At 37.9% G+C, this 45,596-nt stretch carries 48 protein-coding genes and 1 tRNA gene (1 of these 49 only partly in view); 30 read left to right on the forward strand and 19 right to left on the reverse strand.

Annotation, left to right across the window (positions count from 1 at the left end):
* On the reverse strand, positions 1 to 199 hold the 5' end (the start) of the coding sequence (locus HMPREF9073_RS01140; protein WP_009412138.1) for a hypothetical protein. The gene continues 350 nt to the left of window position 1, outside the view; only the first 199 of its 549 coding nucleotides appear in the window; its start codon is at positions 197 to 199; its stop codon lies off the left edge, out of view.
* Between the two features lie 34 nt (positions 200 to 233).
* On the opposite strand from HMPREF9073_RS01140, the gene HMPREF9073_RS01145 reads away from it, so the two are divergent.
* The 4 genes from HMPREF9073_RS01145 to HMPREF9073_RS01160 all read left to right on the forward strand — a co-directional run bounded on the left by HMPREF9073_RS01145 (position 234) and on the right by HMPREF9073_RS01160 (position 2,927).
* Entirely contained in the window at positions 234 to 1,019 is a 786-nt protein-coding gene (locus tag HMPREF9073_RS01145; protein ID WP_009412139.1) for a 5'-nucleotidase C-terminal domain-containing protein, read from the forward strand.
* Positions 1,020 to 1,026: 7 nt separating this feature from the next.
* Positions 1,027 to 1,941 (forward strand): bifunctional UDP-sugar hydrolase/5'-nucleotidase, encoded by a 915-nt coding sequence (locus HMPREF9073_RS01150; RefSeq protein WP_034555053.1) that lies wholly within the window; start codon positions 1,027 to 1,029, stop codon positions 1,939 to 1,941.
* An 88-nt stretch (positions 1,942 to 2,029) separates the two neighbouring features.
* Positions 2,030 to 2,109, forward strand: a tRNA-Leu gene (locus HMPREF9073_RS01155).
* A 59-nt stretch (positions 2,110 to 2,168) separates the two neighbouring features.
* Positions 2,169 to 2,927, forward strand: coding sequence for a hypothetical protein (locus HMPREF9073_RS01160; protein ID WP_034555055.1), 759 nt, complete (start codon positions 2,169 to 2,171; stop codon positions 2,925 to 2,927).
* 2 nt (positions 2,928 to 2,929) lie between these two features.
* Here HMPREF9073_RS01160 and HMPREF9073_RS01165 read toward each other — a convergent pair whose 3' ends face one another.
* On the reverse strand, positions 2,930 to 3,655 hold the full coding sequence (locus tag HMPREF9073_RS01165) for a 16S rRNA (uracil(1498)-N(3))-methyltransferase (protein ID WP_009412142.1): 726 nt from the start codon (positions 3,653 to 3,655) through the stop codon (positions 2,930 to 2,932).
* A gap of 129 nt (positions 3,656 to 3,784) precedes the next feature.
* On the opposite strand from HMPREF9073_RS01165, the gene HMPREF9073_RS01170 reads away from it, so the two are divergent.
* Together HMPREF9073_RS01170 and bshC are read left to right on the forward strand one after the other, a co-directional pair.
* Positions 3,785 to 4,087 carry a hypothetical protein gene (locus HMPREF9073_RS01170; RefSeq protein ID WP_002681550.1) on the forward strand — a complete coding sequence of 101 codons (303 nt, stop codon included), beginning with the start codon at positions 3,785 to 3,787 and terminating at the stop codon, positions 4,085 to 4,087.
* 15 nt (positions 4,088 to 4,102) lie between these two features.
* A complete protein-coding gene (bshC, locus tag HMPREF9073_RS01175; protein WP_009412143.1) occupies positions 4,103 to 5,704 on the forward strand; it encodes a bacillithiol biosynthesis cysteine-adding enzyme BshC in 1,602 nt (533 codons plus the stop codon).
* A 415-nt stretch (positions 5,705 to 6,119) separates the two neighbouring features.
* On the opposite strand, the gene HMPREF9073_RS01180 is transcribed toward bshC, so the two are convergent.
* The 5 genes from HMPREF9073_RS01180 to HMPREF9073_RS01200 form a co-directional block, all read right to left on the reverse strand.
* Complete coding sequence (locus HMPREF9073_RS01180) at positions 6,120 to 6,743, reverse strand: WbqC family protein (protein WP_009412144.1); 624 nt, start codon at positions 6,741 to 6,743, stop codon at positions 6,120 to 6,122.
* Positions 6,744 to 8,297: a signal peptidase I gene (lepB, locus tag HMPREF9073_RS01185; RefSeq protein WP_009412145.1), complete on the reverse strand. Its 1,554-nt coding sequence runs from the start codon at positions 8,295 to 8,297 to the stop codon at positions 6,744 to 6,746.
* A 16-nt stretch (positions 8,298 to 8,313) separates the two neighbouring features.
* Complete coding sequence (locus HMPREF9073_RS01190; RefSeq protein WP_009412146.1) at positions 8,314 to 9,126, reverse strand: Cof-type HAD-IIB family hydrolase; 813 nt, start codon at positions 9,124 to 9,126, stop codon at positions 8,314 to 8,316.
* A gap of 152 nt (positions 9,127 to 9,278) precedes the next feature.
* Positions 9,279 to 9,983 carry a 4-hydroxy-tetrahydrodipicolinate reductase gene (gene dapB, locus HMPREF9073_RS01195; RefSeq protein WP_009412147.1) on the reverse strand — a complete coding sequence of 235 codons (705 nt, stop codon included), beginning with the start codon at positions 9,981 to 9,983 and terminating at the stop codon, positions 9,279 to 9,281.
* 35 nt (positions 9,984 to 10,018) lie between these two features.
* On the reverse strand, positions 10,019 to 10,795 hold the full coding sequence (locus tag HMPREF9073_RS01200; RefSeq protein ID WP_009412148.1) for a C40 family peptidase: 777 nt from the start codon (positions 10,793 to 10,795) through the stop codon (positions 10,019 to 10,021).
* Positions 10,796 to 11,023: 228 nt separating this feature from the next.
* Here HMPREF9073_RS01200 and HMPREF9073_RS01210 point away from each other — a divergent pair, with 228 nt between their 5' ends.
* The 5 genes from HMPREF9073_RS01210 to HMPREF9073_RS01225 all read left to right on the forward strand — a co-directional run bounded on the left by HMPREF9073_RS01210 (position 11,024) and on the right by HMPREF9073_RS01225 (position 14,879).
* A complete protein-coding gene (locus tag HMPREF9073_RS01210) occupies positions 11,024 to 11,653 on the forward strand; it encodes a TetR/AcrR family transcriptional regulator (protein ID WP_009412150.1) in 630 nt (209 codons plus the stop codon).
* A gap of 74 nt (positions 11,654 to 11,727) precedes the next feature.
* Positions 11,728 to 13,041: a TolC family protein gene (locus HMPREF9073_RS01215; protein WP_009412151.1), complete on the forward strand. Its 1,314-nt coding sequence runs from the start codon at positions 11,728 to 11,730 to the stop codon at positions 13,039 to 13,041.
* A gap of 129 nt (positions 13,042 to 13,170) precedes the next feature.
* Positions 13,171 to 14,100 (forward strand): HlyD family secretion protein, encoded by a 930-nt coding sequence (locus HMPREF9073_RS01220; protein WP_009412152.1) that lies wholly within the window; start codon positions 13,171 to 13,173, stop codon positions 14,098 to 14,100.
* Between the two features lie 11 nt (positions 14,101 to 14,111).
* Complete coding sequence (locus tag HMPREF9073_RS15380; protein ID WP_157453471.1) at positions 14,112 to 14,432, forward strand: hypothetical protein; 321 nt, start codon at positions 14,112 to 14,114, stop codon at positions 14,430 to 14,432.
* 45 nt (positions 14,433 to 14,477) lie between these two features.
* Positions 14,478 to 14,879 carry a hypothetical protein gene (locus tag HMPREF9073_RS01225; protein WP_009412154.1) on the forward strand — a complete coding sequence of 134 codons (402 nt, stop codon included), beginning with the start codon at positions 14,478 to 14,480 and terminating at the stop codon, positions 14,877 to 14,879.
* A gap of 8 nt (positions 14,880 to 14,887) precedes the next feature.
* On the opposite strand, the gene HMPREF9073_RS01230 is transcribed toward HMPREF9073_RS01225, so the two are convergent.
* Complete coding sequence (locus HMPREF9073_RS01230; RefSeq protein ID WP_009410711.1) at positions 14,888 to 15,217, reverse strand: multidrug efflux SMR transporter; 330 nt, start codon at positions 15,215 to 15,217, stop codon at positions 14,888 to 14,890.
* Positions 15,218 to 15,311: 94 nt separating this feature from the next.
* Between HMPREF9073_RS01230 and HMPREF9073_RS01235 the strand changes: the two genes are divergently transcribed.
* The 4 genes from HMPREF9073_RS01235 to HMPREF9073_RS01250 all read left to right on the forward strand — a co-directional run bounded on the left by HMPREF9073_RS01235 (position 15,312) and on the right by HMPREF9073_RS01250 (position 19,339).
* Positions 15,312 to 16,217 (forward strand): ABC transporter ATP-binding protein, encoded by a 906-nt coding sequence (locus tag HMPREF9073_RS01235; RefSeq protein ID WP_009412155.1) that lies wholly within the window; start codon positions 15,312 to 15,314, stop codon positions 16,215 to 16,217.
* Between the two features lie 70 nt (positions 16,218 to 16,287).
* Positions 16,288 to 17,103, forward strand: a complete 816-nt coding sequence (locus tag HMPREF9073_RS01240; RefSeq protein WP_009412156.1) for an ABC transporter ATP-binding protein — start codon at positions 16,288 to 16,290, stop codon at positions 17,101 to 17,103.
* Positions 17,104 to 17,106: 3 nt separating this feature from the next.
* Positions 17,107 to 18,213, forward strand: coding sequence for an ABC transporter permease (locus tag HMPREF9073_RS01245; RefSeq protein ID WP_009412157.1), 1,107 nt, complete (start codon positions 17,107 to 17,109; stop codon positions 18,211 to 18,213).
* A gap of 7 nt (positions 18,214 to 18,220) precedes the next feature.
* Positions 18,221 to 19,339, forward strand: a complete 1,119-nt coding sequence (locus HMPREF9073_RS01250; protein ID WP_009412158.1) for an ABC transporter permease — start codon at positions 18,221 to 18,223, stop codon at positions 19,337 to 19,339.
* 35 nt (positions 19,340 to 19,374) lie between these two features.
* Here the strand turns inward: HMPREF9073_RS01250 and HMPREF9073_RS01255 are convergent, their stop codons facing one another.
* On the reverse strand, positions 19,375 to 19,848 hold the full coding sequence (locus HMPREF9073_RS01255) for a hypothetical protein (RefSeq protein ID WP_009412159.1): 474 nt from the start codon (positions 19,846 to 19,848) through the stop codon (positions 19,375 to 19,377).
* 292 nt (positions 19,849 to 20,140) lie between these two features.
* Between HMPREF9073_RS01255 and HMPREF9073_RS16130 the strand changes: the two genes are divergently transcribed.
* Together HMPREF9073_RS16130 and HMPREF9073_RS16135 are read left to right on the forward strand one after the other, a co-directional pair.
* Positions 20,141 to 20,515 carry a transposase gene (locus tag HMPREF9073_RS16130; protein WP_009412160.1) on the forward strand — a complete coding sequence of 125 codons (375 nt, stop codon included), beginning with the start codon at positions 20,141 to 20,143 and terminating at the stop codon, positions 20,513 to 20,515.
* A gap of 32 nt (positions 20,516 to 20,547) precedes the next feature.
* On the forward strand, positions 20,548 to 20,811 hold the full coding sequence (locus tag HMPREF9073_RS16135) for a transposase (RefSeq protein WP_009412161.1): 264 nt from the start codon (positions 20,548 to 20,550) through the stop codon (positions 20,809 to 20,811).
* A gap of 171 nt (positions 20,812 to 20,982) precedes the next feature.
* Here HMPREF9073_RS16135 and HMPREF9073_RS01265 read toward each other — a convergent pair whose 3' ends face one another.
* From HMPREF9073_RS01265 to purH, 5 genes are all read right to left on the reverse strand, one after another.
* Positions 20,983 to 21,666: a hypothetical protein gene (locus HMPREF9073_RS01265; RefSeq protein WP_157453472.1), complete on the reverse strand. Its 684-nt coding sequence runs from the start codon at positions 21,664 to 21,666 to the stop codon at positions 20,983 to 20,985.
* Between the two features lie 120 nt (positions 21,667 to 21,786).
* A complete protein-coding gene (locus HMPREF9073_RS15625) occupies positions 21,787 to 21,954 on the reverse strand; it encodes a hypothetical protein (RefSeq protein ID WP_157453473.1) in 168 nt (55 codons plus the stop codon).
* Positions 21,955 to 22,339: 385 nt separating this feature from the next.
* Entirely contained in the window at positions 22,340 to 23,560 is a 1,221-nt protein-coding gene (locus tag HMPREF9073_RS01275; protein ID WP_009412166.1) for an MFS transporter, read from the reverse strand.
* 1 nt (position 23,561) lies between these two features.
* Positions 23,562 to 24,299: an ABC transporter permease gene (locus HMPREF9073_RS01280; protein ID WP_009412167.1), complete on the reverse strand. Its 738-nt coding sequence runs from the start codon at positions 24,297 to 24,299 to the stop codon at positions 23,562 to 23,564.
* 22 nt (positions 24,300 to 24,321) lie between these two features.
* Positions 24,322 to 25,854: a bifunctional phosphoribosylaminoimidazolecarboxamide formyltransferase/IMP cyclohydrolase gene (purH, locus tag HMPREF9073_RS01285; RefSeq protein ID WP_009412168.1), complete on the reverse strand. Its 1,533-nt coding sequence runs from the start codon at positions 25,852 to 25,854 to the stop codon at positions 24,322 to 24,324.
* A 146-nt stretch (positions 25,855 to 26,000) separates the two neighbouring features.
* Between purH and HMPREF9073_RS01290 the strand changes: the two genes are divergently transcribed.
* The 8 genes from HMPREF9073_RS01290 to HMPREF9073_RS01325 all read left to right on the forward strand — a co-directional run bounded on the left by HMPREF9073_RS01290 (position 26,001) and on the right by HMPREF9073_RS01325 (position 36,031).
* A complete protein-coding gene (locus HMPREF9073_RS01290; RefSeq protein ID WP_009412169.1) occupies positions 26,001 to 27,146 on the forward strand; it encodes a porin in 1,146 nt (381 codons plus the stop codon).
* Between the two features lie 15 nt (positions 27,147 to 27,161).
* The gene (locus tag HMPREF9073_RS01295; protein ID WP_002681509.1) at positions 27,162 to 28,409 is read left to right on the forward strand and encodes an ABC transporter permease; all 1,248 of its coding nucleotides are present in this window, start codon (positions 27,162 to 27,164) and stop codon (positions 28,407 to 28,409) included.
* A gap of 60 nt (positions 28,410 to 28,469) precedes the next feature.
* Positions 28,470 to 29,153 (forward strand): hypothetical protein, encoded by a 684-nt coding sequence (locus tag HMPREF9073_RS01300; RefSeq protein WP_009412170.1) that lies wholly within the window; start codon positions 28,470 to 28,472, stop codon positions 29,151 to 29,153.
* A 4-nt stretch (positions 29,154 to 29,157) separates the two neighbouring features.
* Positions 29,158 to 29,775: a hypothetical protein gene (locus HMPREF9073_RS01305; protein ID WP_034555067.1), complete on the forward strand. Its 618-nt coding sequence runs from the start codon at positions 29,158 to 29,160 to the stop codon at positions 29,773 to 29,775.
* Complete coding sequence (locus HMPREF9073_RS01310) at positions 29,772 to 30,551, forward strand: hypothetical protein (protein ID WP_009412172.1); 780 nt, start codon at positions 29,772 to 29,774, stop codon at positions 30,549 to 30,551. Before HMPREF9073_RS01305 ends, HMPREF9073_RS01310 begins: the two co-directional genes overlap by 4 nt.
* Positions 30,552 to 30,714: 163 nt before the next feature.
* Entirely contained in the window at positions 30,715 to 32,796 is a 2,082-nt protein-coding gene (locus HMPREF9073_RS01315) for a pentapeptide repeat-containing protein (RefSeq protein ID WP_009412173.1), read from the forward strand.
* A 58-nt stretch (positions 32,797 to 32,854) separates the two neighbouring features.
* Positions 32,855 to 34,429 carry a flotillin family protein gene (locus HMPREF9073_RS01320; RefSeq protein ID WP_009412174.1) on the forward strand — a complete coding sequence of 525 codons (1,575 nt, stop codon included), beginning with the start codon at positions 32,855 to 32,857 and terminating at the stop codon, positions 34,427 to 34,429.
* Positions 34,430 to 36,031: a DUF4139 domain-containing protein gene (locus HMPREF9073_RS01325; protein WP_009412175.1), complete on the forward strand. Its 1,602-nt coding sequence runs from the start codon at positions 34,430 to 34,432 to the stop codon at positions 36,029 to 36,031.
* Between the two features lie 119 nt (positions 36,032 to 36,150).
* Here HMPREF9073_RS01325 and cysK read toward each other — a convergent pair whose 3' ends face one another.
* The 5 genes from cysK to HMPREF9073_RS01350 form a co-directional block, all read right to left on the reverse strand.
* Positions 36,151 to 37,059: a cysteine synthase A gene (cysK, locus tag HMPREF9073_RS01330; RefSeq protein ID WP_009412176.1), complete on the reverse strand. Its 909-nt coding sequence runs from the start codon at positions 37,057 to 37,059 to the stop codon at positions 36,151 to 36,153.
* 41 nt (positions 37,060 to 37,100) lie between these two features.
* Complete coding sequence (locus tag HMPREF9073_RS01335; RefSeq protein ID WP_009412177.1) at positions 37,101 to 37,943, reverse strand: serine O-acetyltransferase; 843 nt, start codon at positions 37,941 to 37,943, stop codon at positions 37,101 to 37,103.
* Between the two features lie 245 nt (positions 37,944 to 38,188).
* Positions 38,189 to 39,691 carry a glutamate--tRNA ligase gene (gltX, locus tag HMPREF9073_RS01340; protein WP_009412178.1) on the reverse strand — a complete coding sequence of 501 codons (1,503 nt, stop codon included), beginning with the start codon at positions 39,689 to 39,691 and terminating at the stop codon, positions 38,189 to 38,191.
* 6 nt (positions 39,692 to 39,697) lie between these two features.
* Positions 39,698 to 40,360 carry a hypothetical protein gene (locus HMPREF9073_RS01345; protein WP_009412179.1) on the reverse strand — a complete coding sequence of 221 codons (663 nt, stop codon included), beginning with the start codon at positions 40,358 to 40,360 and terminating at the stop codon, positions 39,698 to 39,700.
* 88 nt (positions 40,361 to 40,448) lie between these two features.
* A complete protein-coding gene (locus HMPREF9073_RS01350; RefSeq protein ID WP_002681532.1) occupies positions 40,449 to 40,808 on the reverse strand; it encodes a YraN family protein in 360 nt (119 codons plus the stop codon).
* A gap of 156 nt (positions 40,809 to 40,964) precedes the next feature.
* Here HMPREF9073_RS01350 and HMPREF9073_RS01355 point away from each other — a divergent pair, with 156 nt between their 5' ends.
* From HMPREF9073_RS01355 to HMPREF9073_RS01375, 5 genes are all read left to right on the forward strand, one after another.
* Complete coding sequence (locus tag HMPREF9073_RS01355; protein ID WP_009412180.1) at positions 40,965 to 41,789, forward strand: NADAR family protein; 825 nt, start codon at positions 40,965 to 40,967, stop codon at positions 41,787 to 41,789.
* Positions 41,790 to 41,794: 5 nt separating this feature from the next.
* Positions 41,795 to 43,378, forward strand: a complete 1,584-nt coding sequence (locus HMPREF9073_RS01360) for a DUF6138 family protein (RefSeq protein WP_009412181.1) — start codon at positions 41,795 to 41,797, stop codon at positions 43,376 to 43,378.
* A complete protein-coding gene (locus tag HMPREF9073_RS15205; RefSeq protein WP_009412182.1) occupies positions 43,375 to 44,223 on the forward strand; it encodes an NADAR family protein in 849 nt (282 codons plus the stop codon). Before HMPREF9073_RS01360 ends, HMPREF9073_RS15205 begins: the two co-directional genes overlap by 4 nt.
* A gap of 5 nt (positions 44,224 to 44,228) precedes the next feature.
* Positions 44,229 to 44,636: a hypothetical protein gene (locus HMPREF9073_RS01370; protein ID WP_009412183.1), complete on the forward strand. Its 408-nt coding sequence runs from the start codon at positions 44,229 to 44,231 to the stop codon at positions 44,634 to 44,636.
* 175 nt (positions 44,637 to 44,811) lie between these two features.
* Positions 44,812 to 45,129, forward strand: a complete 318-nt coding sequence (locus tag HMPREF9073_RS01375) for a DUF4298 domain-containing protein (RefSeq protein WP_009412184.1) — start codon at positions 44,812 to 44,814, stop codon at positions 45,127 to 45,129.
* Positions 45,130 to 45,596 lie beyond the last annotated feature (467 nt).

Below are 45,596 nucleotides of genomic sequence, written 5' to 3' on the forward strand. Positions count from 1 at the left end.
AATAGTATTTCATTAACTCTAACAGAGGGTTAACTTCCTTCACTACATCCATATCCACAATACAGCCTACTTTCACTAAGTCGCTGTCTAACCTTTTGTTATACTTTTCTAAGGCTTTAAAATTCTTGCGAATTTTATTTTTTAGGTAAAAATTCTTTATGATGTCCAAAATATATTGTAATTTTGCGTGTGATTGCAAAGGTAAAAATAATTTTTAAAATAAAAACATATTTATGAGAAAGTTTGATATAATGAAGCATTATTTTTTTGTATTATTTGTAACATTTGCCTTTTTAGCCTCTTGCACCCCTGCTAAATACACTGTTACAAAAGAGCGTAGCAAAAACATTCCCGTTACCGAATCTATATCACAAAAAACTGATATAGAAAATTTTATAAGTCCGTATAGAGAGCGTATCAAAGCAGAAATGTCTACCGTTTTAGCTGAAAATGCTCGTGATTTAGTAAAGGATAGGAAAACCACCTTGCTTAACACAGGAATCAGCAATTTTATGGCTGATGCTACCTTTGAAATTGTATCCGAGGCATACAAAAAGCGCACAGGCAAGGAGGTTGATTTTGTGATGCTCAACTGGGGAGGTATCCGCTCCGATTTGCCTAAAGGCACCATCACAATGGAATCAGCTTTTAATTTGATGCCTTTTGAAAATGAGGTAATTGTACTCACTATGCCAGGAACTAAAGTAAAAGAACTCGCTGATTACCTCATACAGCACCGTCTCCCCCACCCTCTTTCTAAACAAGTGTCGTTACAAATCACTAAGGATGGTAAAATCACGCACTTCACCATTAACGGAAAGCCTTTTGACCCTAACAAAACTTATGTAGTTGTCACTTCTGATTACCTATACAATGGAGGCGATGAAATGTACTTTTTTAAAGGCGCTTTAGACGCTGATAAAATAGGCTATAAACTCCGCAACGTACTTATCGATTACTTCAAAAAAATAGATATTTTAAACGCTACTGAAGACCATCGTTTTGAATATAAACCTTAAATATATTATGGAAAGAAGAACTTTTTTAAAACATATAGGCGCTTCCTCTCTATTGGTAGGGATGGGAGGATTGGGTTCCTTATCAATGAAACCCGCTAATACCAAGCAAATTACTATCTTGCACACTAACGATGTGCACAGCCATATCGACCCACTACCTGCTACCGACCCCTTTAATCCTAACAAAGGAGGAGTAGCACGCAGGGCTGCCCTCATAGACCAAATACGTCAAGAAAACCCTTATACTCTCCTCTTTGATGCGGGAGATATTTTTCAAGGTACTCCTTATTTCAACTTCTACGGAGGTGAATTAGAGTTCAAACTGATGTCTATGCTCAAATACGACGCGGCAACTCTTGGCAATCACGATTTTGACAATGCACTCGAAGGCCTCTATGCTCAATTACCTCACGCTAAATTCGATTTTATCATCTCTAATTATGATTTTAGCAATACCATTTTAAACGGACATACACTCCCTTATAAAATTTACTATCTTAATGGTATCAAAATAGGTGTTTTTGGTATAGGAGTAGAGTTAGAAGGCTTAGTTAACAAACAGATGTACGGTGAAACTGTATATCTCAACCCTATAGAAATTGCCCAAGATATGGAACGCAAACTGCATAACGAAGAACATTGCGACCTCATTATCTGTCTTTCACACATAGGCTATGAGTACAAAGATAATCCTAATAAGGTGTGCGACCTAAAAGTGGCAGCACAAACATCGTATATCGATTTGATTATTGGCGGACATACACACACTTTCTTGCCAAAGCCTACTTTGGTAACCAATCGCCGTGAAAAAATAACTTTAGTAAACCAAGTGGGATGCTATGGTATCAATCTAGGGCGTATTGACTTCTTTTTTGAAGATGAAAAGCTGGTGAAAAATAAATCTGTTAGCATTGAAGTTTAATAAGTTAAAAAATATTTAGCAAAAAAGTTAGGCTTTTTTTTGCATATTCAAAAAACTTATGTACCTTTGCACCCGATTTAAAAAGCAAGCCTGAGTGGCGGAATTGGTAGACGCGCACGACTCAAACTCGTGTTCTTCGGAGTGAGGGTTCGATTCCCTCCTCAGGTACAACAAAAAAAGCTATCCTAATAGGATAGCTTTTTTTATAACAATTAACTTTCAATACAATGAATATCCATTTTATAGTAGCCCCCAGCACTCACTTGCGCCCCTTGATGATGGCTCTAAATGAACAGCACCACATCACTACCTTACCAGAAGAATTATCTTCTGAAACTCATTATGTAATTGCTGATCCTCACCTATCACCTACTCACCCCGATTTGTTATTGGCTCAAAACTTAGGGCTTTCACCTATATCACCTAATGCTTTTCTATATGAATATTTCAAAAATAAAACCCGTGTAGTACTCAGTGGTGATAAGGGTAAGAAAGAGTGTTTGGCACGTGTGCTCCACACTATGGATTTTTATAACCAACCTTTGAGTTATTGTTTAGAAACTCCTATTAATGGCAAACAAGTACATTTTGTAGATACCGAATTTGTTCTTTTTGAAGGAGGGGACAACAGTGCCGCACTACATCCTACCATTGCCCTCATCAGTGATATTAACAATGAAAAAGTAGAAGAATATCAAAACTTTATAGAATCGATTACTAAAGGAGGCATCCTTATTTACAATGAAGATGATGAAGCTCTCAAAACACTTGTAGAAAACAACGAGAGGGCGATACGTAAAATGGAGTACCGCACCCCTCTATTTGAAACGCACAATGGCGAAACTTTTCTTATTACTCCCGAAGGAGAATTGCCCTTAGGCGATGCGTCGGCTACCCAAATAAGCTACATTGAGGCTGCCAAATGGGTATGCCAAAATATGGGTATAGATGAAGCCGATTTCTATGAAGCTATGGTGAGTTTCTAATCCTATTGGAGTTCATTAAGCACGGCTACTGTATGGCAGGCTACTACGGCTGCTGTTTCGGTACGCAAACGCGTATCACCCAATGATATAGGTATAAACGATTGTTGCAAAGCGGTGTTGAGTTCAGTTGTTGAAAAATCACCTTCAGGTCCTATTAGTACTGTGATGCGCTCAGGGAACGGAGTGAGTGTTCGTGAGAACAACCGCTTTTCATTTTCGTAACAATGGGCTATATATTTAGCTGAAGTATCTGTCTTCATCACTTTAAAAAACTGAGTTGATGCAATAGGAGCATTGAGTTTAGGCAAATAGCATTGCAGCGATTGTTTCATCGCCGAAAGAAGTATCTTCTCAAAACGCTCTACTTTAATAGTCGTACGCTCAGAATGCTCACAAATAATAGGTGTAATTTCATCTACCCCTATTTCAGTAGCTTTCTCTAAAAACCATTCGTAACGTTCATTCATTTTGGTAGGGGCTACTACCAAGTGTAAATAATAAGAACGCGGTGATTGGGTAGTGCATTTCAGTATTCTTACTTCACATTGTTTAGGAGACGCAAAATCTAATTGTGCTTCAAAAAGTTGTCCCTTCCCGTTAGTAATATGTAACACATCACCCGCTTTTTTGCGTAATACCTTTACTATATGCTGGCTTTCTTCCTTATCAAAAAAGCAATTTGTACTATCTAATTGCAGTGCTGGGTGATAAAATAATTGTATACTCATAGTTTTATTTTCTTAGAAATCATAAGCATTTTTCGGGGGCAAAGATACTACAAATTAAAAAAAAATACGTTTTTTATTTTGTAATTATAAAATTTAACTTACTTTCGCCCCGTGAAAAGTAATATTAATATGAAACGCGTAATAGTAGACTACAACAAACTAACCAATGAGATTCTCTCTATGTTAGTAGAAAAATACCCTGATGGGTATACTGATGCAGATGTAATTCGTTTTAAAAACGCCAAAAATGAGACCGTTGATGCCTTAGAAGTACGCACCGAGGACACTATCTATTTAGTGAAAGTAAGTACTCGTTTAGCCGATACAATGGAAAACTTCGACGAGGACGACGACTTTATGAACAATAATGACGATGAAATAGGAGTAGGCGGTTTAGACATTCCCGACGATTCTTCATTAGACGACGAATAAAAACACTTCAAGCGTATGATTTCCGCTTATATTCCTTACTCCAATATTCGGTTTTTCTCTACGCTCATCACCGATTATGTAGATGAGCAAGAAAAACTACGCCCTTTCTACAATCACTTTTCTTCAATAGCAGAATTTGAAAAGCAAATAACTGAAAAAGAAGCTAATTTCAGTCAAGAAAAACGCAATGTTTTAGTAAGTAGCTTAAAAGCACAATACGCCGAGCTAAAAACGACCCCTAAAGTACTCAAAAATATAGAACTTTTAGCTCAAAGTAATACGTTCACAGTTACTACAGGACATCAGTCGAGTCTTTTTACAGGGCATCTTTATTTTATCTTCAAGATAATTTCAGTAATTAATACTGTTAGACAGCTCACTGAAAAGTACCCCGATAAACATTTTGTTCCTGTGTATTGGATGGCTACAGAAGACCACGATTTTGAGGAAATCAACCATTTTCACCTCAGCAATCGCACCATCTGTTGGAATAGCGACCAAACAGGAGCAACGGGCAACTTTTCTACCAATACACTCGAAGCGGTATTTCAATCGTTTGATAGAGCAATAGGATTGGGTAAAAACGCTGATGAATTGCGAGCTCTCTTCCGCGATAGCTATCTAAAAAACAATAATTTAGCTGAAGCTACTCGCTATTTAGTAAATGCCCTATTTGAAGATTATGGAGTGGTGGTAATCGACGCTAACGACAAGGCTTTAAAAAAGGAATTTATCCCCTATATAAGCAATGACTTATTATACAGTGTTGCTCATCGTGAAGTAACTAAAAGTATTGAGGCTTTACAAAAGGTGAATAGCACTTATCCTGTGCAAGTAAACCCACGTGAGGTGAATATGTTCTACCTCACCCCTAACGGCAGACATCGCATCATACGTACCACCGAAGGTTTTGAGGTACACGATACAAATATTCACTTCTCTAAAGAAGCTATTTTAGAAGAACTCAATACCTATCCTGAACGATTTTCTCCTAACGTTATCTTGCGCCCTTTGTATCAAGAGGTGATATTGCCTAATTTGGCTTATATAGGTGGTGGTGGAGAAATAGCTTATTGGTTAGAATTAAAAGGTTTTTTTAATAAGGAAAAAGTACCCTTCCCCATACTGATGTTGCGCAATTCGGCAATGCTCGTTTCACAACGACAAGCTGAGAAAATTGAAAAACTACAGCTTTCTCTAAACGATTTATTCTTAAAACCAGAAGAGTTAAAGAATAAAAAAGTACGACAACTCAGTGAATTTCCTATAGATTTTACTCCTGAAAAGGAATTACTCCAACAGCAATTCACTCATCTATACCAATTAGCTGAACGTACTGACATTACCTTTAAGAATGCCGTAAAAGCCCAAGAAGTCCGACAGTTAAAAGGTTTAGAAAAACTTGAAAAACGACTTTTAAAAGCCCAAAAAAGGAAGTTTAGTGAGGAATTAGAGCGCACTACTATTTTGCAAAGTGAACTATTCCCTAATAACATCTTACAAGAACGCTTTGCTAACTTCACCGATTTCTATTTGCTGAAAGGTAAGGAATTCATCCCTGAATTAGTAAAAGACTTCAATCCCTTTGATTTTAGATTTGTAGTCATACAATACTAACAATATAAAAAAGACGCTAAAGAGCGTCTTTTTTGTTATAAATAGGCATAAAAAAAGCTCCCTAATTTCTTAGAGAGCCTTTTTCACAATGCATATAAATACTACTACTAACTCCAAAATGAAGAAAATTTTTCAGTTTAGAAAAATGTTATTCTATTACCATTGAGTAATAAAGTCTTTTTCACAAGATTTGTTTTAATGAGTATCACACTTAAAGTGATGATGTTTAATTTAGCATTTTTCTGTTTAGTATATAGAAAAATCTGTGCCAAACTTCTTGTTTAATTCATTAAACTATTCAATACACTGATTATCAATAACTAAAATAAAAATTAACTATAACACTTATTTCAAAAGCCTATAACAAAACGTGTAATTATACACCTTTAAATGTGTAGTTGCACACTTTATTACACTATACTATTACCTTCGCCAAATAGTCTTGGGTATTAGGTCCTTCGTGAAACAATAAATCCAATATTGATAAGTTAGGAATAAACCCATATTTATCTGAGAATATTTGATGATATGGAGGCATTGTTATAGGGTATTCTTTTTTAGCGCTACTTAAAAAGCGATAGTCTTTTACTCCTTGAGGCTCGGCTTCATACACTTTTGTCTTATCAAAATTGATATGTACCAATAGGCACGCTAAAATAGTTTCAATAGTATCAAGGTTTACATCAAGTAAATAAGTATATTGTTTTTCAAAAATACGTGCCAAATCGTCCTCGTAATACTCAAAATAAGGTGATGTGCGATAGGCAGTTTCTAAGCTCTTCCAATGCAATCGTTGCCAAGGAAAATTATTTTCTACCTTTACATCTTTAAACAGCTGTCTGCCAGTATCCCCTCCTACGTGTTTGATAGGTAAATTAAGGGCTTGTTTACCATTCGCACCATAAATATAAGCCCTATTGCGCAAAGTTTGCTTCTGATAATTATCCGAAACTTCTAATACACAAGGGTTGTTCAATATCAAATGAAATTGAGCTATTGAAGGAAAATAAGTGGGGTGCAATAATACTTGTGTTACCATTTATTCTTTTTCTTTTTTCTTTTTCAGCAAACTATAAGCTAACCACAAACCGAGCAAAGCAAACACGATATAACGATACGATACGGGCTCTCCATCACCATTCACAGTGGTAAATAGACGATTCCAACGTATTTTCTTAAAGCCTGAAGCGTTTTGGTCTAAACTCATCCAAACGAGTACTGGTTTTCCTAATACGTGATCTTCAGGTACAAAGCCCCAAAAACGGCTATCTTCAGAATTATGGCGATTGTCACCCATCATCCAATAATAATCTTGTTTAAAAGTATAGCTATTAGCTTTTTGTCCGTTGATATAAATCTCATTACCTTTTACTTCCAATTGGTTGTGTTCATACACGCTGATAATGCGTTTATACAAAGGTAAATTCTCAATAGTAAGTGTTACACTTTTTCCTTTAGCAGGGATGGTAATGGGACCATAATTATCCTCATTCCAAGGGAATGCAGGACTATGAGGGAAGATAGCCTTATTGTACACTCCCGCCTTATTCACATTGCGAGTTACAGATACAATATTAGGATTAGCAGCTAATGCTTTTGCCACATCGTCAGTAAGAGAAGAAAAAATATAGGTATCGTTATTGATAGGATAAGCGCGATCGGTCACACCAAATTGTTGGTACATAGCACTCCAAACTTCTTCTATAGAGTTAAACAAATTAGGCTGTGTTACCACTATATACGATGTTTGTAGTTTAGCACGTATAGGGTAAATTTCTTTTTTGCCATTGATCCATACATCACCATCTTTTATCTCAAGTACATCACCTGGGATAGCTACTGTGCGTTTCACATAGTTTGATTTCTTATCAATAGGTTTATCAACGTGAATACCCGAATTATCGCGGAAGTATCTTACCGTATCAGTAGGCCAGTTGAATACAGTAATATCATTTCGGTGTACTTTTTGCAAAGCTGGCAAACGCAAATAAGGTAATTGTGGTGTTTTGATGTATGATTTTGTACCTATTACAGGAATAGAATCGTGTACCATAGGTAATGATAAAGGTGTCATAGGCACACGCACTCCGTAATGGAACTTGCTCACAAAGAGGAAATCGCCTACTAAAAGTGTTTTTTCTAGGGAAGAAGTAGGAATCATATAAGGCTGTATGAAATAGGTGTGAATACCCGAAGCTGCTACCACAGCAAAGAGTACAGCACTTACCCACGACGATACATTTTTCTTGATTACCTCTACATCCTTACCTACATATTGTGTAGAGGGCAAATAAGTTACGTAGGCAGCAAACAAGCCTAAAGTCACTACCGAAAGCAAGGTATAGCGTTTTTTGCGATAGTTAAACACGTGTAACCATTCGTAGGTCATCACTACTACCATAATATTACCTATCACAGGTAAGTACAACAAGAAGACCCACCACCACGGACGTGAGATGATACGCAAAAAAATAACAGTATTATAAAAAGGTACAAAGGCTTGCCACGCTCTGTAACCTGCTTTTTCATAACCTTTCCAAAAAAATAGCCCATTGATGAGCTGTGCAATAATTAAAATGTATAAATATATCATCTTTAATCGTTAATTATTAATTATTTAATTGTTTTAAAAATTCGGCTACACCATCTTTTGAGTGATGTAGTGTTGTATGTTTGGCAACGGCTTTCACCTCATCGCGTGCATTATCTACTGCTACGCCACAGCCTACGCCTTCTAACATTTCTAAATCGTTGTAGTTATCGCCAAAAGCAATTACTTCACTCAGTGGCAAATGGTATATTTCGTCCAAAACTACTTTTACCCCTGTGAGTTTAGAAATACTAATATCTGATAATTCGATATAAGTTTCTTTTCCGCGATAAATTTGCATTACCTTAGTATATTTCTCATTTAATAGTTGGAACATACGCTCAATAAGAGTTTCTTCACCCATTAGCATCAGTTTGTGAGCTCCGTGCCCTGCTTGTTGCCACGCTGTGAGCACTTCTCGGTTAGGACGTACTACAGGAGTTACTTTGGTAATAGTTTCTTCACGTTGTGCCCATTGATCGTATTGAGGTACATACCACTCATCGTTGTAATAAAAACTAATATGTATTTCTGAGGCAAACTCTTTTTCGTTGAGAGTAACCACATCTTCCAATATCTGAAGAGGAATTGCTACTGAGTGCAGTACTTTTTCACCATTGAGTACTAATCCTCCATTATAAGCGATAAGGGGTAAACCTGCTATACCTAAATCTTTTTGTATGTGATACATTTGCTGAGGCATACGTGAAGATACTAAAATGAAAGGCATTTTGTCTTTCAGTTTTTTCACTTCGTAAATGGTATTTTGTGTAAGAGTACGTGAACCGCTTAAAAGAGTTCCATCAATATCAGAAAATATAATTTTATACATTCTTTAGTTATGAGTTAAAAAATTATGAGTTATGAGTTTGCAAAGATAATGCCTTTTTCTTAAAGAAAATAAGTTTCTTGCATTTTAGTTATGTAATGTTGTTGCTTGAACTATATAAAAATACTGATTACTATATTCTATAATCATCATTTTCAATTGCTAAATCCAAGTACATCACTCATCGTGAAGACTCCTTGTTTTCCTACAATCCACTCCGCTGCCATCACAGCACCAAGAGCAAAACCATTGCGATTGTGAGCAGTATGTTTAATTTCTATAGTATCCACCTCACTGCTATAAGTGATGATGTGAGTACCAGGGGTATTATCAATGCGTTTGGCAACAATGGGGATTTCGTTTTCCGTAGCGGTATCTAAATGCCAGCCAGTTTTATCTGTCTCTGCTATGATACCTTCAGCCAAAGTAATTGCCGTACCACTAGGAGCATCGAGTTTTTGGGTATGATGGATTTCCTCAATAGCTACCTCATACTCCTTAAGTCCTGACATTAGTTTAGCTAAAGTTTTGTTGAGAGCAAAAAATACATTCACCCCTATACTGAAATTAGATGCATACAAAAAAGCGGTTTGTTGTGATTTACACAATGCCACCGCCTCGTTATATTGGGATAACCACCCTGTAGTACCTGCTACCACAGGCACTTTATGTGTCAAACTATTGCTGATATTTGCAAAAGCACTATTGGGCGTGCTGAACTCTATAGCTACATCGGCTATAGTAATGTCGTAAGGTGTTTCGGCATTATCTATTTTTAAAACAATCTCGTGACCACGCGCAACAGCTATTTGTTCAATGGTCTTACCCATTTTACCATATCCTAATAAAGCAATTTTCATATAATTAATAAATTAATAGTCAATGTTTTATTTTCTTATTTCTTATCAAATACAACTCTTTTTAAAAGTCGCAACTGATGTGTATAGTTTCTAAGTTCATTATTGAATATTCCTATATGATCCAAACGATCAATTCGCACTTTCCCAAAAGAATGAATAATTTTATTATCACCTAACAGAATTCCTACGTGGATGATATTTCCTTCTTCATCATCAAAAAAAGCCAAATCGCCTGCCTCACATTCTTCTATAAAACTAATGAGTTCACCGTATTTTGCTTGTTTCTCAGCAGTGCGAGGGAGATGTATATTGTTGAGTTTAAACACCATTTGTACCAAACCAGAAGCATCTATGCCAAAAGGAGTTTTTCCTCCTGCCAAAAAAGGTACATTGAGATATTCTAAAGCGGTGGAAACTACCCCTTGATGAGGAGTTCTTTGGGTAGATTGAGAAGTGTGTAAAAGATGATTATGAGAGAAAGTCGCCCCTTTGGGTATATGCAAAAAGAGATCATCTCCTGTTTTCAAACGGAGTTTAGTAAGCCATCGATGTGCGTATTTCTCTTTCTTTTTAAGGCATTTTTTGTAGTCCTTATCCGAAATTTCTGTAAACTGACTGTTGTCTACCCAGCCTTCTACATTGTCGAATAACAAGCGCACATAGCTCCAATGTTCTTCTTTATCAATCACTTGCAGCAATTCACCAAATAGTAATTGCGTAATCATCTCGGCTCCTTCAAGGGGCTCTAAGCGTACTGGAACAACGCTCAAATGGCATATTCCATAAGGGGTTTCTAATATTTTCATACTCATCACGCGCGCAAAAGTACAAATTAATTAGCAATTAACAAATAACAATGAACAAAACTTACACCTCACCCTCTCCTACCTTCCCTGCAACAACTCTTTTTATAAAAAATCTCACTCCTCTTATCAAACCTATTGCCTCATTCAATAAATACACAATTAACAAAAATTTAACATCAACCATTTGGTTAATACAAATGTTTAATATAATTTTGCCCCCGAAATCAAACAACAATGAGTAACACTAAAGACACATCCACTGAAGATCGCATCAAAGCTGCTGCCCGCAAAGTCTTTCACCAGAAGGGCTATGCAGGTACTCGCACCCGTGATATTGCCGAGGAAGCGGGTATCAATCACGCAATGCTCAACTATTATTTCCGCAGTAAAGAAAAGCTCTTTGAGATTGTAATGATGGAAACAATGGGGCAATTCTTTAGAGGTGTAGGTGTTATCCTCAATGAGGAAAGTACCTCTTTAGAGGAGAAAATAGAGCGCGTAGTGGCTAATTATATCGATTTGCTCTTGGAAGAACCTGACCTGCCGACCTTTATACTCAATGAGGTGCGTCCTAACCCACAATTCTTTGTAGAGCAAAGCCCTATAAGCGAGGCACTTACTAACTCAGTGTTCACCCGTCAATACGCTGAAGCTGTAGCCCGTGGTGAAATCAGCGAGCCTAACTTAATGCACGCTATTCTCAACGTCATTGGGTTGGTGATATTCCCCTTTGTTGCTAAACCTATGCTAAGCGCAATTACCAACCTACCCGAGGAACAGTATAAAGCCCTAATGCTCCAGCGTAAAACCCTTATCCCACAATGGATTAAAGCGATATTGTTCCTCCCAAATAGAGCTGAATAAAGAGGAGATATATTTTTTATTCATACCCTAACCAAATGGTTAAACATACTATATAACGTAAACAACATCTATATATGAGATTTATAGCATTACTTTTACTCTTCCCCATCATAGGTATCGCACAAGAAACGATTACCTTGGAGGATTGTTATCGCTTGGTGCGAGAGAATTATCCTACCGTTAAAAAGCTCGATTTAGTAGCCAAAACCGAAGGCTATACCCTTGCCAATGCCAACCGCGCCTACCTCCCGCAGGTCTCTATCTTAGGGCAAGCCACTTACCAGTCGGAAGTAACCGACCTCTCCAAGTCTGTGGCGGGGGTACTCCCGTTACCGCCCAATGTTTCTTTGCCTACGATCGACAAGGAGCAATACAAGGTCGTGGGCGAGGTAAGCCAACTGCTCTATGGGGGTGGTGCGATTCGCAGTCAGAAGGCAGTCGCCAAAGCCCAAAGTGCCGTACAAGCGCAAGCTGTTGAAACGCAGTTATACACCCTGAAACAGCGTGTGAGCAACCTATATTTTGGGGTGCTCCTCATCGATGCCCAGTTATCGCAAAACCGCCTCAATATCGAAACGCTTGAGTCGCAACTCCGCAAAGCGGAAGTAGCCCTAAAAAACGGCACGACCCTCCCCAGCAATGTAGATGAGCTGAAAGCCGAAATCCTCCGCGTGACAATGCAAACCACCGAGTATCAAGCCTCTCAAGCTACCTACTTGCAAATGCTGTCCACCTTTATAGGAAAAGAGCTCACCAGTACTTCTAACCTTGTACAGCCTGCGCCTCAATCGCAGTCTCAAAGCGTAAGTACCGATATTTTTCGCCCTGAGCTCAAAGGGTTTCAGCTACAGGAATCGTTGCTCAAAGCCCAAGAAAAACAGCTCAACAGTGAATATATGCCCAAGCTCAGTGCGTTTTTCCAAGGCGGTTATGGGCGTCCCACGCTCAATATACTCAACAACCAAGCGGATTTCTACTACATCACAGGGCTTCGTTTGCAGTGGAATTTAAGTCCACTATACAACCTGTCGAGTAAGAGACACATCTTGCGCCTGAATCGCGAAAGTATCGCAACCGATCGTCAAGCCTTCTTGCTCAACACAAAACTTGAACTTACCCAGCAGTCTGAGCAACTCAAAAAGCTACAAAAGCTGATAGAACAAGACGAAACATCGGTAACCCTCCGCCAGTCCGTCGCCAAAGCAGCCGAAGTACAGTTAGACAACGGTGTCATCACCACCCACGAATACCTGCAGAAAGTCAATGCTTGGCATCTGGCACAACAAACGCTATCGCTTCACAAAATGCAACTCTTACAAGCTCAAGAGAATCAAAAACTAATTACAGGACAATCCTCCCCCAACCCCTCCCAAGGAGGGGAGTTATAGTGAGGCTAACAATAAACAGAACAAGAATACCTTTTACTGAATAATAACCCAATAAAAAAAAATACCCCTATCGCCTTTCCGGCTTGCCCCCTCTCCCAAGGAGAGGGGGAACGGGGGTGAGGAACTAAAATGAAAAAGATAGCACTTATTACCACATTGATAGCTTTAATAGCTTGCAATAATAAGAACAAATTCGACGCTTCTGGCAATTTCGAAGCCGACGAAGTCATTGTTTCTGCCCAGCAAACAGGGCAACTCATCGACTACGATGTAGAGGAAGGCAAAACTCTTACCGAAGGTCAAAAGGTGGGGCAAATAAATGTCGAAGTCCTCAAGCTCCAAAAAGAGCAGGTCGAGGCTACTATTGCCTCCCTCAAAGAGAAGACCCTAAACCCTGCCGACCAGGTGGCGCTCATTCGTAGCCAACTCGAAGTACAGCGCGCACAACTCGCCCAACAGGAACGTGAGCTTACGCGTACACAGAACTTAGTACGTGGTGGGGCTGCCACACAAAAGCAATTGGACGACCTCTCCGCCCTCATCGACCAGCTTCGCAAGCAGATAGCCGTAACCGAAAACCAACTCAAAGTGAGCCTGACCAATATCAACACCCAGAACCGCAACGTACTCAGCCAAGAAGCTCCTTTGCAAAAGAATGCCGAAGCCGTTCAAGAACAAATCAATCAGGGTGATATTATCAACCCCATTGCGGGCACTGTGCTTACTAACTACGCCCTAAAAGGAGAAATGCAGACCTTTGGAAAACCTCTCTATAAAATCGCTAATACCGACGTACTAACCCTAAAAGCCTACATCACCGGTGACCAACTATCCCAAATCAAATTAGGACAGCAAGTTACCGTGCGCACCGATGCTGGAAAAGGTGAATACCGCACCTATCAAGGTGAAATTATCTGGATATCCCAAAAGAGCGAGTTCACCCCCAAAACGATTCAAACCAAATCTGAACGCGCCAACCTCGTCTATGCTATCAAAGTAAAGGTTAAAAACGACGGCTTTTTAAAGATAGGAATGTACGGTGAAGTGCTGTTCAAATAGTAAATTGAAAAATGAAAAAACGTCTTTTATACCTAAGTATCGCGTTTTTATGCACAGCCATACTCGCACTTATTATAGTAGCAATGTGCTCACTATACCCCGATTATTACCTCTCAGCCCTTGGAATAATCCTATCCAAAGCCGTTTTCATCATAACCTATATCATATTCCCGCTATTTTTCATCTATCTAATAATAGCCGAAATCAACCTTAATTTTATGTACCAACACAGCCTTAGAAAGAGGCAACACAAGCGCACAACCAGTTTCACCCTATCGCTCATCACCTTAGCACTGGTGCTCCTGAGCCTTCTCGCCCGCCTCTTCCTCTAAGATTAATAACACATAAATTGAATTAGTAACAATTATAAAAAAAATATGATACGTAATTATTTCTACCTTGTAGTGGGAGTACTTTGCTTACTCTCTGCCGTTACTCACGAGATGAACGGCTTCACAACCCTTTTCCCTGCCTTGTCAAACACCAACATCGATGCCGAAAGCAAGGTAACATTCAATTATCTTTGGCATATCATAGCCACCGAAAATGTGGTAATGGGTATTGCTTTAGTGCTTATAGCGCTGCGCAAAAACGACAATGCAGGCAAGTATATTGCTCAGTTTGTAATCGCTTTGTTAGCAGTACGTTGGGCAAGTATTGCATTTAGTACTCTAATAAGTGATGGAGGTAACCTTACCAAAATACTTCCTGAAAGTGTTATAATGTGGCTACTTATATTCCTATTGTGGTTAGGAGCAAGAAAAAAAGAGGAAAAATAAAAAGAAAATCAGTGTCCATTTGCCTTTGAAAAAAGGTTAATTACCACCACCCCAGCGATGATAAGCAGGGAACCCAATACAAAAGGCAAGTCTATTTTGTTCTTAAAAACAAGAATACTCACGATAGCTGTCAGTACAATCCCTACCCCCGACCAGATAGCGTAGGCTACCCCCAACGGAATATTCTTGAGAGCTAAGGATAAAAAATAAAAACAAACACCATAAGACAATAGTGAGCCTACCGCAAACAACCATTTGGTAAACCCTTCCGATTTACCTAAAAGAGCAGTGGCTAAGACCTCTAAAACAATCGCTAAAGTGAGGTATAGGTAATGCATATAAGTATAATATCTAAATTCGTGGCAAAAGTACAACCTTTTTTAACAATAGAAAACAAGGAACAGCCTATGTGGCTCACACCTAATTAATAAAATGACAAGCATCACTATACATAACCTCACCAAGTCCTATGGCACAGTCCACGCCGTGCAACACCTTTCCTTAGAAGTCAAAAAAGGCGAGCTTTTCGGGCTCATCGGTCCCGATGGAGCAGGCAAAACCACCGTCTTCCGTATGCTCACCACCCTCCTCCTGCCTGATGAGGGCACGGCTACCATAGAGGGCTGGGATATTGTAAAAGATTATAAGGAAATCCGAAAGCACGTCGGCTATATGCCTGGGCGCTTCTCTCTCTACCAAGATCTCACTGTCGAGGAGAACCTCACTTTCTTTGCAACCGTCTTTGGTACGACTATCGCCGAGAATTACGACCTTATTAAGGACATTTACGAGCAGATAAAGCCGTTCAGCAACCGTCGCGCAGGCAAGCTCTCAGGGGGAATGAAGCAGAAGTTAGCCCTTTGTTGCGCCCTCATTCACAAGCCCAAAGTCCTTTTGTTAGACGAGCCCACCACGGGGGTAGATGTGGTTTCACGCAAAGAGTTCTGGGAGATGCTGAAGAAACTGAAGGAGCAAGGTATCAGCATACTCGTTTCCACCCCTTATATGGACGAAGCCAGTCTGTGCGACCGCATAGCCTTAATACAATCAGGCAAGGTGCTTTCCACCAGCACCCCCGAGCAAATCATAGCCCAGTACCCCACCGCACTCTATGCTGTCAAGGATCCCAACCTGTACGCACTGCTGAAGCATTTGCGAGAGCACCCCGACATTGATAGCTGTTACCCCTTTGGCGAGTACCTACACATTACTCTCAAGGAAAACACCAACATTCCCATATTCGAGCAACAGCTGAAAACCACCTTCCCCCACCTCGAATGGAAAGCCATTACCCCCACCATCGAGAACAGTTTCATCCGCCTAATGGAAGAAACCTAACCCCTAATACGTACGGCACTTTCTCAAAATTTAAGACTTTGACAGAGCCTAATTCAAAAAAGAAATACCAATGAAAAAGAACCTTAACACCACTTCCACTCCCTATAACGGCTTGCCCCCTCTCCCAAGGAGAGGGGGAACGGGGGTGAGGACGGCCATAGAATGTAACAACCTCACAAAGCAATTCGGCGATTTCAAAGCCGTAAACAACATTTCCCTTACTGTTGAAAAAGGCGAAATCTTCGGCTTCCTCGGTGCCAATGGTGCGGGGAAAACCACCGCTATACGCATCTTCTGCGGACTCTCTTACCCCACCTCAGGCGAGGCTACCGTGGCAGGCTTTGATGTCTATCGAGAGCAAGAGCAGATTAAAAAGCACATCGGTTATATGAGTCAGAAGTTTTCGTTGTATGATAACCTCACCGTGCAGGAAAACATCACCTTTTACGGAGGCGTCTATGGCTTGAGTCGCAAGGAAATCAAAACCCGCAGTACCCAGCTTATCGCCAAGCTCGGCTTGGAGGCAGAAGCCAACAAACTCGTAGGTTCGCTACCGCTGGGCTGGAAGCAGAAACTCGCTTTCTCGGTAGCTATCTTTCACCATCCCGAAATTGTCTTCCTTGATGAGCCTACTGGTGGTGTAGACCCGATAACGCGCCGTCAGTTCTGGGATATGATATACGAAGCCTCAGCGCAGGGCATCACCGTATTCGTTACCACCCACTATATGGACGAAGCCGAATACTGCCACCGCATCAGCATAATGGTTGACGGCAAAGTGGAAGCAATGGATACGCCCACCAACCTTAAAAACCAATATCACACCCACTCTATGGACGAAGTGTTCTACCAGCTCGCCCGTAAAGCAAAACGTTCAGCAGACTAAACAATGAAACAGCTCATCGCCTTTATACGCAAGGAATTCTATCACGTATTCCGTGACCGCCGCACGCTACTGATACTCTTCGGTATCCCCATAGCGCAGATTATCCTTTTTGGTCAAGCCCTCAGCAGCGAGGTCAAGAATATTGGTATCGCTGTATTAGATGAGGCTAACAATACCTATAGCCAAGAAATCACACACCGATTGCAGGCAAGTCCGTATTTTAAGCTGAAAGAGCCTCTGTTCCGTTACGACCAAGTAGAAGACCAATTCAAGCGTGGTACTATAAAAGCCGCGCTCATCTTCTCTCCCGATTTCGGAAAAGACCTCTACACCTCCAGTGGCACCTCGCTACAACTCATCACCGATGGGAGCGACCCCAATACGGCTAAAACAGTGCAGAACTACCTTTCGGCTATGGTAGCGAGCTATCAGCAAGAGCTGAACCCTGCTGTACAACTACCCTACCAGATAACCTTAGAAAACCGAATGCTGTACAACGAGGAGCAAAATGGCTCTATGAACTTCGTTCCTGGGGTGATTGCGCTCGTCTTTATGATAGTGAGCACTGCCCTCACCTCGGTAGCGGTGGTGCGCGAAAAAGAGTTAGGCACTATGGAAATCCTTTTGGTATCGCCTTTCAAACCTATAATGATACTCATTGCCAAAGCCGTGCCTTACCTTATTCTCTCGCTCATCAACTTCACCGTGATACTCCTGCTATCGGTCTATATGCTCGATGTCCCGATACGTGGCAATCTGCTGTTGCTGTACGCCGAAAGCACTTTGTTTATCATCATCTGTTTGTCGTTGGGGCTACTCATATCCACCGTTACTGCTTCACAACAAACAGCTATGCTCATCGCTATGATGGGAATGATGCTCCCTACGGCTTTCTTTACCGGCTTTATGTTCCCCATAGAGAATATGCCCCTTATTTTTCAAGGAATATCCAAAGTCTTCCCCTCAAGTTATTACTACAGTATCGTGAAGAAAGTAATGCTCAAAGGGTTGGATTTCACTTACGTATGGAAAGAAACGCTGATATTAATAGCAATGGCGGTAATTTTCTTAAGCCTTGCAATGAAGAAGTTTAAGATTAGATTACAATAAAGAAGAAATGAAAGTGTTAAGCTTTATACTACAAAAAGAATTTAAGCAGATATTCCGAGATAAGACGATCTTGGCAATGATGTTTGTGGCACCTAGCTTCCAACTGATTATATTGCCCTTACTTGCCAATTTCGATGTGAAGAACATCAACCTTGTGTATATCAACCACGACCAAAGTACCTATTCTCACCAACTGATACAGAAGATTACTGCGTCAGGGTACTTTAAGCTCGTAAAGGCTCCTTTCTCCTATAAGGAAGGTATCGCCCTGATAGAAGACGGCAAAGCTGATGTAGTTTTAGAAGTCCCCGAAGGTTTTGAGCGCAACCTCGTACGCGAAGGAAAGCAACCTCTCGGTGTCTCTATCGATGCCATTAACGGGAGTAAGTCGTCCTTAGGGGGAGCCTATTTGCTTTCAGTGATACGCGACTTCAACACCCAGCTCGATGTAAATGTAAAAACACCTCAGCGCATAGGTAATGTAGCCAAAATCGGGGTGGAGAGTACCCATTGGTACAACCCCTATATGCAATACACGCGCTATATTGTTCCAGGCATTTTAGCTATATTACTCACCATTATCGGGGGCTTTCTTTCAGCTCTCAATGTAGTTAAAGAAAAGGAAATAGGCACTATCGAGCAGATTAATGTAACGCCTATTAAGAAGTGGCAGTTTATATTAGGCAAGCTCATACCCTTTTTGGTAGTAGGGTTAATCCTCTTCACTTTGGGGCTTGTGGTGATGTATGTAGTCTATGGTATCTTCCCCGCAGGCAGTTTGCTCACCTTGTATGCCTTTGCTATAATGTATCTCATCGCGATTCTCGGCTTCGGACTGCTCGTCTCCACTTATGCTAATTCGCAGTTGCAAGCTATGTTCATCGCCTATTTCTTTATAATGATATTCCTACTGATGAGCGGTTTCCTCACCAGCGTAGATAGTATGCCTGCGTGGAGTAGGCAGGTGAGTAATGCCATTCCGGTAACCCATTTTGTCAATGCAATGCGACTTATTGTACTCAAAGGCAGTAGTTTTGCACAACTCAGTACTGAGTTCTTGTATTTAGTAGGCTTTGCAATACTGCTAAACAGCTGGGCAATTTGGAACTATAAGAAAACGAGTTAATTACGAATAACGAATTACAAATGACGAATTACGAATTACAAATGATGAGTATACCTTTCATATTCAAATAGGTAATATTCTTCATCTGAAAAATACTGATAACACCCTTTAGTTTCGTTGCTATAACCTATATCCCAACCTACAAATTCAGTTTCACATTGCGTTATCTCGTTAAGGAAAAATGAAGACACTTCTGTTAAGCGTAATCTTATACCAAAATCGTGGAATGGAAGTATAATTACATCGCCTATTGTAGTAATAGATTGTATTTTAGAGAGCATCCATTCTTTCTTTTTAACTGAAGTTAGTTCTTCATTCAACGACAACCTATCATTATAGGGGGTATTGTTCTCATATCGTATAGCCTCTCGTACAAAATCATAAAAAGATATTAGCGTTTCGGTATTTACCAATCCTAATACTTCACAGTAAGGATTAGCTTTATAAGAAATTATTTTTGCTTTTTGAGCGAGTTCTATTCGCTTTTGCTTAATACGATTTTGTAACATCTGAATATATCAATTTTAACTAAAATACTATAGATGGGGTTATGTGATAATCATTATTTATAGTAGGTGTAATTTATCTTGTATAAGTAGAGCACTTCCCCTTCTTTATCAACTGCTTTTTCTTCAATGGGATTTCCTTTCTCATCATATTTGTAAGTTTTATCCTCATAGAAATCAATTTTTCCGTCTTTTAGATAATTAATTCAACTTGCTAGTTGAAAAGTTCAAAAAATAAAAAAGCAAAGCAAAAGATTTGTATATTTGTAATTGCAAAAAAATAAAAACAACTCCAATGCTTTGCAAAGACAAAATTACATCAATTTTTTGTATCATCGATGATATTTTAAAAGAAATTAATCATTCTGAAGATATTCGCAGAAAAGTATCTGATAGCGAGATTATTACAACAGCATTTATAGCTGCTACCAGTTTCTATGGGAACCATCGTTCAGCTATCAAATTTGTTAAACAATACAATTTGTTCCCTAATATGTTAGAAGAAAGTAGGTTTAATAGACGTTTGCATAATCTGGGAAATATACTTTATGAATTATTTCATTTAGTAGCCTCTTTTTATAAAGAGATTACTTGTGAAATGAACTATATCATAGATTCGTTTCCTGTCCCTATTTGTCAAAACATTCGTATTAATGATGTAAAATTGTAAAAGGCAAACAATATAGAGGCTATACAGCAAGTATGCGGTCTTATTTTTATGGGATTAAAGTTCAGTTAGTTACAACAGGAGAAGGCATACCTATTGCATTTCATTTTACCGTAGGAAAAACGGCAGATGTGAAAGCCTTAGATAAGATCACAGAGATTTTTCCACCAGAGGCAAGACTTTATGGGGATAGTGCTTATACAGATTATCAAATGGAAGATTATCTACTTGAAAATAAATGTGTTGAGTTAAAAACACAACGAAAAAAGAATAGCAAAAGACCTGACTCAGAAAAATAAAGTAGACAGAAGTTAGAGATGAGAAAGCGTGTAGAAGTAGCTATAAGCGATATTAAAAAGATGTTTCCTAGAACAATACATTCTGTTACTTTAAAAGGTTTTTTAATAAAAGTTACAATGTATATTTTTGGATTACAGTTATTTAAAATAATCAATAACTAGCAAGTTGAATTAATTAATTTCTTGTGTTTTCAAACCTTTTTCATTATAAGAATAAGTTTCCCAACGGTCTACTGCAGTCCCTTTGTAAAATTCTTTCTTTATTAGATTGTATTTACTATCATAAGTATATACGTATTTCTCTTCAGCTTCATTATTATCACCAATACTCGCTTTTTCTAACAAATAACCATTGATATCTATCTTTTTAATATAATGTTCCCTTAATATCCCTTTCTCATTATATTTCTTTTGAATCTCTTGTTTCACACCTTTCAAATTTCCCTTTTTGCCTTCTGTCCAATAGTTATAAGTTTCATCATACTTTGAAGATTTCATTTCTTGCTGAGAATAATACGTAAACGAATACTCATTTTTCAATTTATTCTTGTAGAAAACCTGCTGAAGTGTCAAGTTTTTCTTATCATCATATTGGTAGGTGATATAAGATTCTTTCTTACCATTAATAAAAATATCTTTTCTCAAACACAACTTATTTTTATCATAGGTATAGACTAGTTCCTCCTTATCTTTCACCTTTTTATATTTATTGATGTTTAGAACTGTCTCTTTTAGAATATTGTTATCCTTATCATATTCTTTTTTACTATTTCGAGATATATTATTGTTTTCTAATTCTCGATGTTCATTTATGACATTTCCATTTTTGTCATAAGTATATTGTAAATAAAGCATCATCTCGTAGTTTTTGCTAAAGACCTGAGATTCTATAATATTTCCAGCCCTATCAAAAGAACAAGATATTGCAGGTTCTATAGTGATAATAGAAGAACATTCTTCAAAATCTACTACCCCTCACTCGTCTAATTCTCCTTTTTCATCAGGAAGGAAATACTGATATTCTACAGATTTGATAATTCCTTTTAGGGAATTATCTATTAATTTGTTTTTATTTACTTGGGAATACCCAAAAAATATAAAGAGATTTGCACATAAAAGCGTCAACAATTTTCTTGTTTCCATATTTTTATACATATAATATAGTTTCTATAATCTATAGGTTGTTTCCAGACTTATACGAATATATAACCAAAACCCTATTACAGTTATTACAAGTAACATAATTGTAATCCAAAGCCCTTTCTTTGCCCATTTGTAGAAAAAACTATAAAAGGCAAAGAACAATAAAGCTATAAGAAAAGGAATTATAATACAATTTTTGTAGAAGTATATCATATGGATATGCAAATTACTAAAATCAATATATTTCCAATCGGAAGGATGTTTTATAATGGAGTAACAGAAATTGATAAGCAAGAGAATCAAACTTATAACAATTCCTACTGAGATACTTGGCTTCTTTTTCATAAACTCTAATTATTCTTTTTTTATTTTTATCAAAAGTTATTTATTTTCTAACTTCTTTTTTTGATAAGTTTGGTAAGAAATAAGCAATAAGTCCCATTAGGGGTAGGAATGAGCAGAGTTTATAAACAAAATCGATGTCGGTTATGTCTATCAATTTGCCTAATACAGCTGAAGCTAAGCCGCCCATACCAAAGGCAAAACCGTAGAAAAATCCTGAAATCATTCCTATTTTCTGGGGTAATAATTCTTGTGAATAGACTAAGATAGAAGCAAAAGCCGATGAGATGATGAAGCCTATCAGTACGATGAGTATTGCCGTAGTGGTAGCATCGGCATAAGGCAACCAAAGCGCAAATGGGGCTGCTCCTAAGATTGAAAACCAAATGATAAATTTTCTTCCTACTTTGTCACCCAAAAATCCTCCAATAAGTGAACCTGCTGCTACTGCTCCCAAAAAATAAAATAGGTATACTTGTGCCTCGGCATTGCTAAATCCGAACTTTTTAATGGTGTAAAACTGAAAGTAATTGTTGATAGCTGCTGTATAGAAGTTTTTGGAGAATACTAGCAACATCAATATAATCATAGAGTTGCGTATTTTCGCACGGGTGAGATTGGGCAAAACTACTGGTTTTTTTACCTTCTTTTTGAGTAGTTTAAGCAAGATGCTGCGCCATTTGCCTATGAGAAGCAAAATGAACATTGCAAAAATAGAGAAGCTCGCAAACCATATCAAATTACCTTGATGACTCTCTTCTACAACTCTCCCGTCGATTACTTTTTTGCTCAATAACAACAATATCACCAACAGAGGGGCTAAGGCTGTGCCAAAATTCCCTCCTAATTGAAAGATAGCTTGAGCAAATGAGCGCCTGCCACCTGAGGCTAAAAAGGCTACTCGGGATGCTTCGGGGTGAAATACCGATGAACCTACCCCTATAAACACTACCGAGCACAGTATAGCTGCATAACTACTCGCTAATGATAAACTTATAATTCCTATAGTGGTAAACGCCATTCCTAATACTTGTGAGTAAGGTTTGGGGTGTTTATCGGTGTAGTTGCCTACTAAGGGTTGTAATATAGAGGCTGAAAGTTGGTAACAGAGTGTAATTACCCCTACTTGTGTCATAGTGAGAGCATATTTGCTTTGTAGGGTGGGGTAAATAGACGGAATGACCCCTTGTATGAGGTCATTGAGTCCGTGTGCTAAAGCTATCAGTAGTAAAATGCGATATTGCGGTTTGTTTTCTTGATACATTTTAAGCGTAGAACAATTGTGTAAGCACTGAGTTAGCAAGGATAATCACTATACTCGTCCATACAAATGAAACCGTACTGGCTTTTCCAACATCTAAAGCGCCTCCCTTCATATAATAACCGTGATAGGACGGAATAGTAGCTAAGAAAAATGCAAAAACTACGGTTTTAGTGAAGGCATACACCATACTATAAGGTTTGAAGTCGTATTGCACTCCTTGTACAAATTCGGCAGAGGTGGTATAGCCACTCATCACCGCAGAAGCCCAACCTCCTAATACCCCTAAGTACATACCTAAGGCGATGAGGAAAGGCATTAACATTAGGGCTACTATTTTGGGGAATATCAAATAATTCACCGAGTTTACCCCCATAATATCAAGGGCGTCAATCTGTTCGGTTACGCGCATTGTACCTATGCTGGAAGTGATAAACGAACCAATTTTCCCTGCTAAAATTACTGCTGTAAAGGTAGGAGCAAACTCCAATACAATAGATTGACGAGTAGCGAAACCTATGAGGTATTTAGGGATAAAAGGGTTGTCGATATTCAAAGCGGTTTGTACAGCTACTACCCCTCCCACGAAGAAAGAGATAAAAGCTACGATACCTATAGATCCAAAGATGAGGTCGTCTATCTCACGCAATATGAGGTCTTTAGTAATCGACCAGCGGGTGCGTTTGCGAAAGACATCATAAAGCATTATAAAATAGCCTCCTACGGCTGCAATGTGTTTCATACGTTGTTTAAATAGCGTTTAATTAGTGTTTAAAGTGTCGTATTCCTGTGAATACCATTCCCATTTGGTGGGCATCACAATAGTCGATACTGGCTTGATCTTTAATAGAGCCACCAGGTTGTATTACTGAGCGAATTCCTTCGTTGTGAGCAATTTCCACGCAATCGGGGAAGGGGAAGAAGGCATCACTTGCCATTACGGCATTGTTGAGATCAAATTTGAATTCTTTAGCCTTTTCGATAGCTTGTTTGAGTGCATCAACGCGGCTGGTTTGTCCTGTACCACTGGCGATGAGCTGTTTGTTTTTAGCTAATACAATAGTATTCGATTTGGTGTTTTTACATATTTTAGAAGCGAAGAAAAGGTCGTCGAGCACTTCCGTTGAAGGCTTTACAGCAGTTACGTATTGTACATCAGCTATGCTATCAGTTTTGAGGTCTTTTTCCTGCACCAAATAGCCATTGAGACACGAACGCACACTTGTTGTAGGCATTTTGGCTTTCTTCTGTACTAAAATAATACGGTTTTTCTTCTGTTCGAGTATTTTTAGAGCTTCATCACTATAAGAAGGTGCAATGATTACCTCAAAAAACAGTGAGTGAATAGTTTCGGCAGTAGCCGAATCGATTTTTGTATTAGAAATAAGAATACCTCCAAAAGCTGAAACGGGGTCACCTGCGAGCGCATCTTTATAGGCTTCGTGTATCGTTTTGCGCGTTGCTACGCCACAAGCATTGTTGTGTTTTAGTATAGCAAAAGTAGGATCATCGCCTACAAATTCAGCCATTAGATTTATAGCAGCATCTACATCTAACAAGTTGTTGTATGAGAGTTCTTTGCCGTGTAATTTATCAAAAAGGGCATCGAAATTACCGTAAAATTCTCCTTTTTGGTGAGGATTTTCGCCATAGCGCAATACTTGTCCGTCACACTCGTTGATAGCCAAAGTAGGAATTTCTTCGGTTTGGTTGAAGTAGTTGAAGATAGCAGTATCGTAGTGAGACGATACGCGGAAGGCTTTAGCAGCAAAGTGGCGGCGCTGTTCTAAAGTAGTGCTGCCGTGTTGTTCGTCTAAAATCTGCAAAAGGTCACTGTATTCATCAACTGAGGCTACACAAAGCACATCTTTATAGTTTTTAGCAGCAGCGCGGATGAGCGAAATACCACCTATATCAATTTTTTCAATAATTTCTTGTTCATTAGCACCGCTTGCCACTGTTTTTTCAAAAGGATATAAATCCACAATCACTATGTCAATTTGAGGAATAGCATATTGTTTCATTTCTTCAGTATCCTGCACATTGTCCTGACGGTTGAGGATGCCTCCAAAAATTTTAGGATGGAGCGTTTTCACACGTCCTCCAAAAATGGAGGGATAATCGGTAATACTTTCCACTGGAATCACTTCTACACCAAGTTTTTTGATAAAATCTTCAGTACCTCCAGTAGAGTAGATAGTAATACCTAAAGTTTTCATTCTGTGAATGATAGGTTCTAATCCTGTCTTGTCAAAAACAGATATTAAAGCAGATTTTGCTTGTTTTGCAGTGCTCATTTGAAAAAAAAGTTTTATTTTTGGCTACAAAAATACTACTTTTTACTAATACGAAGCAAACAAAAGAGATTAAAATTTGTTAATGAGCTAATTTGTTAATTAGCAGATTAGCAAATTGGCAAATTCTTAAATCAATCCTATATCCTATGAAGAAAGCAGTTTTATTTTGTGTTGTTCTGTGTTTTTCACTACAGGCTAAATCGCAAGATAGTATCGTGTCTCACAATAATTTAGACTTCTATTTTAGAGGTGGTTTCTTAAGAGAGTGGTATAATGGAGCACCATCATCTCATTTTCAGTTAGACGAAGCGCGCTTGCATTTTTATGGCAATTACAACGAGTCGCTTTCGTATCACATTAGGTTTCGATTGAACAAGCCTTTTACTGCTACTTCTTTAGATAATGGAACTTTGGCATTAGATTTTGCTTTTTTGAGTTATCGTTTTGGAGCTTCTAAACGTTGGGAAGTAAGTTTAGGAAAACTGTATGCAATGGTAGGTTCTTATGAGTTAGACATACATCCTTTATATGAGTTTGTATATGCCGATCATCTTGGGTATGTTGTTAGTCCTTTTATAGCAGGAATGAGGTTAGCAGTGTCACTTACCGATACTCAAAACATAGGATTGCAATTGCATAATACACTGAATAATACTTTTGAAAAGCATCTGCAAAACAATAGTTTTAGCACTGCTTCGTTTTCAGCGTCTAAAACACCTATAGGAGCTTATGCGTATTGGCAAGGCAAATTTGCTAAGGGTAAGCTCAATACTCATTATTCTTACAATATTTCGCAATTTGCCAACAAATATTACAGTCATTCCATCGCTTTGGGACATCAGTATAAAAGTGATAAACACAACGCCTATTTAGACCTTATGTATGCTAAAATGGGGGCTGATTATCCGCTGTTGGGTTCTAAAATTATCAGCGATTACGAAGGATTGACTGCTGGTAACTACCTGATGCGTGAAGATATCACCTATAAAGGTATCGTAGGGCGGTATGAATACCTTTTTACCGATTGCTGGAGTATGGCTTTAAAAGCAGGGGCTGAGAGCGTAGCAAGTGGTAAAACACCACAAGGCGATTTGCGTTATAACTATATTTATTCATTAGCAGCTTTATACGCTCCTATCCCTACCCAAAATTTACATTTTTATGTAGCTTATGCAGGGAATACAATTCGCTATCCTTCTGAAATTTCTACAGAAAAAACACAATATCACAGCGTTTCGGTGGGGGCTTATTACAGTCTGCCGTTATTGAAAAACAAGACGTTTAGAAATTAATGTAAAAAATACAATATGTTCATTTATCTACAACTATTAAAAGAGAGTTTTAACTTTGCTATCAAGTCACTGCGCGACAACAAGCTCCGCACTTTCCTATCGCTATTAGGTGTAACGGTGGGCATCTTTTCTATTATCTCGGTGTTAGCAGCGGTTGATTCATTGAATAGGAGTATTCAGGAGAGTCTTTCGGGTTTGGATAAGAATATGATCAACCTTTCCAAATATTCTTTTGCGCCTTCTTCTGTGCCTCAGTGGCAACGCCTGAGCTTTCCGCAAGTCACCTATCAGGAATACGAATTTCTCAAACGTGAATTGCCTAATACCGAAGCGGTGGTGTACGAGTTATTTGGTCTCAATTCGGCGGTGAAGTATGGCGGTAAAACTATTCCCTCAATGTCCGTGCAGGCTACCTCAGCGGGGGTGGAACAGATTAGCGACATTCGTATGGGCAAAGGGCGTTTTTACAACGATGCGGAAGCTAACGCAGGAACAGCAGTAACGATATTAGGCTATGAAGCTGCCGAACAACTCTTTGGAGAAGAAGATCCTCTCGATAAAGAAATACGCGTGTTTGGCAGGCGACTCACGGTTATTGGGGTACTAAAAAAATACGGAGAATTAGGGGGAGGTCCTGATAATAATGCCTATGTAACAGCTAATTTCGTCCGAAGTTTTATGAATACAGGTCCGCAAGGGATGCCCAGTGGGGTTGTACTCAAACCTAAAAAAGGAGTGGATATGGCAGAATATGAAGCTGTATTGCGCCAGAAATTCCGTACTTATCGCGGACTCAAACCTGAGGATATAGACAATTTTTTCCTCAACAAAATCTCGTCGTTTACTGATATGATAGACGAAACCATTGGAATGATGAATGTAGTAGGTTGGATTATTGGGGGCTTTTCTATCTTGGTAGGGGGCTTTGGGATTGCCAACATTATGTTTGTGAGTGTGAAAGAACGCACCAACCTCATCGGGGTACAAAAGTCATTAGGTGCTAAAAATCAGTTTATTTTATTTCAGTTTTTGTTTGAAGCAGTGCTTTTGGCGATTATCGGCGGACTTTTTGGGTTGCTCTTCGTATGGTTGCTCACCTTTGTAATCCCAAGCAGTGAAGAAGGTTTTACTTTTATACTATCGTTTAAAAATGTAGCCATAGGTTTGAGTATCTCGTTTGTAGTAGGCTTGCTTTCGGGCATCATTCCTGCTTCCTCAGCAGCGCGACTCAATCCTGTAGAAGCCATTCGCACAGGGTCATAGTACAATCGTGGAACGATGAGCATTTTGTATTACAAATTTTGATTACTAAAAAATCTAAAAATGAAAACACTCTTAATCGCTTTATTTTCTATCACTTGTCTTTCAGCTCAAGAGTTTATAGGCAAGGATTGGGATATTGATAATTTCTTAGGAGAATTCCCCGATGTAACGGATGTTTATTTTCTAAAAAAACCACGCCAGAAAAATCCTTGTGTAGCTGATAATACAATTCTATTTCGCCCTGATGGTACTTTTTTTCCACCTTGTATGATAGATAAAGATCATTATGATGGTCAATACCAAATGGTGGGGGAAAACTATCTGAAGGTAGCTATTGGCAGTTACTACATTCATAAAGTATCTAATGATGAATTTTATTTTATCAAAAGTACTGGAAACCTCATTACCGATAAACAAAAGGCTAAAAATGCAGAGGCTTTAGCACGCTTTATGAAAATATATAGCCGAAATGGTAAATCACCCAATCCTTCTTTCCAACTGAAAAGTGATGTACCTAAGGATGAGCGTATTGGCAAACTTGTGCGCAAACTTTTTCACCTTATTTCTTACGAAATTCTCAAAGGATACCCAAATGATTTTAGTACTCTTTACCTTGTGAAAGACTTGAAAACCAATATCTATTACTACCTGCGAGAGGAATATTATAAAGATAAAGTAACAGTTTATTACTTTACTGAAAAAGACTTAAAACAAAGTGCTAAAGAACAGAAAAAACAACAATAATACAATGAAATATCTATTTTTGCTATTCTTTTTGCCATTTTACACTTTTTCGCAATCTAAGGGAGAGACTTATTACACTTATGTTATTAGAGACAAAAAAGAGCAAAGGAAAGTGATCAATAGCCCTCACCAACTTGTGTTAAAGCAAGATACCTTATGTATTGTAGAACCATTAATATTCAATCGAACTTATTGTTTTCCTTATGTAAAAGAAGGGAAGAAAATACGCTTGCTTAACAACGACAATAAATCTCAACCTGATAAAGTAGTAGGGATAAAGCTACATAACAACGAACTTGTAGCGCTCTTTCTCGATCACCCTATTGAAGTTGTCTCCAAAGATGAATTGCGACTAACGGGGGAAGACCGACCTTATTATTCCGAGAGTGCTATCAAAGCAGTATTTGGCAACGACTATCCCCGAATATGGAGCTTGTTCTATCTGAATGGCAAGTTACTCAGTGAAGATAATGAGGAAATAAAAAATCTATTGGAAAAATATGATAAAGGCAAATTCAAAGCCTACTATTCAGAAGGTGCTAAAGCTATAAAAAAATACGGACTCAAAGGCATTTGGGGAGTATTTGAAATTAATTGTAAAACAAAGAAGAGAAAACAATGATGAAAACACTTTTTATAATACTCAATTTTCTCTGTATAGGAATGGTTTCTGCCCAAGACCTTATAGGTGCTAAATGGGAGATTAACAACATATTAGGAGATAATGTTAATAAGGAAGATTTTTATATCCTTACAAAACCCGAAAATCCCGATTGGAGTTATGGTAATCACCTACAGTTATCAACCGATGGAAATTTTAAATCGTGGTATTCAGCCCCGTGTGGAAATGATTGTTTTACCACCTCTTATGGTACTTATAAAAAAATCAGTGAGGAATATATTAGTTTCCACATTCAAAAAGTAGAACATTGGGGTTATTGTCGTGATGAAGGGGAGGTAAAAAAGAATAAGACTAACACTTATTATGTGTATAAAAAATCAGAAAGTGAAATCTATCTTCTCAAAACTACAGGCGACCATTCAAAAGATTTACAAAAAGTTACTTATGCAAAAGTATTAGCCGATTACTTTAAGATAATCCTTAACAAAAACTATAATAGTTTTGGAAATATAACACTGCCTTCTACGCTGACTTGGCAACAACGCGCTAATAACTACGCATCGCAATACTTAAAACTCACGAACTATGAAATATGTATTACAGGGAGTAATGATTTTTTTATTTCAGTTCATTTAGTAAAAGATTTAGATAAAAATACCTATTATTACATAGTAGAACGCCCTCTAAAAGAAGGTTATGGTTTATTTCATTATACTGAAGATCAAGTAAAAGAATTTAGAGATTACTATGAAAAGCGCTATGGTAAGAGAAAATGAGTCGCTACACTTTGGCAAAGTTTCACACTTTGCCAAAGTTGATTACCTTGATAATCAGTCGTTTTTGAATTATGTTGTGTAGGGGCGTTTTGCAAACGCCTTCACAGATAGAACTTTTCGGACGCCTTCAGTAGAAAACCTTAATTGAGAAAATAAAAACATTATGGATTTAGAAAAATACATTAATCGCTCTAAAAGCAATGATAAAGAAATTTGGTTATATAATTTGCCAAATGATGAGACTTTGTTTGATGTTATTGATAAATTACGAGAAGTTTATAAGGAAGAAACTTTAGTTTTTACAGAAGAGATTAAAATTATAGGAAAAACTATTGATAAAGAGGTTAATTTTTCAAATTGTATCTTTCAAGAAGATGTGGATTTTTCAAGTTGTATTTTTAAAAATGAGGAAGAAATAGAAAAATTTGGGAAAATGCAAAAAGGGCCATTAATTATTTTTAATAAAGTTGAATTTAATGGTTCTGTCAGTTTTCTTAAATCAAATGTTTATAAAGCTAAATTTGAAGAAGTCAAATTTCAAGGAAATAAATATAATGATTTTGGTCGTTGCTTTTTTGATACTATAGAATTTGAAAATGTAAAATTTAATGGAGGAAATAGATTTGATGCTTCTAAAGTAAAAAATATTTCTTTTAATAGAGTTGAATTTAATGGCCCTGTAAGTTTTTTAGAATCAAAGTTCTATGAAGCTGAATTTAAAAACATAAACTTTAATTTTTTTACTCAATTTCATAATTCTGAAATAGAAAAACTTTATTTTGAAGATACTACATTTAGAGGGAATACTAATTTTAGAGAAATATCATTTAATGGGGAAACTAAGTTTTTAAATTGTACTTTTACCTCTTTACAAAATGATGATTCTGAAGAAGTTAGTTTTTCAGAAAGTATATTTAAGCAAGAAGCTAATTTTTCGGGAAGTGTATTTAAGCAAGAAGCTAATTTTTCAGGAAGTATATTTGATGTTAAAGCTAATTTCTCAAACACAAAATTTGGCGTCAAGCAAGATGACAATTTAAATGAGAATAATTCAGAAGTTAAATTTCTTTTTGAAAATGCTAAATTTCAAAAAGAAATAGACTTCTCTCAAGCTATTTTTTATGATACTATTTATTTTTCAGGAACAGAATTTTGTACTGATATAAAAGACTATAAAAAAGAATCTATCAATTTTGGAAATGCTCAGTTTCATAGAAAAGTACGTTTTCACCATTGTAAATTTCATAATACTGTTCGGTTTAAAAATACTTCATTCAATAAATTAGTAGACTTTTATAGTGCTCATTTTCATAAAGCGCAGCAGTTTCACTTTACAGATTTTTTGGATAGGGCAATTTTTTCAAATACAGAATTTGATGAAGAAGTTCAATTTCTACATTGTAGAGTAGAGACAAGAGTGTCCTATATACGATTTGAAAGTACAATTTTTAGAAGAGGTTTAGATATATCTCGGAGTAATTTTAACACTAATATCAACCTTTGGGATATAAAAATAGAAGAAGAGGGAGTTCTATATATTTTTAAGAATATTGATGATATAAAATATAAAAATGACTTTGAAGCCCATGACGAAGCCCCTTCTGTTTATAAACAACTTCGTGAGACTTATCGCGTTATAAAAGACAATTCATATAAACAAAACAATAAAATAGAAGCCTTAGAGTTTTCAAAAAGAGAAATGTTAGTCTATGAAAGAGAACTTAAATCTGTTTCTTCAAAGAGTAACAATGATAAATTATTATTATTGGCAAATAAAGTTTCAAATAATTTTGGAACAAATTGGTTAAGAGGAATACTTTTTACAGCGTCTACAGGAATAATAACTTATTTGTTAATGCTTTGTTGTTTACCATTCATACATAACACTTACATTATTATTTCATTCACCTTCATAATAATTATTATTAGTGCATTTTCTTTTCTTAATAAAGATATAGACAGTTTTTTACCTATTTTGATATTAATTATACTTTCTTTCCTTTTAGCTATTATTCTATTTAAAAGTCCTTTTCTATATAAAGAAAATACACACATCAAAGACTATATTATCCCTGACTTTATAAAAATACTAAACATTATTGATTTAAAACCTTTTGAAAAAGAAGAAAATAGTATTTTTAACTTATCAGGTTTATCATACCTTTTCCTTTTCATAGGTCGTATATTTATAGGTTACGGCTATTACCAAACCATTCAAGCCTTTAGAAAATTTGGTAAATCGTAACTTATTCTTTATCTTTGTCGCAACATTTGTTAATTATTTAATTTAAAACAATATTTTAATGGAAACATTCACTTCACCAATTGGACTTATCGTTATTTTGGCGGTTGTCCTCTTCGTTACTATCTCATCGCTCGTGGCGCGCTATAAACGCTGTCCGTCCGACAAAATTCTCGTAATCTACGGTAAAACCGGCGGTTCATCTGCCAAATGTATCCACGGGGGTGGCGCCTTTGTATGGCCTGTGATTCAGGATTATGCTTATTTAGATTTGCGTCCGCTTTCTATCGAGGCAAACCTTACCAATGCGTTGAGCCGTCAGAATATTCGCGTAGATGTACCTTGTCGTTTTACGATTGCGATTTCTACCGAACACGAGAATATGAATGCAGCTGCCGAACGCCTCTTAGGGCTCTCACCTGAGCAAATTCAAGAGTTGGCAAAAGATATTCTTTTCGGTCAGTTGCGTTTGGTTATCGCTACTATGACTATTGAGGAAATCAATTCCGACCGCGATAAGTTCCTCGAAAACATCTCTAAAAACGTAGATAGTGAGCTCAAAAAAATAGGTTTAAAACTCATCAACGTAAACGTAACCGATATCAAAGACGAGTCGGGTTATATTGAAGCTCTTGGTAAAGAAGCGGCTGCGAAAGCTATCAACGAGGCAAAAATTAGTGTGGCTGAACAAGAGAAAATAGGGGAAACTGGTAAAGCCCTTGCCGACCGTGAGAAAGATACCCAAATAGCCGAAACACACCGCGATAGAGATGTGAAAATCGCTATCACTCAAAAAGATAAAGAGATTAGCATCGCCGAGGCTAAGAAAGATGAAACTGTAGGGATTGCCGAAGCTAAGAAGTTTGAGTCTATCGGTAAAGCAGAAGCCGACCGCGATAGTCGTATCAAAATTTCAGAAGCCAATGCCTTGGCTATCAGAGGGGAAAACGAGGCTAAAATTGCGATTGCTAACTCTGAAGCGCTACGCCGTGAAAAAGAAGCCGAATCGTTGCGTATTGCTATTTCGGCTGAAAAAGTACAACAAGCTAAAGCCTTAGAAGAAGCCTATTCAGCTGAAGAAAAAGCTGAAACTGCTCGTTCTGAACGCGAACGTGCTACCCAAGTGGCAAATATCATTGTCCCTGCTGAAATTGACAAACAACGCGCTATTATCGAGGCACAAGCTGAAGCTGAACGCCTCCGCGAGAAAGCTAAAGGGGAAGCCGATGCTATTTACGCTAAAATGGAAGCTGAAGCAAAAGGTCTCTTCCAAATCCTTACCAAACAAGCTGAAGGTTATAAAGATGTGGTTAGTGCAGCAGGGGGCGACCCTACCAAAGCATTCCAATTGCTCCTTATCGAGAAGTTGCCTGAACTCGTTAAAACCCAAGTGGAAGCTGTTAAGAATATCAAAATCGATAAGATTACAGTATGGGATTCTGGCAAAGGTGAAGATGGCAATAACTCCACTGCCAATTTCGTATCGGGGATGATGAAAACTGTCCCACCTCTCAACGACCTCTTCAATATGGCAGGATTGAACCTTCCTACTTACTTGGCTAAAGAAGGGAAACAAATTACGAATGACGAGGGACGAATTACGAATGACGAGAAACAAAAAACGAATAATGCGTAGATGAAACAGTTTATTACCTATATTTTATTGTTTAGTTCAGCTTTTGTGTTAGCGCAAAAAGCGCAGTTCGCTAATGCTAAACTCGATGCAGCTACAGTATATTTCAATTCAGCTGAACTTACTCATTATTTTAGTGCGAACCTCAACAAGGGTACGAATGAAATTGTAGTGAAAAACGTTGCTAATAGACTGAATGAGAATACGCTTCGCATTGTAGCTCCTAAAAATGTAACGGTACTTTCGGCTCAATTTACCACTCAGTATACTACTGATGGTGACAACCTCTTGCCCAAATCGAAACAAGTGAAAGATAGTATCGACTTGCTGACTTCTCAAATCGATAAACTCAGCAACCAAATTGCTGCTGAAAAGCAGGTGGTAGAGCTTATCAAAGAAAACAAATCGGTGTTAGGAGGTGGTACCGGACTTAATGTAGCTGAGTACGCTAAGTTTCTCGACTATTCAAAGGATAAGATGACCACTTCTCTCGACAAAATAGATACAATGACTGATAAGCAAAACAAATTGCGCAGTCTTCGTTACAATTTGGAACAACGTCTTAAAGGAGAAGTTACTAAAGAAGAAACGCTTTCTGATGGCAAATTGGTGTTACAAGTAATGGTTGATGCTCCTGTTAAAGCTGATTTCAGTGTGAGTTATATAACCCCCAATGCGTCGTGGGTGCCTTTTTATGACCTGCGTGCTGACAATATCTCTCAACCTATCAATTTGGTGTATAAGGCGCAAGTGCGACAAAACACTGGGGTAGATTGGAAGCATATCAAACTGAGTCTTTCTAGTGGTAATCCTAATCAGAATAATCAGTTTACGCTACTAAAAGCGTGGTATCTCTATTTTGGCAGACGATATGATCGCGACTACGACTACGTGAGAGCTAATGCCTATCGTTCAGGAGCAGTCAAAAAAGATGCAGTGGTAGAACAGATACAAGAAGAAGCTACTATTTCCGATTATACAAATCTAAACGAAAATCAACTCAATACCTCGTTTGAGATTACTACGCCTTATGATATACTCTCTAACAACAAAGAGCACAGTGTATCACTCAAAGAGCTTAAAATCAAAGCTAAATATGAGTATTACACTGCACCGCGCATAGATAATGGGGTGTATTTAGTAGCTTCGGTTGACGATTATTCTCAGTATAACCTGCTTATTGGTCAGGCAAATGTGATTTTTGAAGATATGTATGTAGGCAAAACACTGATAGACCCTAATCAAACCTCAGAGAGTATGCAACTCACTATGGGTAATGATAAGAAGATAAGTGTAAAACGCGAAAAAATAGCTGACAAATCGGCAACTAAGTTTATTTCCAGCTATAAAGAGCAGACTTTTACCTACGAAATTACCGTTAAGAACAATAAAAAAGAGGCTATAGACCTGAAACTAAAAGATCAATATCCACTTACCACTGATGATAAGATACAAATAGAACTCTTAGATGCCTCAAAAGCTGAAGTGAATAAGGAAACGGGTATACTCACTTGGGATACCAACCTCAAAGCAGGTGAAACTAAAAAATTCCGCATTAGTTATAAGGTAAAATACCCTAAAAATGAAGTAATCGGGAATTTGTAATTACGAATTACGAAATACGAATTACGAAATACGAATTACGAAATACGAATTACGAAAAAAGCAGTTGGATACTTATTTTATCCAACTGCTTTTTAGTTATTAGGGCTTTTCACTTTTCACTAAAAAAGTCCTTCTACTGACCAATAGCGTTCTCCTGTGTCGTAATTTACGGTGAGGATACGCGCTTTTGGGTCTTTTTTGAGTACTTTAGCAACAGCAGCTAAAGCAGCTCCTGTAGAGATACCACCTAAGATACCTTCTTCTTTAGCCAATCGGCGGGCGTAATCAAAGGCTTCTTCTTTAGAGATAGGGATAACTTCATCTACTACAGCAGGGTTATAGTTATCGGGTATGAAGCCAGTGCCCAATCCTTGTAAGGCGTGAGGACCTGGAGCACCACCACTCAATACCGCCGATTGATCGGGTTCTACAGCTACAGTTTTGAGGTTAGGGAAGTGTTGTTTGAGCACTTTTGACACTCCAGAGATATGTCCGCCAGTACCTACTCCTGTTACGAAATAGTCAAAATTTTCGGGGAAAGATTTTAGTATTTCCTGAGCAGTTGTTTTTTCGTGTACATCAGGATTAGCAGGGTTTTTAAACTGTTGAGGTACCCAATAGTTAGGTTTGCCTTCGGCTATTTCCAGAGCTTTAGCGACAGCTCCCCCCGTACCTTTTTCTTTAGGCGTGAGTACTACTTCAGCACCATAAGCGGCTACCAACTTGCGGCGTTCAATACTCATTGATTCAGGCATTACCACGATGAGTTTATAGCCCTTTACAGCCGCTACTAATGCCAAGCCCACTCCCGTGTTGCCAGAGGTAGGCTCTACAATTACACTATCTTTTTTGAGGATACCTTTAGCTTCGGCATCTTCAACCATAGCGAGCGCAATACGGTCTTTGATACTACCGCCAGGGTTCAAGCGCTCTAATTTGATGAACACGTTGGCATCATTGCCAAACAATCTGTTGATTTTCACCTCGGGAGTATGCCCGATGACTTCTAAAACATTTTTGTACGCCATTATATAAATTATTTATTAGTTACGTGTTTAGGAATTAGGAGTTAGATAACAAAATTAATCGGTTCTTCATATACTTCGTTGTCCTTTACAATAATCTGACTTTTGTGGAAAACCTTAGTAAAAGGTTCGATGCTATTGGTGAGCCATACATTCCCGCCGATGATACTATCATGTCCTATTACGGTTTCACCACCTAAAATTGTAGCACCAGAGTATATCACCACATTATCCTGAATGGTAGGGTGGCGCTTGGTATGAGCCTTATCTACTGATACTGAGAGAGCCCCCAAGGTAACTCCTTGATATACTTTTACGTAGTTGCCTATTACTGTAGTTTCTCCAATTACAATACCTGTACCGTGGTCAATCATAAAAGGGACTCCAATGTTTGCCCCTGGGTGAATGTCGATACCCGTTTTGCTATGAGCGTATTCAGTGAGCATACGTGGCAAGAGAGGTACTTTGCGCAACCACAATTCGTGAGCAATGCGATATACCATAATAGCAAAGAAACCAGGGTAGGTGATTTGTACCTCTCTGATAGAAGTTGCTGCAGGGTCGCTATCGATAAAATACTGAGCATCTTCTCGCAATTGCTGATAGATATTAGGCAAAATGCAATCGTAATAATCGGTTGTTTTTGCTTTTTGAGATTCGTTTAGCAGAAAATCGTCTACAATATTGATAAAATCCCAACGCAATTCCTCATAGCGCGCTTCTATACTCACTTTTGATAAGCAAGTGCGTTCGTCAATAAGAAATAAGAACTGAAAAAGGTCGTTTACAAAGCGTGTAATACGCTGTTTGCTTACGTGGTGCTTGATGTTTTTACTTTCGTGATAGAGTTCGTTGATGAGACTCTCAGTACAATTTATTTTTGTCATCGTTATAAAAAAATACCCCCACTACCTTTATAAAGCAGTGGGGGTTGTTATTTCGTTTGTTAAAATATAGTAACTGACATATCTTTAAGAAATAACGAGCCTTGCACTGCTCAAATTGAGTGTGCAACACATCGTCATTATGTTTAAAGTGTACAATGTCATATAATATTGTTCTATTTGATGGGGCAAAGGTAAGAATATTTTTCTAACTACCAAATAAAAAGTGAAAAATTATTTCATTTTTTTTATTTTTCAGCAGAAAGAATTGCGTCCAAACGGCGTAGTGTTTCTTCTTTACCTATAACCTCTATAATATCAAATATGTGAGGACCTTTGAGTTCACCCACTAATGCTAAGCGCAATGGAGGCATTACTTGACCAAAGCCTAAGCCCTTTGTTTCCATATATTGCTTTACCGCCTCTTCTAAGGCAATTGAAGTAAAATTAGCAGTATTTTGGAGTACTTCAGCTACTTCTTTCACAATGGTAGGAGTTTGTTCTTTCCATTGTTTTTTAATTGCCTTTTCGTCGTATTGGGTAGGTGCTTCAAAGAAGAATTTGCTGAGTTCCCAGAAATCACTTACAAAGGAAGCACGCTCTTTGATGAGTCCAACTACTTTTTCTACTGTAGTAATTGGGGCAGTTACACCTCTTTCGGTAAGGTCTTTTTGGAAAAGGGTAGCCAATTCACCATTGGGTTTCATTTGCAAATATTGGTGGTTGAACCATTTGATTTTCTCAGGGTCGAAGCGAGCTCCAGCCTTGTGTACTTTTTCTAAATCAAATAGTTGAATGAGTTGTTCCATTGAGAAAATCTCCTCATCATTCCCTGGATTCCACCCTAAAAGTGCTAAAAAGTTGATAAGAGCTTCAGGAAAATAACCTTCTCCACTAAATCCTTTTAGCGTTTCGCCATTCTCTGTCCAATCCATTGGGAAGACAGGAAAACCGAGTTTGATACCATCGCGTTTGCTGAGTTTGCCATTCCCCACAGGTTTGAGGATAAGAGGCAAATGAGCAAAAGCAGGAGCTTGCCAACCAAAAGCGCGGTAGAGCATTAGGTGCAAAGCCATAGAAGGCAACCATTCTTCACCGCGTATTACGTGAGTAATTTCCATTAGGTGGTCGTCTACGATGTTTGCTAAGTGGTAAGTAGGCATTCCGTCACTTTTGAAGAGCACTTTGTCGTCTAAGGTACTCGTGTCGATAGTTACTTCCCCACGAATCATATCGTTCATTTTCAACTGTTCGTTGTGGAGCATTTTGAAGCGAATTACGTACTCATCACCGCGTTGTAGGCGTTGTTGTACTTCTTCAGTACTCAGCGATAGAGAGTTTTGCAAAGTATCGCGTGTCGCCCAGTTGTATATAAAGGTATCCCCTTTGGCTTCAGCCTCTTTGCGCGCGTTATCCAATGCCTCGGCGGTATCGAAAGCGTAATACGCCCAACCATTCTCAATAAGAGCATCGGCGTATTGCTTGTAGAGCGGCTTGCGTTCACTTTGGCGGTAGGGAGCGTGTTTGCCCTCTTTGCCTACCCCCTCGTCGTATGTAAGCCCTAACCAGTTTAGTGAGTTGATGATGTACTGCTCAGCGCCTGGTACATAGCGATTTTGGTCGGTATCTTCAATGCGAAGTAAGAAGTCGCCACCGTGTTTTTTGGCGAATAAATAATTGAATAAGGCGGTACGCACGCCTCCAATATGCAATGCTCCTGTAGGACTTGGAGCAAATCTAACTCTAACCATTTATTTTTATAATAATTTTAAATCTTTAATCACTTTAAAAGCAATATCCACGTGGTATTCGGGGATTACGATAGTAAATTCATTGGCGGTAGAAATCACCTCGTTCATACTCACACCTTCCCACGCTAATCGTTGGAAGATGAAATAATAAATACCTGGTACTGAGATGTTTTCTTCTGGTAATTTCACACTGATAGCCCCCAAATTAGTGAATTTGTGCAACAGTCGTTCTTTTTTAAAAATATCTTCTACAATTTCCTCCATTGTACTACTTACAATGAGGTTGGTTTCGTTTACTCCACGAGTAGCTGCGTAGAATGCATCTTTGTTGTTTCGAATTTTTTGAAGCAATTCAGCTTGATTGTTCATAAAAGTATCCGATAGCAAGAAAGTATAATCGGTAAGATTGGAGCGCACGATAATATCGCCTATATTCTTCAATATTTTTACGATACGATGCGTAGAGCGGAATTCCATATCTACTGATAATCGTTTGAGAGCCATTACTATAGCCCCATTACGCACTTCGCGTGTGGTAGTTTCGCTTTGTATATCTTTGCGAATCACCCTTGCGAGCGACGTGAGGTTGATAATCCCTTGAGAGAGGGCAGTTTGCAAAAAAGGTTTTGATTTGATGTATTGTTCAACGGCTGAGGCTACTGTTTTCATTTTGCTGAGGCTTAAATTTGTTACAAAAGTACTAAAAAAAATAATTCTATAACAATATAGGGCAAAAAATTATATTTATTTAACATTTTTAGAATGGGTAAAAAGCATCCTCAATATAGTTGATAGTAAACTCAACATTGTTTTTTACAATTGAAATGATATCAAACTGTACCTCTAAATCTAAGTCAGTTTTTTCCAGATAGTAGTTGGTTGCTCTTACTAAAAGGTCGATTTTTTGTTGGTTCACAAACGATTCGGGTTCGCCATAAGCACTTGAATTACGAGTTTTTACCTCTACAATGTGCAAAATATTGTCCTTTCGAGAAATTATATCAATCTCGGCGTGACCGAATCTAAAATTGCGTTCTAAAATAGTATGACCATTTTCTATAAGGAAGTTTACAGCATCTTGCTCGCCTTCTTTTCCAAAATCATTATGTGCTGCCATAGTTTAGGTGTTAGGTTTCAGGTGTTAGGGTTTAGGAGAGGCAAAAGTAGCAACTAATTAGTAAATGAGCAAATTTGCTAATTAGAAAATTGGCTAATTGACTAATTATTGTTATTTTTGCCCCATTGTTAATAGTTAATACTTAATATTTTAGTTATGGATTATATGGCACCGCAGTGGATTGCGTTCCCTGCTTATACTGAATTTACTATAGGCTGGCGTATGGGCGATGGTGAAGGTTATAAATACAAGTTTTGGGACTGGTATGAGACCCTTACCCCAGCACAACAAAAAGAGTACCAAGCACTTTTTCCGTATCCTTGTTTTTGGCATTACAACAGATGGGAAGATGATAACCAAGATATAGATGATGAAGAAGATTATTACTACGAAGGAATTCCGGTTTGGCAGCCCAAAGGTGCTTATAAATATTCTAAAGCGACCTTTATCAATTCGGCAAAGAAGCTCAAGTTTGTTTTCTTTTGGAAACCCAATGCAGAGGTAGTAGATGAATCTTGTTTTTCGCAATGGCAACCCTCACCTTTTTCTGTAGATGGTGATGAGTATTACTGTGCTGAGCAGTATATGATGGCAGAAAAAGCGCGTTTGTTTGGAGATGAAGAGGTGGAGGAAGAAATAATGAACACTTCCGACCCTAAACTGATGAAAGCCTTGGGAAGGAAAGTGCGCAACTTTGACCCTCAGGTGTGGGACAAAGCCAAATACAGCATCGTGCTGAATGGGAATTACTACAAATTCACTCAGAATAAGGAAATGATGGACTTTTTGCTCTCTACAGGCGATAAGGTACTGGTAGAAGCAAGTCCGATGGATACCATTTGGGGAATAGGCTTTGGCAAAGACAATGAGAAAGCGAAGAATGTAGCTATGTGGCGCGGTAAGAACCTCTTGGGCTTTGCGCTAATGGAAGTGAGAGATGAGATTAGAAAGGTATATCAGAATGTACATTTGTTAAAATAAAAGAAATGAATACAACAGAAAAATACGCTGAAAAAATCCTAGAAGGTATAGAAAAAGGATTTGGTAAATACATAGTGAAACCTCCTTATCAAAAGTGGTATCTCGATGAAGGATTAGCTGATTATATCATTGTCAATCAAAGTAATAACAAAATAGAAGTCTCTTTAGATAGAGATGGTTTTGGCACTGTAACTACTAAAATAGAAGGTATAGAAAGCCTCTCAAGAGAAGAGATAGAGGAAATTCTCAGTATTGTAGAAAAGAGAATCACTGAAATGTTCTTTGATGAAGTACATTTGGGAAAATTTGAATACCAACTGACAACAATACTAAATTTTAGGCACGCTAATAAGGAGTTCTATTTGGTGAACGAGCCTCGCAAAGCAGAACTCAAACAGCGCTTTGATAGGTATGTGCAGGAAACCACTATTGACCATAGTAGGAAGATTATAGAACATGAATGGATTACTTTTTTAGACAAGCTATTCGACACTAATCTTAATCAATATACTGAAAGTCAAATCATAACAGTAGCTGAAAAGTATATGGAAAGTATAGAGGCTATGCAGAATAGAGACTTTCTTAAAAAGTATCGAAGTTCATTGATTCATCAAGCAGGAAAGTGGAAAAAGGCGATGTTCATGCCACTTTATTACCAAGTGAAAGGAAATGAAAAATGGGATAAAGAATACATTCTGAAGGTAGAAATTGCCCCTGAAAAGGTTGATGCGGAGAAATTAAAATTATTTGTACAGCAGGCTCTTTGGAAAATTAAATACAAACAATACAGTTGGGATGTAAAGTTTGCTTGTGAAGACTTGGAGCGAGCAGCCAATGAACTGGGCTCGGAGAAAGCCAAGCAATATCTTAAGAAAGGTACGGGCGAGCTACCCGATAACCTCATTCATTACAAAGATAGCGACTTGGAAGCTGATGCCAATGATGTTTTTGCTACTATTAGCCTTAAAATCAAGCAAGAGACTGCTGAGGCTTATGGCAAAGCATTGGATTTTATCATTGCGCTGCTTAAAGCAGGTTTCTCACATAGTTATCAAATCAAGCTGAGTTCTAAAGCCCCTAAATACTTTTTGGATATAAAAGGTCTTGCAAAATCAAGCACTCATCGCTTTTTTGCACAGGCATTGCAATATGAAACCTTACATCCTAAATTAGAGAAATATGCAAAGGTAGCGATGAAAGAGTTTGAATGGTATACCGATGTGGAAGAAGGGGAGAAGAGCTGTATGCCAGGAAGCTATGCTGTATTTGGCTTGGGACTCGCCAGCAAAAAGTATTTTCCTTTGGTTATAGAATACTTTAAGTTAGTAGATGATGAGCACCAGATGGTACACAAAAACTTTGTGAGTGTGCTAATAGAGCAGTATGGGTTTAACGTAGAGACCTTGCCTACGATATATGAGGGAGTGATTTCTTCACAAGATGATGTGATATTCAAGTCTCTCACAGAGGCGATGAAAAATCCTGAAAACAAAGTACTCCTCAACAACTTTTTGAAAGACAAAGAGGATTACTATCAAGAGGCGATGTATTATGCCGTATATGGCAAAAATTGGGAGAAGAAAAAATGAAATCTACATTTGAACTTAAGACCCCACCTTGGATTAAGTTTCCAGAGCTTTCAGAGTTTACTATGGGTTGGCGTATGGGTTATGGTGAAACCTATCTGCACGAGTGGCGAGATTGGTGCAAAACGCTTTCGCCTGAACAGCTAAAAGAATACCAAGAGTTATTTCCTTACCCTTGTTTTTGGCATCTCAACAACTGGCAACCTCATCTAACTAAAGAACAAGTAATAGCGGGCGAAAAAGACGATTATTATTTCAATTGGTTTCCTTATTGGCAACCTAAAGGAGTGCCAAAATATTCTATAAAGACTTTTATTAATTTGCCCCAAAAACTAAAATTTCTTTTCTTTTGGAAACCAAATACTGAGGTGGTGAACGAATCCTGTTTTTCGCAATGGCAACTTTCTCCTTTTAAAATAAATGCCGAAAAACACCAATGTGCCGAGCAATGGATGATGGTTGCCAAAGCACGCATTTTTGAAGATGAGGAAGTAGAAAAGGAGATAATGAACACCTCCGACCCTAAACTGATGAAAGCCTTGGGAAGAAAAGTGCGCAACTTTGACCCTCAGGTGTGGGACAAAGCCAAATACAGCATCGTGCTGAATGGGAATTACTACAAATTCACTCAGAATAAGGAAATGATGGACTTTTTGCTCTCTACAGGCGATAAGGTACTGGTAGAAGCAAGTCCGATGGATACCATTTGGGGGATAGGCTTAGGCAAGGACAACGAGAAAGCACATAACATCGCCTCGTGGCGTGGCAAAAACCTCTTGGGCTTTGCGCTAATGGAAGTAAGAGACGAGATAAGAAAGGTATATCAGAATGTAGATTTGTTAAAATAAAAGAAATGAATAGACTCAAAATCAATGTAGTTACACTAAAAGAAGATGAATACCTTATTCGCGATAGTATCCGTTTTGAAAATTGTAGTTATCTACAGCTTTTCATTGACGATGAGGATATAGCTACTTATCCTGATTTTGAAGATATACTGATAGTCCCCACTGAATTATACAAAAGTAGCTTACAAAGTGGTGAATATCTATTGTTTACTTGTGCTTGTGGTGTTGCAGACGATGGAGGATGGGCAACAATTAAGGTAACACATTCAGAAGCTATTGTTCAATGGGATTTTTTGAGGGGCAAACCTTATTGTTTTAAGTTTTCTAAAGAAAATTACTTAAAAGAGGTTCAAGTTATCAATAAAGAAGACTATAGTTTCATTCCTAAAGAGATTATTTTTCCTGAAATTTAGTCTTTAATATGAGTTTAATAAGAAAATGAGTCCTTTTTAGCTTTAACTTTGCCAAAGTCTAAAAACTTTGGCAAAGTGTAGCGATACAAATACGATTCTGAGACTTTTTAAATAGCCTTTCTGTGATATAGAAATAATAAGTTTGAAGTAGAATATAGCTAAAAATAATATTAAAATGAATGAACGATACGAAAACATCAAAAAAATGAACGATATCCTCTTGCGATTGGAGGGTATCCTTAGCAAAGCTGAAACTCTTTTAGAAGAATGGAAAGCCATACAACCCGAGTATGAGGCTTTGGAAGCGTATTACGACAGCCCTCAATGGCGAGAAGACTATTTCGATAGCAACGACGGTAAAATTCCAGATGAGATACCACAATGGGTACTCACCCAAGATGCTATTTTTGATGCCATAGGCACTCAATTCGACCTTGCTGACGGTTTCCAACCACTATTGGATAGCATCAATGCTAGAAAGTGGAATGAGTAATTTCAAGACTTAAACATTTTAAAGTAGAAGAAAGGGGTAGTCATAGAGGTTCTACTATCGGGGGCGATTCCATATCTCATCTTAGTACTAGGGAAAAAGGGATATTATTCTTCAAACTACAAGTAAACGGACAAACTTTTGCTCTTAAAAACAAAGAAAGTATATACAATCATAGAAATATAATGAAAGATAAGACCAGCTACTTTCGTATGTACGGAGGTATCTTAGAAAATTGTGGCGAATACGATATATATACCCATCCATAGTTAGAATATGCTTTATTTATACCTGATAATGTCTTTTCTTATCGAGGTTATATTGTATTTATTATCAAAAACATGTTAGTGTAAAAAATATTTATAAATTTGCACCACTAATAATAATTTCCTATGGATATAGATATTTTTGCTAAAGACACCTCAGATTATATTATTTAACGTCAGTTCGATATAACAGAATATTGATTT

Origin of the sequence: Capnocytophaga sp. oral taxon 326 str. F0382 (assembly GCF_000318295.1) — a bacterium.
Classification (GTDB): Bacteria; Bacteroidota; Bacteroidia; order Flavobacteriales; family Flavobacteriaceae; genus Capnocytophaga; species Capnocytophaga periodontitidis.

Bases quoted from the DNA above. Each gene is read 5' to 3' on its own strand.
- HMPREF9073_RS01145 (WP_009412139.1), top strand. From the start codon at position 234: ATGAGAAAGTTTGATATAATGAAGCATTATTTTTTTGTATTATTTGTA.
- HMPREF9073_RS01150 (WP_034555053.1), top strand. From the start codon at position 1,027: ATGGAAAGAAGAACTTTTTTAAAACATATAGGCGCTTCCTCTCTATTG.
- HMPREF9073_RS01160 (WP_034555055.1), top strand. From the start codon at position 2,169: ATGAATATCCATTTTATAGTAGCCCCCAGCACTCACTTGCGCCCCTTG.
- HMPREF9073_RS01165 (WP_009412142.1), bottom strand. From the start codon at position 3,655: ATGAGTATACAATTATTTTATCACCCAGCACTGCAATTAGATAGTACA.
- HMPREF9073_RS01170 (WP_002681550.1), top strand. From the start codon at position 3,785: ATGAAACGCGTAATAGTAGACTACAACAAACTAACCAATGAGATTCTC.
- bshC (WP_009412143.1), top strand. From the start codon at position 4,103: ATGATTTCCGCTTATATTCCTTACTCCAATATTCGGTTTTTCTCTACG.
- HMPREF9073_RS01180 (WP_009412144.1), bottom strand. From the start codon at position 6,743: ATGGTAACACAAGTATTATTGCACCCCACTTATTTTCCTTCAATAGCT.
- lepB (WP_009412145.1), bottom strand. From the start codon at position 8,297: ATGATATATTTATACATTTTAATTATTGCACAGCTCATCAATGGGCTA.
- HMPREF9073_RS01190 (WP_009412146.1), bottom strand. From the start codon at position 9,126: ATGTATAAAATTATATTTTCTGATATTGATGGAACTCTTTTAAGCGGT.
- dapB (WP_009412147.1), bottom strand. From the start codon at position 9,983: ATGAAAATTGCTTTATTAGGATATGGTAAAATGGGTAAGACCATTGAA.
- HMPREF9073_RS01200 (WP_009412148.1), bottom strand. From the start codon at position 10,795: ATGAGTATGAAAATATTAGAAACCCCTTATGGAATATGCCATTTGAGC.
- HMPREF9073_RS01210 (WP_009412150.1), top strand. From the start codon at position 11,024: ATGAGTAACACTAAAGACACATCCACTGAAGATCGCATCAAAGCTGCT.
- HMPREF9073_RS01215 (WP_009412151.1), top strand. From the start codon at position 11,728: ATGAGATTTATAGCATTACTTTTACTCTTCCCCATCATAGGTATCGCA.
- HMPREF9073_RS01220 (WP_009412152.1), top strand. From the start codon at position 13,171: ATGAAAAAGATAGCACTTATTACCACATTGATAGCTTTAATAGCTTGC.
- HMPREF9073_RS15380 (WP_157453471.1), top strand. From the start codon at position 14,112: ATGAAAAAACGTCTTTTATACCTAAGTATCGCGTTTTTATGCACAGCC.
- HMPREF9073_RS01225 (WP_009412154.1), top strand. From the start codon at position 14,478: ATGATACGTAATTATTTCTACCTTGTAGTGGGAGTACTTTGCTTACTC.
- HMPREF9073_RS01230 (WP_009410711.1), bottom strand. From the start codon at position 15,217: ATGCATTACCTATACCTCACTTTAGCGATTGTTTTAGAGGTCTTAGCC.
- HMPREF9073_RS01235 (WP_009412155.1), top strand. From the start codon at position 15,312: ATGACAAGCATCACTATACATAACCTCACCAAGTCCTATGGCACAGTC.
- HMPREF9073_RS01240 (WP_009412156.1), top strand. From the start codon at position 16,288: ATGAAAAAGAACCTTAACACCACTTCCACTCCCTATAACGGCTTGCCC.
- HMPREF9073_RS01245 (WP_009412157.1), top strand. From the start codon at position 17,107: ATGAAACAGCTCATCGCCTTTATACGCAAGGAATTCTATCACGTATTC.
- HMPREF9073_RS01250 (WP_009412158.1), top strand. From the start codon at position 18,221: ATGAAAGTGTTAAGCTTTATACTACAAAAAGAATTTAAGCAGATATTC.
- HMPREF9073_RS01255 (WP_009412159.1), bottom strand. From the start codon at position 19,848: ATGTTACAAAATCGTATTAAGCAAAAGCGAATAGAACTCGCTCAAAAA.
- HMPREF9073_RS16130 (WP_009412160.1), top strand. From the start codon at position 20,141: ATGCTTTGCAAAGACAAAATTACATCAATTTTTTGTATCATCGATGAT.
- HMPREF9073_RS16135 (WP_009412161.1), top strand. From the start codon at position 20,548: ATGCGGTCTTATTTTTATGGGATTAAAGTTCAGTTAGTTACAACAGGA.
- HMPREF9073_RS01265 (WP_157453472.1), bottom strand. From the start codon at position 21,666: ATGCTTTATTTACAATATACTTATGACAAAAATGGAAATGTCATAAAT.
- HMPREF9073_RS15625 (WP_157453473.1), bottom strand. From the start codon at position 21,954: ATGGAAACAAGAAAATTGTTGACGCTTTTATGTGCAAATCTCTTTATA.
- HMPREF9073_RS01275 (WP_009412166.1), bottom strand. From the start codon at position 23,560: ATGTATCAAGAAAACAAACCGCAATATCGCATTTTACTACTGATAGCT.
- HMPREF9073_RS01280 (WP_009412167.1), bottom strand. From the start codon at position 24,299: ATGAAACACATTGCAGCCGTAGGAGGCTATTTTATAATGCTTTATGAT.
- purH (WP_009412168.1), bottom strand. From the start codon at position 25,854: ATGAGCACTGCAAAACAAGCAAAATCTGCTTTAATATCTGTTTTTGAC.
- HMPREF9073_RS01290 (WP_009412169.1), top strand. From the start codon at position 26,001: ATGAAGAAAGCAGTTTTATTTTGTGTTGTTCTGTGTTTTTCACTACAG.
- HMPREF9073_RS01295 (WP_002681509.1), top strand. From the start codon at position 27,162: ATGTTCATTTATCTACAACTATTAAAAGAGAGTTTTAACTTTGCTATC.
- HMPREF9073_RS01300 (WP_009412170.1), top strand. From the start codon at position 28,470: ATGAAAACACTCTTAATCGCTTTATTTTCTATCACTTGTCTTTCAGCT.
- HMPREF9073_RS01305 (WP_034555067.1), top strand. From the start codon at position 29,158: ATGAAATATCTATTTTTGCTATTCTTTTTGCCATTTTACACTTTTTCG.
- HMPREF9073_RS01310 (WP_009412172.1), top strand. From the start codon at position 29,772: ATGATGAAAACACTTTTTATAATACTCAATTTTCTCTGTATAGGAATG.
- HMPREF9073_RS01315 (WP_009412173.1), top strand. From the start codon at position 30,715: ATGGATTTAGAAAAATACATTAATCGCTCTAAAAGCAATGATAAAGAA.
- HMPREF9073_RS01320 (WP_009412174.1), top strand. From the start codon at position 32,855: ATGGAAACATTCACTTCACCAATTGGACTTATCGTTATTTTGGCGGTT.
- HMPREF9073_RS01325 (WP_009412175.1), top strand. From the start codon at position 34,430: ATGAAACAGTTTATTACCTATATTTTATTGTTTAGTTCAGCTTTTGTG.
- cysK (WP_009412176.1), bottom strand. From the start codon at position 37,059: ATGGCGTACAAAAATGTTTTAGAAGTCATCGGGCATACTCCCGAGGTG.
- HMPREF9073_RS01335 (WP_009412177.1), bottom strand. From the start codon at position 37,943: ATGACAAAAATAAATTGTACTGAGAGTCTCATCAACGAACTCTATCAC.
- gltX (WP_009412178.1), bottom strand. From the start codon at position 39,691: ATGGTTAGAGTTAGATTTGCTCCAAGTCCTACAGGAGCATTGCATATT.
- HMPREF9073_RS01345 (WP_009412179.1), bottom strand. From the start codon at position 40,360: ATGAAAACAGTAGCCTCAGCCGTTGAACAATACATCAAATCAAAACCT.
- HMPREF9073_RS01350 (WP_002681532.1), bottom strand. From the start codon at position 40,808: ATGGCAGCACATAATGATTTTGGAAAAGAAGGCGAGCAAGATGCTGTA.
- HMPREF9073_RS01355 (WP_009412180.1), top strand. From the start codon at position 40,965: ATGGATTATATGGCACCGCAGTGGATTGCGTTCCCTGCTTATACTGAA.
- HMPREF9073_RS01360 (WP_009412181.1), top strand. From the start codon at position 41,795: ATGAATACAACAGAAAAATACGCTGAAAAAATCCTAGAAGGTATAGAA.
- HMPREF9073_RS15205 (WP_009412182.1), top strand. From the start codon at position 43,375: ATGAAATCTACATTTGAACTTAAGACCCCACCTTGGATTAAGTTTCCA.
- HMPREF9073_RS01370 (WP_009412183.1), top strand. From the start codon at position 44,229: ATGAATAGACTCAAAATCAATGTAGTTACACTAAAAGAAGATGAATAC.
- HMPREF9073_RS01375 (WP_009412184.1), top strand. From the start codon at position 44,812: ATGAATGAACGATACGAAAACATCAAAAAAATGAACGATATCCTCTTG.